The 40,666-nt window shown below is 56.5% G+C and carries 28 protein-coding genes; 13 read left to right on the forward strand and 15 right to left on the reverse strand.

All coding sequences use genetic code 11. The annotated features are described in order from the left end of the window. Window positions 1–324: 324 nt before the first annotated feature. The 3 genes from glmS to ACOYNV_RS10185 form a co-directional block, all read right to left on the reverse strand. Window positions 325–2,154 (reverse strand): glutamine--fructose-6-phosphate transaminase (isomerizing), encoded by a 1,830-nt coding sequence (glmS, locus tag ACOYNV_RS10175; RefSeq protein ID WP_422899658.1) that lies wholly within the window; start codon window positions 2,152–2,154, stop codon window positions 325–327. Window positions 2,155–2,249: 95 nt separating this feature from the next. After that, window positions 2,250–3,617 carry a bifunctional UDP-N-acetylglucosamine diphosphorylase/glucosamine-1-phosphate N-acetyltransferase GlmU gene (glmU, locus tag ACOYNV_RS10180; protein WP_422899659.1) on the reverse strand — a complete coding sequence of 456 codons (1,368 nt, stop codon included), beginning with the start codon at window positions 3,615–3,617 and terminating at the stop codon, window positions 2,250–2,252. 30 nt (window positions 3,618–3,647) lie between these two features. Continuing rightward, the gene (locus ACOYNV_RS10185; RefSeq protein WP_422899660.1) at window positions 3,648–4,391 is read right to left on the reverse strand and encodes a YEATS-associated helix-containing protein; all 744 of its coding nucleotides are present in this window, start codon (window positions 4,389–4,391) and stop codon (window positions 3,648–3,650) included. Between the two features lie 592 nt (window positions 4,392–4,983). On the opposite strand from ACOYNV_RS10185, the gene gdhA reads away from it, so the two are divergent. Both gdhA and ACOYNV_RS10195 read left to right on the forward strand, forming a co-directional pair. Continuing rightward, window positions 4,984–6,327 (forward strand): NADP-specific glutamate dehydrogenase, encoded by a 1,344-nt coding sequence (gene gdhA / locus ACOYNV_RS10190; protein ID WP_422899661.1) that lies wholly within the window; start codon window positions 4,984–4,986, stop codon window positions 6,325–6,327. Between the two features lie 449 nt (window positions 6,328–6,776). Next, a complete protein-coding gene (locus tag ACOYNV_RS10195; protein WP_422899662.1) occupies window positions 6,777–9,374 on the forward strand; it encodes a PEP/pyruvate-binding domain-containing protein in 2,598 nt (865 codons plus the stop codon). A 220-nt stretch (window positions 9,375–9,594) separates the two neighbouring features. Here the strand turns inward: ACOYNV_RS10195 and ACOYNV_RS10200 are convergent, their stop codons facing one another. After that, complete coding sequence (locus ACOYNV_RS10200; protein WP_422899663.1) at window positions 9,595–11,130, reverse strand: glutamate synthase subunit beta; 1,536 nt, start codon at window positions 11,128–11,130, stop codon at window positions 9,595–9,597. Continuing rightward, a complete protein-coding gene (locus tag ACOYNV_RS10205; protein WP_422899664.1) occupies window positions 11,131–15,819 on the reverse strand; it encodes a glutamate synthase-related protein in 4,689 nt (1,562 codons plus the stop codon). Window positions 15,820–16,435: 616 nt separating this feature from the next. Between ACOYNV_RS10205 and ACOYNV_RS10210 the strand changes: the two genes are divergently transcribed. The 3 genes from ACOYNV_RS10210 to ACOYNV_RS10220 all read left to right on the forward strand — a co-directional run bounded on the left by ACOYNV_RS10210 (window position 16,436) and on the right by ACOYNV_RS10220 (window position 20,046). Beyond that, entirely contained in the window at window positions 16,436–18,019 is a 1,584-nt protein-coding gene (locus tag ACOYNV_RS10210; protein ID WP_422899665.1) for a Re/Si-specific NAD(P)(+) transhydrogenase subunit alpha, read from the forward strand. Window positions 18,020–18,030: 11 nt separating this feature from the next. Next, window positions 18,031–19,446: a Re/Si-specific NAD(P)(+) transhydrogenase subunit beta gene (gene pntB / locus ACOYNV_RS10215; RefSeq protein ID WP_422899666.1), complete on the forward strand. Its 1,416-nt coding sequence runs from the start codon at window positions 18,031–18,033 to the stop codon at window positions 19,444–19,446. Window positions 19,447–19,581: 135 nt separating this feature from the next. Continuing rightward, window positions 19,582–20,046, forward strand: a complete 465-nt coding sequence (locus ACOYNV_RS10220) for a CBS domain-containing protein (protein WP_422899667.1) — start codon at window positions 19,582–19,584, stop codon at window positions 20,044–20,046. 178 nt (window positions 20,047–20,224) lie between these two features. Here the strand turns inward: ACOYNV_RS10220 and ACOYNV_RS10225 are convergent, their stop codons facing one another. The 8 genes from ACOYNV_RS10225 to ACOYNV_RS10260 all read right to left on the reverse strand — a co-directional run bounded on the left by ACOYNV_RS10225 (window position 20,225) and on the right by ACOYNV_RS10260 (window position 27,953). Beyond that, a complete protein-coding gene (locus ACOYNV_RS10225) occupies window positions 20,225–21,340 on the reverse strand; it encodes a deoxyguanosinetriphosphate triphosphohydrolase (RefSeq protein ID WP_422899668.1) in 1,116 nt (371 codons plus the stop codon). Next, a complete protein-coding gene (gene aroB / locus ACOYNV_RS10230) occupies window positions 21,333–22,421 on the reverse strand; it encodes a 3-dehydroquinate synthase (RefSeq protein WP_422899669.1) in 1,089 nt (362 codons plus the stop codon). The genes ACOYNV_RS10225 and aroB overlap by 8 nt, the downstream gene beginning before the upstream one ends. Further along, window positions 22,409–22,945: a shikimate kinase gene (locus tag ACOYNV_RS10235; RefSeq protein WP_422899670.1), complete on the reverse strand. Its 537-nt coding sequence runs from the start codon at window positions 22,943–22,945 to the stop codon at window positions 22,409–22,411. Before ACOYNV_RS10235 ends, aroB begins: the two co-directional genes overlap by 13 nt. A gap of 86 nt (window positions 22,946–23,031) precedes the next feature. After that, entirely contained in the window at window positions 23,032–25,125 is a 2,094-nt protein-coding gene (gene pilQ, locus ACOYNV_RS10240; protein WP_422899671.1) for a type IV pilus secretin PilQ, read from the reverse strand. Beyond that, complete coding sequence (locus ACOYNV_RS10245; RefSeq protein ID WP_422899672.1) at window positions 25,122–25,643, reverse strand: pilus assembly protein PilP; 522 nt, start codon at window positions 25,641–25,643, stop codon at window positions 25,122–25,124. The genes pilQ and ACOYNV_RS10245 overlap by 4 nt, the downstream gene beginning before the upstream one ends. Beyond that, window positions 25,640–26,314, reverse strand: a complete 675-nt coding sequence (locus ACOYNV_RS10250) for a type 4a pilus biogenesis protein PilO (RefSeq protein WP_422899673.1) — start codon at window positions 26,312–26,314, stop codon at window positions 25,640–25,642. Before ACOYNV_RS10250 ends, ACOYNV_RS10245 begins: the two co-directional genes overlap by 4 nt. Beyond that, the gene (locus ACOYNV_RS10255; protein ID WP_422899674.1) at window positions 26,311–26,877 is read right to left on the reverse strand and encodes a PilN domain-containing protein; all 567 of its coding nucleotides are present in this window, start codon (window positions 26,875–26,877) and stop codon (window positions 26,311–26,313) included. The genes ACOYNV_RS10250 and ACOYNV_RS10255 overlap by 4 nt, the downstream gene beginning before the upstream one ends. Then, window positions 26,874–27,953, reverse strand: a complete 1,080-nt coding sequence (locus ACOYNV_RS10260) for a pilus assembly protein PilM (protein ID WP_422899675.1) — start codon at window positions 27,951–27,953, stop codon at window positions 26,874–26,876. Before ACOYNV_RS10260 ends, ACOYNV_RS10255 begins: the two co-directional genes overlap by 4 nt. A 187-nt stretch (window positions 27,954–28,140) precedes the next feature. On the opposite strand from ACOYNV_RS10260, the gene ACOYNV_RS10265 reads away from it, so the two are divergent. Beyond that, a complete protein-coding gene (locus ACOYNV_RS10265; protein ID WP_422899676.1) occupies window positions 28,141–30,450 on the forward strand; it encodes a penicillin-binding protein 1A in 2,310 nt (769 codons plus the stop codon). 10 nt (window positions 30,451–30,460) lie between these two features. Here ACOYNV_RS10265 and cyaY read toward each other — a convergent pair whose 3' ends face one another. Beyond that, window positions 30,461–30,778 (reverse strand): iron donor protein CyaY, encoded by a 318-nt coding sequence (gene cyaY / locus ACOYNV_RS10270; RefSeq protein ID WP_422899677.1) that lies wholly within the window; start codon window positions 30,776–30,778, stop codon window positions 30,461–30,463. 35 nt (window positions 30,779–30,813) lie between these two features. Here cyaY and lptM point away from each other — a divergent pair, with 35 nt between their 5' ends. The 7 genes from lptM (at window position 30,814) to ACOYNV_RS10305 (ending at window position 39,902) form a co-directional block, all read left to right on the forward strand. Then, window positions 30,814–30,993 (forward strand): LPS translocon maturation chaperone LptM, encoded by a 180-nt coding sequence (gene lptM, locus ACOYNV_RS10275; protein WP_422899678.1) that lies wholly within the window; start codon window positions 30,814–30,816, stop codon window positions 30,991–30,993. After that, on the forward strand, window positions 30,990–32,234 hold the full coding sequence (gene lysA, locus ACOYNV_RS10280) for a diaminopimelate decarboxylase (protein ID WP_422899679.1): 1,245 nt from the start codon (window positions 30,990–30,992) through the stop codon (window positions 32,232–32,234). Before lptM ends, lysA begins: the two co-directional genes overlap by 4 nt. 92 nt (window positions 32,235–32,326) lie before the next feature. Continuing rightward, window positions 32,327–33,394 (forward strand): efflux RND transporter periplasmic adaptor subunit, encoded by a 1,068-nt coding sequence (locus ACOYNV_RS10285; RefSeq protein ID WP_422899680.1) that lies wholly within the window; start codon window positions 32,327–32,329, stop codon window positions 33,392–33,394. Window positions 33,395–33,403: 9 nt separating this feature from the next. Next, complete coding sequence (locus ACOYNV_RS10290) at window positions 33,404–36,505, forward strand: efflux RND transporter permease subunit (protein ID WP_422899681.1); 3,102 nt, start codon at window positions 33,404–33,406, stop codon at window positions 36,503–36,505. A gap of 188 nt (window positions 36,506–36,693) precedes the next feature. After that, a complete protein-coding gene (locus ACOYNV_RS10295; protein ID WP_422899682.1) occupies window positions 36,694–37,098 on the forward strand; it encodes an RNA-binding S4 domain-containing protein in 405 nt (134 codons plus the stop codon). A 445-nt stretch (window positions 37,099–37,543) separates the two neighbouring features. Beyond that, window positions 37,544–39,169, forward strand: a complete 1,626-nt coding sequence (locus tag ACOYNV_RS10300) for a type IV pilus assembly protein FimV (protein WP_422899683.1) — start codon at window positions 37,544–37,546, stop codon at window positions 39,167–39,169. A gap of 37 nt (window positions 39,170–39,206) precedes the next feature. Beyond that, a complete protein-coding gene (locus tag ACOYNV_RS10305) occupies window positions 39,207–39,902 on the forward strand; it encodes an SDR family oxidoreductase (protein WP_422899684.1) in 696 nt (231 codons plus the stop codon). 11 nt (window positions 39,903–39,913) lie between these two features. Here ACOYNV_RS10305 and ACOYNV_RS10310 read toward each other — a convergent pair whose 3' ends face one another. Then, a complete protein-coding gene (locus tag ACOYNV_RS10310) occupies window positions 39,914–40,531 on the reverse strand; it encodes a glutathione S-transferase family protein (RefSeq protein ID WP_422899685.1) in 618 nt (205 codons plus the stop codon). Window positions 40,532–40,666: the final 135 nt, after the last annotated feature.

Consider the following 40,666-nt stretch of genomic DNA (forward strand, 5'->3'; position numbering starts at 1 on the left):
GGACGACGATAGCAAGCTGGTTAAGAAAAATCATGCACTCTTGCCGGAAGGACACCATAGATTATCAAATTGCAATCTGCTGCGACGCAGCATTTGTGGCGTTCGTCAATAAAATCCAGATAGCCGAAAATACTTAATGCGCCTGTTGAATTCTCTATCATCAGGATGTCAGTTGGGTGGCCGACTTTGGACTGGAATCGCTAGCAGGGTTTCGAATGGAATGAGTGGTGGGTTTGGGTGGAATGTGCACTAAGCCCGACGGACTTTATTTTTTTCGACGGACTTTATTTGTCGGCATCAGCTTCGCCGCAGAGGCACACCATCCTACTCAACCGTGACTGATTTCGCCAGATTGCGTGGTTTATCTACATCCGTCCCGCGGACCAGCGCGACGTGATAGGCCAGCAGTTGCAAAGGCACGACGTGCAGTAGCGCGGAAAGCTGGCCGTAATGTTCGGGCAGTTGCATGACATGCACCCCATCCGAAGTAACCATTTTGCTGTCGGCGTCGGCAAACACATAAAGTTCGCCGCCGCGGGCACGAACTTCCTGCAGGTTGGACTTCAGCTTTTCGAGCAAGGCGTCATTGGGGGCAACGGCGATCACCGGCATGTCCTTGTCGACTAATGCCAGCGGTCCGTGTTTTAGTTCGCCTGCCGGATAGGCCTCGGCATGGATGTAGGTAATCTCCTTGAGCTTGAGTGCACCTTCAAGCGCGATCGGGTAATGCCGGCCTCGTCCTAGGAAAAGCGCATCCTGCTTGACGGCAAAGTGTTCAGCCCATTCGCGGATCTGTGGTTCAAGTTCGAGCACCTTGGCCACCGCTATTGGCAAGTGACGCAGGGCTTGCAATTCGGCGGCTTCGACCTGGGCTGAAAGGCGGTCGCGCAACTTGGCGAAAATCAGGGTCAACAGGTAAAGGGCGGCAAGCTGCGTGGTAAAAGCCTTGGTCGAAGCGACACCAATCTCAGGCCCGGCACGGGTGATGAAGCGCAATGCGTTTTCGCGCACCAGCGAAGATTCGGGCACATTGCAGATGCACAGGGTATGTTTCATGCCGAGCGACTTGGCGTGGTGCAGTGCAGCCAGCGTGTCGGCGGTTTCGCCCGACTGCGAAAGGGTGACAACCAGCGTCTGCGGATCGGGAACGGATTCGCGATAACGGTATTCGCTCGCCACTTCGACGTTGCAGGGAATTCCGGCAATCGCTTCAAGCCAGTAGCGGGCAACAAGGCCGGCATGATAGCTGGTGCCGCAGGCAATGATCAGCACCTGCCGCACGTCCTTTAGCGTCTCTTCGGTATTGGCGCCAAACAGTCCGGGCTGAATGCCGCGCGTCGCGCCAAGCATTTCAAGGGTATTGGAGAGCGCTACCGGTTGCTCGAAGATTTCCTTCTGCATGTAGTGGGTATATTTGCCAAGTTCGACAGCATCGGCGGAAAGGTGGGACTCGGTCTCTGCACGCTCGACAGGCGTACCGTCAACACGCGTAATACGATAACCATCGCGCATCAACTCGGCGCAATCACCGTTCTCCAGATATACGATGCGGCGTGTGACCTGCAGCAGAGCGGATGCATCGGAGGCAGCATAATTGCCTTCATCGGCCAGACCCAGCAGCAGCGGGGAGCCTTCACGGGCGACGATCACTCGACTCGAATCGGCTTCGCGCAGCACGGCGATGGCATATGCCCCTTGCAGTTGGGCAATCGCCGCACGCGTTGCGGCAAAGAAGTCCGGGGATTTTTTCAGTTCGGAAGCAATGAGATGAGCGACCACCTCGGTATCGGTATCCGAAGTGAATTCATAGCCTTCGGCCCTCAGGCGGGCACGCAAAAACTCGTGGTTCTCGATGATGCCGTTGTGCACGACGGCGAGGCCCTGCGAGATGTGCGGGTGTGCGTTGCGTTCACACGGAGCGCCGTGAGTTGCCCAGCGCGTGTGGGCGATTCCGGTGTTGCCGGCAGCGCACGATTCTTCGACCTGGGCAGTGAGTTCAGCCACCCTGCCGACGGAGCGCAAACGCTGCAAGCCAGAAGAATTGATCAGCGCCAGCCCGGCCGAGTCATAGCCTCGATACTCAAGCTTGCGCAATCCTTCGAGTAGTACGGAAACAATATTGCGGTCTGCGACCGCAGCAACGATGCCACACATGGTTAGTTGGATTCCGGGATGAGTGAGGAGTGAGGAGTGAAGAGTAGTGCGCGGGAGCTCTTCTGAGAACGCCTTTCGGTTTTTCTCTTCACTTTTTACTCCTTACTCTTCACAATTTTTTTAGGCCTTTTCCAGCCCGCAATAGATACCTGCTTGGCACGCGACAGGGTCAGCGTATCAGGCGGAGCATTTTCAGTCAGCGTTGTTCCTGCGCCCAAGGTAGCACCACGACCAACAGTGACCGGCGCTACCAGTTGCGTATCAGAACCGATGAAGGCGTCGTCCTCGATGATCGTCTGGAACTTGTTGGCACCATCGTAGTTGCAGGTAATCGTACCGGCCCCGACATTCACCCGGCTGCCGATGATGGCGTCGCCGATGTAGGCCAGATGATTGACCTTTGAGTGCGCCGCAATCCGGCATTTCTTGATCTCGACGAAGTTGCCGATGTGCACATCCTCCGCCAATTCAGTGCCCGGACGCAGACGGGCAAAGGGGCCAATCCTGGCATCGGGCCCGACTACGGCATCCTCGATATGGGTAAAGGCGGCCAGACGCGTTCCGGCGCCAATACGGGCATTCTTCAGCACACAGTTGGGACCAATCTCGACCGCTTCATCGAGTTTGACCTTACCCTCGAATACACAGTTTACGTCAATGAACACGTCACGACCGCAAAGCAGTTCGCCACGCACGTCTATTCTTGCCGGGTCGGCCAGGCGCACGCCCTGCTCCATCAATTGTTCGGCAGTGCAGCGTTGTGCAATGCGCTCAAGTTCGGCTAGCTGAACCTTGCTGTTAACACCAAGCACCTCCCATTCGTTTTTCGGGTTTGCTGTACGGATAGGCAAGCCCTCCGCAACGGCCATGCCGACAATGTCGGTGAGGTAATACTCTTTCTGGGAATTATTGTTGGACAAACGGCCTAGCCATTCACCAAGGCGAGCGCTCGGCATGGCCATGATCCCGGTGTTGATTTCACGAATACTGCGCTCTTCTGGCGTGGCGTCTTTCTGCTCGACGATGCGTACTACCTGCCCTGCAGCGTTGCGCACCATACGCCCGTAGCCGTCCGGATCGGACAACTCAACAGTAAGGATGGCCAGCGCGTCCTGTGCTGCGTGCACCAGTCGCTTCAGGGTATCGGCCTGGATCAGCGGCACGTCAGCGTAAAGTATCAGCGTCGTTCCATCTCCCTTCAGATGCGGCAAGGCCTGTTGTACCGCATGCCCGGTGCCCAGTTGTGGCTCCTGCAAGGCCCAAGCCAGATCAGGCGCATCGAGTGTGGTTCGTACGGCATCGCCGCCATGGCCGTAGACCAGGCACAGGGTTTGCGGAGACAGACGGCGTGCGGCTTCAATCACATGCGAAACAAGTGCCTTGCCGGCAAGCGGATGCAAGACCTTGGGCAGATTGGAGTGCATACGCTTGCCCTGCCCCGCAGCGAGGATAACGATATTCATAGTGTGTTCCCGGTAAAGCGGACTGGCGATCTAGCGATCTTCCTGTCCGGAGAGAATGTCGCCCAACATCTGTTTTCCCTTGGGAGAAACATACCAGTGCAGGACGTTCTTATCATTTATGCGTGTCTCGATGACGCCAAGATTCTTGAGGATGGTCAGACGGGTGCTGACCAGATCACGCGCCAAACCGGTCTTGTCGGTTAGCCCGACAAGATTGCCGTAAACGTAGCTCTCCTCAGCCAGCGCGCGCAGAATTTCGATGTCGTTGTAGGATATCGACTCCTTGATCACCTCCGGCCTGAGAGCCAATGGCGGTGGCGCCTCGACTACTGACAAGGGATCATCGCGAAGCGCGGGAAGAGGGACATCCTGTCGTTGCTGTTTGAGCTGAAGCATCTCTCGCTTCATTTGATCCATCTGACTCAGAAGCTTGTTGGCCACGTTCTCAAAGACTCTTCGTGAAGCCACTACATAGATCAGGCAGAAGCCGGCGAAGACGAAAAAATCGACAGGGCGGGTACGTGCCGCTTCCAGCAAGTTACTGGAAATCATATTGAGGAAGAGAGGCACTGTCAGTGCTGCAATCACACCGAGAATCAGGTATTTTCCCCAATCACTGCGACCGTGATCGCTTTGTCGATCACTCAGAAAATAGTTGGCGACGCCACCGAGGATTCCGGCAACAACCATGATCAGCAAAATGATCAGCATGTAGCTGTCCAACGTGTTTTGCAGCGCAGAAACCTGCAAGGATTTTTGCAATTCCGGATTCATTGTCCACTTCCCCCTTCTAAGCAGTCGCTACTATGCCATAGCCTTGTCTTTAGCTAAAGGAAAACCCCAATCCGTTAAACAGCGGGATGGGGGTTCATAATGAAAAGACCAGCGTTCCCCTCATATTTTCGAGGAAGAAAAGTCAATGCTGGATACTCGACCCCATCAGGAAGGCATCAATTTCCAACGTAGCAACAAGTTCTGAAGCAACGGAAAGTTAGCGTGAAGGTCGCGCGAGCGACTCTCGAACCTCCCCTCGCCCTCTGGAAGGGGCCGGGGGTGAGGAAAGCGGGCAGGGCTTTCATTAACTGGGGCGCCTGACAAAGCCACGCCCGTTAGAACAAAGACAAAACCTGGGCAGTGCCAAGCTGACAACTACCTGTAACAATGCCATGCAAATTATTAAAAAATAAACATACTTTGGTGCGCATAGATGAACAGCCCTGAAAATGTGCGTACTTCAGGTACGATTACCCAATAAGCGTGCATGAATTATTTCTATTCACCAAATTTGTGCGTAATTGATGCAAGCGCCCCCGAATTTGTGCATAATATTCGCCGCTACAAACAAATCAACTAAGGGGGTATCAAATTGAAGCATAAGTCGCTCGAAGGTTTCCTGGGTTATGTCGCTGGCCGCAATGCGGGCCAGCCGGAATTTTTGCAGGCCGTCACCGAAGTCATGGAAAGCCTGTGGCCTTTCATCGAACAGAACCATAAATACGCCGAACATGGTCTGCTCGAGCGTCTGGTTGAGCCAGAGCGGATGATCACCTTTCGCGTTTCATGGGTGGACGACAAGGGAGATGTGCAGGTCAACCGTGGCTATCGCATCCAGCACAGTTCGGCCATTGGCCCTTACAAAGGCGGTCTACGCCTTCACCCGTCGGTCAACCCGTCGATTCTGAAGTTTTTGGCGTTTGAACAGACGCTGAAGAATGCTCTGACCACGCTGCCAATGGGTGGCGGCAAGGGCGGCTCCGACTTCGACCCCAAGGCCAAGAGCCCGGGCGAGGTGATGCGCTTCTGTCAAGCCTTCGTGTGCGAACTGTTCCGCCACATCGGCAGCAACACCGACGTTCCGGCCGGTGACATCGGTGTCGGTGGCCGCGAAATCGGCTTCATTGTCGGCATGATGAAAAAACTGAGCAACAGTTCCGACTGCGTGTTTACGGGCAAAGGGCTGAGCTTCGGCGGTTCGCTGATCCGGCCTGAAGCCACCGGCTACGGCACGGTCTACTTCGCTGAAGAAATGCTCAAGCTGACCGGCCGCAGTTTCGATGGCCTGCGTGTCAGCGTATCGGGTTCAGGCAACGTGGCTCAGTACGCCGTCGAAAAGGCAATGGAGATGGGTGCCAAGGTGGTCACGGTGTCCGACTCAAGTGGCACAATCGTCGATGAAGCTGGCTTCACGACAGAGAAACTTGCCGAGCTGATGGAAGTGAAGAACCATCTCTATGGTCGTGTCAGTGATTACGCCAAGCGGGTTAACGTCAAGTTCCTTGAAGGTGTAAGCCCATGGCATGTGCCGGTCGATGTAGCCCTGCCATGTGCGACGCAAAACGAAGTGGATGGCAAAGATGCCGAGACGCTGGTGAAAAACGGTGTCATTTGTGTCGCTGAAGGTGCCAACATGCCTTCAACAATGGAAGCCGTGAAGGTATTCGAGGGCAATGGCGTGCTGTACGCACCCGGCAAGGCCAGCAACGCCGGTGGTGTCGCCACTTCGGGCCTGGAAATGAGCCAGAACGCCATGCGCATCTCTTGGCCACGCGAAGAAGTCGATGCCCGCCTGCACGGCATCATGCGCAGCATTCACGAAGCCTGCCTGCAACATGGACGCGCTGCCGACGGCACGCTCAGCTATGTGAACGGCGCCAATGTGGCCGGTTTTGTGAAGGTGGCCGATGCCATGCTGGCACAGGGCGTAATTTAAGCTACCTGTTCCATTCGTTTGAAGCCGAGGGCTGTTGCCCTCGGCCTTTTTTTGATCTGCTTTCGGGCAAACACCAATGCGAACTCAAGCCGATTCAGGGTAAATTTGTTCTACCACTAACTCATTGATTTACCGTCATTCCGGGCTTGACCCGGAATCTGACCGAAGGAAATGCAGAGCCAGTTCGTTTATCAAACAGATTTTTTAACATCTTGATCAGATGGACGAATCTGGATTCCGGCTTTCGCCGGAATGACTGTGGTTGGTTAGAACAAATTTACCCTGCAAGCCGAATAGCCCCACTTGCACTGTCGCGGGATTAGTCAGCTTGCTGCTCTACATCAGGCTGACGCAGGGGTGGAGAAAAGGCACAACTTGAACTGTTCGAATTGTTGTCTCGATCAAGGTACTAACCTTGCTATTGGCAAGATGAAAAAAAGAGGTTGTGTATGGCAGCTTTCGACAGGATAGCCAGCGGTTTCGACGGCCTTGACCGGACGCTGGACTGGATACGCCTTGGGGACAATGTGGTTTGGCAGGTTTCCTCGGTGGACGACTACCGGAGCATCGTAGAACCTTTTGCCCGCCAGGCCATAGCTGATGGCCGGATGCTCCGCTACATCAGGTTTGCACCGCACCCACCACTCCTGGAACCACAACCCAGCCTGATCATCCATCAGCTTGACCCGTCCCAGGGCTTTGAAAGCTTTACCGGCGAAGTGCACAGGATTGTGGCCGACGCGGGCCTCGATGCTTTCTATGTGTTTGACTGCCTTTCGGAGCTTCAGACCGCATGGGCGGCAGATCTCATGATGGGAAATTTTTTCGTGGTGACCTGCCCGTTCCTGTTTGAACTGGACACCATTGCCTGGTTCTGCCTGCTCAGAAACCGCCACAGTTTCGATACCATTGCCAGGATACGCGAGACCACCCAGCTCCTGATCGACCTCTACCACGACGAGGACTGCCTGTATGTGCACCCGCTCAAGGTCTGGCAACGGTTTTCGCCCACCATGTTCTTCCCGCATCGATTGTGCCTTTCAAAACCAGACCAGATCGAGAGCATTACCGATGGCGTATCGGTCAGCCGCTTCTACCAACTGGTTGGTATTGAGTCGAGCCCGGGAGGAGCACAGCAGCTGGACAGTTGGGAGCGTTTTTTCATCGCCGCCCGTGAAAAACAGGACACCGATGCTGACGAAGTTGAAAATCTGATCAATACCATGGCTGAACGTCTGCTGGGGACTGACCCGCGGATTCTGGCCTTGGTTAAACAAAACTGTACAGTGGCCGACCTGCTGGCGGTCAAGGAGCGCATGATTGGCTCGGGAAAAGCGGGAGGCAAGTCTACAGGAATGCTCCTGTCACGCTGGATAGCGCGCCGGGTGCTGCCCGAACTGGTGGAGAACATGGAACCTCATGATTCCTGGTACCTGGGTTCCGACGTTTTCTATACCTACTTGGTGCACAACCACCTGTGGAAGCTGCGCATGCAGCAATGCACAACTGAAGGTTATTTTGCACAGGCACCGGCGCTTTGCGAAGGCATTCTGACGGGCGTGTTTCCTGAACACATGCGCGGACAATTCATTCGCACGCTGGAATATTACGGTCAGGCGCCCATCATCGTCCGCTCCAGCAGCCTTCTCGAAGACAGCTTTGGCCATGCCTTCGCCGGCAAGTACGAATCAGTGTTCTGCGTGAATACCGGCAGCCCGGAGGACCGGCTTCAGGCATTCGAGTCCGCAATCCGGCAGGTCTACGCGAGCACCATGGACGCTTCCGCCCTTGCTTATCGTCTGCAGCGTGGCCTGGAAGCACAGGATGAGCAAATGGCCATCCTGGTCCAGCGGGTGTCAGGATCGCCATTTGGTGACTTTTTCATGCCCGCCGCCGCCGGGGTCGGCTACTCTTGGAGCGCGTGGCGCTGGCACCGGGATATTGACCCGGCAGCGGGCATGGTTCGCGTGGTCGCCGGGCTGGGTACCCGGGCAGTGGATCGCACGTCAAGCGACTATCCCCGACTCATAAGCCTCGACAAACCAGACCTCGATGCCTCGGGCGGAACCAACCGAAACCGCTACTGCCAGCACTCGGTTGACGGTCTTGACCTGACACAACGGGCTCTGACCACGCGCAGCCTGGAAACGGTCATTCCTCTGCTACCGCCGTGGCTCGCCAAGCTCCTGGCCGAGCATGACGCTGACGCCGAGCGCCTGCTTGAGGAACGGGGAGTGAATCGAGCCATCTATCTGGGCACTTGTCCGGGCGTCGCCAGCGACCAGAAATTACTGGCCACCCTCGGAAAAATCATGCAGGCTCTCCAGCAGGAATATGGAAACCCGGTTGATATCGAATTCACCGTCAACTGGGCGGCAGGAGGAGACTTCATGATCAACCTGCTCCAGTGCCGACCGCTCAAAACCCCGAGCTTGCCTAACAGCAGCGACATCGGTATCGACGACGCCATGGCCTCGGGATTTCCAAGCGAAAACGTGTTTTTTCACCTTCGCCAGGAAACCATGGGACCCCAGCTCCATCTGAGCGTGGGGGCGGTAATCATGGTCCACCCGAAGGCCTACTACGAACTTCCGTACAAGGAAAAACCGACGGTTGCACGGACTATCGGCAGACTAAACAACATCCTGGGTGAAGAAGGGAAAGCCTTGATGCTCCTCGCTCCCGGGCGAATCGGAACCACTTCTCCCGAGTTGGGAGTGCCGGTCTCGTTTGCAGAAATCCGGAACATGAAGGTGCTGTGCGAACTTGCCTACTCTGAGGCCGGTTATCAACCGGAACTCTCCTTTGGCAGCCACTTTTTCCAGGATCTGGTGGAAGCGGAAATATTCTATGGCGCCATTTCTGAAGACCCGGAGCAGGCCCTGTTCCGCCCGGACTTTTTCGACGAATCCGAGGATATCCTGAAAACCCTCCTTCCAGATTGCACTCTGCCGGAGGGAATTATTTCGGTCTACAGACCCGAAGGGCTGTCGTTCTACTCGGATGTCCAGAGAAGTAGCTGTCTCTGCGTCAGGGAAAAGATGTAGTCATGGCAGAGCGGTTTGTCGCCTCGCTCCGAATCTGAGCAAAGGGCCCGGGGAACCGCCTTGGCTTTTTGAGAATCGCGCTAACCACTGTCCTGCAACCCTCACCAATAGGCGATCTACAAGGCAACTACCGCAACAGCCAATGAATACGCCACTGTTCAGGCATACGTCCTGTAGATCGCCTATTCATGCGGGTTGCAGCCATCAAAACGATCAAAAATCAGCGCGGCAAGGTACTCGATCCCATGAGGAAAGCGTCGACCTCCCTGGCGCATTGCCGGCCCTCGCGGATCGCCCAAACGACCAGCGACTGTCCCCGACGCGTATCACCGGCAGCAAAGACCTTGGCGGCACTGGTTGCGTAGCAGCCGACTCCGTCCGTTGTGGCCTTGGCGTTGCCGCGCGCATCCTTCTCGACGCCGAATGCATCAAGCAACCCACCCACCGGATTCAAGAAACCCATGGCCAGGAATGCGAGGTCGGCGGGGAAAGTTTTTTCGCTGTCGGCAATTTCACTCATCTTGCCGTCCTTCCATTCCAGTTCGACGGTTGTCAAGGCCTTGAGAACGCCCTGTTCGCCAATGAACGCCTTGGTCGCAATGGCAAACTTGCGCTGCGTTTCACCTTCCAGATGCGACGAAGAGGTACGCATCTTCAGCGGCCAATACGGCCAGGTCAGCGCCTTGTTTTCCTCCTCGGGGGGCTGCGGCATCAGTTCAAACTGCGTCACCGAAGCCGCACCGTGGCGATAACTCGTTCCCACGCAATCGGAACCGGTATCACCACCGCCGATGACAATAACGTGCTTCCCCTTGGCGCTGATCGGATTTTCCTTGCCCCCGGCGACCTTCTTGTTCTGCGGAATCAGAAACTCAAGGGCAGCGTGAACGCCTTGAAGTTCGCGCCCAGGGATCGGCAGATCGCGCGGCACTTCGGAGCCGGCGGCCAGAATCACCGCATCGAAATCCTCTGTAATCTGTTCAGCCATAATGAAATGTACAGCGTCATTGGTAACGCCGGTCGATGAGTTCTCGTAATCCTCGTCCTGTCCAGCCTCACCGAATGGGGCTGCATCGTTGGCAATGCCTGACGGCACATCCTCGCATCCCACGATAACGCGCGTGCGAAAGATAACGCCTTCGGCCTCCATCTGCTTTACGCGACGTTCAATCAGGGATTTATCGAGCTTGAAGTCGGGGATACCGTAGCCGAGCAAGCCGCCGACGCGGTCGTTCTTCTCGAACACCGTGACGTCATGACCAACACGCGCCAGTTGCTGCGCGGCCGCCAGGCCGGCCGGGCCTGAGCCGACAATGGCAATTCGCTTGCCGGTCTTCTTTTTCGGTGGCTGCGGAACGACCCAGCCCATCTCCCAACCCTTGTCGATGATCGCATGCTCGATCGACTTGATACCCACCGGGTCATTGTTGATGTTCAGCGTGCAGGCCGCCTCGCAAGGTGCCGGACAGATACGGCCGGTGAAATCGGGGAAATTATTGGTCGAATGCAGCACGGCCAAAGCCTGCTCCCAGTTGCCGCGATAAACGAGGTCATTCCAGTCAGGAATGATGTTATTCACCGGGCAACCGTTACTGCAGAAAGGTATGCCGCAATCCATGCAGCGTGCCCCCTGCAGACTCGCCTGTTCATCGCTGAGCGTGATAACAAACTCACGGTAATTCTTCAGACGTCCATCGATAGGCTCGTAGGCCTCCGACAGACGCTGAAACTCCATGAAGCCAGTCGGCTTTCCCATTTATGCTGCCTCCAGTTGCTGTTTCACGGCATTTTTTGCGGCCATTTCGGTGAGCGCGCGACGATATTCGATCGGCATCACCTTGACGAAGCTGGTACGGTAAGCAGCCCAGTCATCGAGGATACGGCGTGCCTGCAAACTGCCGGTGTACTTGGCGTGTTTATCGATCAAGCCCTTGAGCAGTGCCTCGTCGGCCAGACCCAGATGACGGATATCAACTTTGCCGTGGCTTTCGAGTTCGTCGCCGGCATCGCTTCCCTGACGGGCGGCGAATTCTTCTTCGACCGGTTCCAGAGCAACTTGCGCCATGTTGCAACGCGATTCGAAGCTGCCATCCTCGTCGAGAACATAGGCTACCCCACCCGACATGCCAGCGGCGAAATTGCGCCCGGTGATGCCGAGCACGACAACCGTGCCGCCGGTCATGTATTCGCAGCCGTGATCGCCAACGCCTTCGACAACGGCCGTGGCGCCGGAGTTGCGGACCGCAAAGCGTTCGCCAGCCACCCCGGCAAAGAAAGCCTCGCCTTCGGTCGCACCATACAGCACCGTGTTGCCGATGATGATGTTGGATGAGGAATCACCCCGAAAACCGGCATTCGGACGAACAATGATACGGCCGCCGGAAAGCCCCTTGCCTACGTAATCGTTGCCTTCGCCGATCAGATCAATGGTCACGCCGCGCGCCAGCAAGGCGCCAAAACTCTGACCCGCCGTTCCCTTGAGGGTGATGAAAATGGTGTCGTCCGGCAATCCGGCATGACCGTATTTTTGGGCAACACGGCCAGACAACATGGCACCAACGGTGCGATTGACGTTGCGTATGGGCAACTCGATCCTGACTTTTTCGCCCTTCTCGATGGCTGGTCTGGCCAATTCGATGAGCTGGTTGTCGAGCGCCTTGGCGAGACCATGATCCTGCGCTTCGCAGTGCAGCACCGGATCGCCCGGACGCTTCTCCGGACAATGAAAGATGCGGCTGTAGTCGAGACCTTGCGCCTTCCAGTGATCGATGCCCTTGCGCATATCGAGAAGATCGGCACGCCCGATCAGGTCGTTGAATTTGCGAATACCCATCTGCGCCATCAGCTCACGCAACTCTTCGGCGACAAAGAAGAAGTAATTGATCACATGCTCGGGCTGACCGGTAAATTTGCGGCGCAATGCCGGATCCTGCGTGGCCACACCGACCGGGCAGGTGTTGAGATGGCACTTGCGCATCATGATGCAGCCCTGGACGACCAGCGGTGCAGTGGCAAAACCGAACTCGTCGGCGCCAAGCAGCGCACCGATCAGCACGTCGCGGCCAGTCTTCATCTGACCATCCGCCTGCACCCGAACGCGACCACGCAAGCGGTTAAGCACCAGCGTTTGCTGTGTTTCGGCCAGACCCAGTTCCCACGGCGAGCCGGCATGTTTGATCGACGACTGCGGACTGGCGCCCGTTCCACCGTCGTGACCGGCGATCACGATGTGGTCGGCCTTGGCCTTGGTCACCCCGGCAGCGACCGTTCCGACGCCGACTTCCGAAACCAGCTTGACACTGATCGAAGCCTTCGGATTGGCATTTTTCAGGTCGTGAATGAGCTGCGCCAGATCTTCGATCGAGTAGATGTCATGGTGCGGCGGCGGCGAAATGAGGCCGACCCCCGGCACCGAGTGACGCAGGAAGCCGATGTACTCGGATACCTTGTGCCCCGGCAACTGCCCGCCCTCGCCAGGCTTGGCACCTTGCGCCATCTTGATCTGAATCTGATCGGCATTAACCAGATATTCGATGGTCACACCAAAACGACCGGAGGCCACCTGCTTGATCGCCGAACGCAGGCTGTCGCCTTCCCTGAGCTGCAAATCGCGCTCGATTCGGGTCTTGCCGACAATCTCGGAAACCATCTGACCGGCCTTGACCGGCTTGAAGCGTGCGGGATCTTCGCCACCTTCACCGGTGTTCGACTTGCCACCCATGCGGTTCATGGCAATCGCCAAGGTGCTGTGCGCCTCGGTCGAGATTGAGCCGAGCGACATGGCGCCAGTGGCGAAACGTTTGACAATCTCGGTAACCGCTTCCACCTCTTCAAGCGGCACTGCCGGACCAGCCGGCTTGATTTCGAACAAGCCGCGTAGCGTCATGTGCCGCTCGGTCTGGTCGTTGATGATCCTGGCGTATTCCTTGTAGCTGTCGTACTTGCCGGAGCGCGTCGCGTGTTGCAGCTTGGCGATGGCATCCGGCGTCCACATGTGCTCTTCGCCGCGTATCCGATAGGCGTATTCGCCTCCGGCATCGAGCATATTGGCCAGTACCGGGTCATCGCCAAAAGCCTGCTTGTGCAGACGGATCGCCTCTTCCATGACCTCGAAAACGCCGATCCCTTCAACCTGCGTCGAGGTGCCGGTAAAGTACTTGTCGACCAGCTTCTTCTGCAACCCGATGGCTTCGAAAATCTGCGCACCGGTGTAGGACATGTAGGTTGAAATGCCCATCTTGGACATCACCTTGAGTAGCCCCTTGCCAATGCCCTTGACGAAATGGCTGACCACCTTTTCGCGTTTCTCATTGTCATCACCAGCCATCTGTTGCAGCGTTTCAAGAGCCAGGTAGGGATGAATCGCTTCGGCGCCATAACCGGCCAGCACCGCGAAATGATGGGTTTCTCGCGCAGAACCGGTTTCTACGACCAGACCGACGCGCGTGCGCAAGCCCTTCGCTACAAGATGCTGATGCACTGCCGAAGTGGCAAGCAATGCCGGGATGGCGACATGCTCCGCATCCATCTTGCGGTCGGAAACGATCAAAATGCTGCAGCCCCTGACCACGGCATCCTCGGCTTCGGAGCACAGCGAAGCCAGACGCGCTTCAACCCCTTCATTGCCCCAGGCCAGCGGATAGCAGATATCGAGTTCTGCCGACTGGAATTTGTTTTCCGTGTAGGCGGCGATATTGCGCAACTTGGCTATGTTGGCGAAGCTGAGCACCGGTTGCGTCACTTCAAGACGATACGGCGGGTTGATTTCGTTGATGCCCAGCAGGTTCGGCTTGGGGCCGATGAAGGACATCAGCGACATGACCATTTGTTCGCGAATCGGGTCGATTGGCGGGTTGGTTACCTGAGCGAACAGTTGCCGGAAGTAGTTGAACAGGGGTTTGTTCCTGCTCGACAGCACCGCCAGCGGAGAGTCGTTACCCATCGAACCAGTGGCTTCCTCGCCGGTATTCCCCAGCGGTTCAAGAATGAACTTGATGTCTTCCTGGCTGTAGCCAAAGGCTTGCTGGCGATCAATCAGCGACGCTGAGCACTCTGGCGCAAGCACATTGGCAGGAGCTTTCAGGCCGTCGAGCTTGATGTTGATGCGTGCTACCCAGTCCTGATAGGGTTTTTGCCGCGACAGGCCTTCCTTCAGTTCGAGATCGTCAATGATGCGCCCCTGATCAAGGTCGATCAGGAACATTTTGCCCGGCTGTAAACGCCACTTCTTGACGATCTTCTCGTCGGGAATCGGCAACACGCCGGATTCCGATGACATGACGACGAGATCGTCGTCCGTAACCAGGTAGCGTGCCGGACGCAGGCCATTACGGTCGAGCGTAGCGCCAATCTGACGGCCATCGGTAAAGGCCACGGCCGCCGGGCCGTCCCACGGCTCCATCATCGCCGCATGGTATTCGTAAAATGCTCGGCGTTTTCCGTCCATGTGGGTGTGCGATTCCCAGGCTTCCGGAATCAGCATCATCATCGCGTGGGCCAGCGAATAGCCACCCATCACCAGCAGTTCAAGTGCGTTGTCGAACGAGGCAGAGTCGGACTGGTTGGGATATATCAGCGGCCAGATTTTATCCAGATCGGCACCCAGCAGCGGCGACCACGTACCCTTTTCACGGGCACGCATCCAGTTATAGTTGCCGCGCAGGGTATTGATTTCGCCATTATGCGCAATCATCCGGAACGGATGGGCAAGGTGCCAGGTCGGGAAGGTGTTGGTCGAAAAACGCTGGTGGACCAGTGCCAGTGCCGAGATGCAACGCGGATCCTTCAGGTCGAGATAGTACTCACCAACCTGGTTGGCCAGCAGCAGGCCCTTGTAGACGATCGTCCGCGCCGACATTGAGGGTTGATAGAACTCCTTGCTGTGCTGTAGTCCGAGCGCCTTGACCGCATTCGCGGCGCCGCGACGGATGACATAGAGTTTGCGCTCAAGGGCATCGGTCACCATGATGTCGGCGCCTCGGCCAATGAATATCTGGCGAATGATCGGCTCACGCGTGCGAACCGCCGGCGACATCGGCATCGTGTGATCAACAGGCACATCACGCCAGCCCAGAACTACCTGCCCTTCGGAGCGTACTGCACGTTCGATTTCCTCCTGACATGCCATGCGGGAGGCCGACTCCTTCGGCAGAAAAACCATGCCGATGCCGTAATCACCAGCACGCGGCAGAACCACTCCCTGCCGTGCCATTTCCTCGCGGAAGAAAACGTCAGGAATCTGTATCAGGATACCCGCGCCGTCACCCATCAGCGGATCAGCGCCAACCGCGCCACGGTGATCCAGATTCTTCAGGATCTGCAAGCCCTGCTGGACAATCGAATGGCTTTTCCGGCCCTTGATATGCGCCACAAAACCGACACCGCAGGCATCGTGCTCGTTGGCCGGGTCATATAGCCCTTGCCGTTCAGGTACAGCCGAATCCATCACGCTCAAATCCTCACAAAACAATGACACAACACAGATTGTCAATACACAAAACGTCAAAAAAGCTGGCATGTAGCCAGCTTATGCATTCAGTGGAAGACCGCAGATTATATCGCGAAACCCCTGTCGCTCAAACCCATGAACCGCACCAAAACAGTGCTCTGAATGCACTCTACTGGACATTGCCACGTCAAATAATATGACAATCAACCTGACAAAAAGTGGCGAACAATTCACCGTAAATAATGCGCGCAGGCTACCGAAAATCTACTTCGCGGCACTTTTAGTCGCCTTTGCGGTCAAAGCCCGGTCTTGAAGTCATGGGTTTGTCCATTTACCCTGAATCAAGACGCAACGGCCCTGTTTTCAACGGCCTCCACATGTTAGAGTAGCAATCCAGGTTTATAGACTCATTCCATAATAATAGGATCCGGTCAGTTGCCGACATCCGAGGCCATACAGAGAACAGCACTTTTCGCACCCGCCAGTCGGCTGGCATTTTCAGCATTTCATGACAGGCTGTTGGGAATTCGCATTTGAGGGGAAATGGTTACGCAGGTTGTTAGGCTGCGGACCGTATTTTTAAACACTTACGAAACGAGTGATGGAGAACTGAATGCCACTGACTATCGGAGTACCACGGGAGGTCTTTGCGGGCGAAAAGCGCGTTGCAACCGTCCCCGAAGTCGTCGAAAAACTGATCAAGCTGGGTTTCAAGGTCGCCGTTGAATCAGGCGCCGGCGATGCCGCAAATTTCAGTGACGACGTCTACCGCACTGCGGGCGCAGAGATCATTGAAGGGGCCGCCAAACTTTGGGCCGCATCCGATCTCGTATTCAAGGTACGCGAACCGAGCGCGGACGAAGTCGGCTTGATGCATGCAGGGCAGACGTTGATCAGCTTCATCTGGCCGGCCCAAAACCCGGAATTGATGAAACAACTGGCGGCCAGAAAAGTCACCGTGCTGGCCATCGACTCGCTGCCGCGCACGCTGAGCCGCGCCCAGAAGATGGACGCGCTGACCTCCATGGCCGGCATCACCGGCTACCGCGCCGTCATTGAGGCCGCCAACGCCTTCGGCCGCTTCTTCAGTGGCCAGATCACGGCCGCGGGCAAGGTTCCGCCAGCCAAGGTCTTCATCGCCGGCGCCGGCGTGGCCGGCCTGGCGGCGATCGGCACCGCTGTCAGCCTGGGCGCCATCGTGCGCGCCAACGACACCCGTGCCGAGGTGGCCGACCAGGTCGTGTCGATGGGCGGCGAATTCGTCAAGGTCGATTATGAGGAAGAAGGCTCCGGCGGCGGCGGTTACGCCAAGGTAATGAGCGAGGGCTTCCAGACCGCACAGCGCGAGATGTACGCCAAGCAGGCCAAGGAGGTGGACATCATCATCACCACCGCGCTGATTCCCGGCAAGCCCGCACCCAAGTTGATCACCGCCGAGATGGTAAAGAGCATGAAGCCGGGCAGCGTCATCGTTGACCTGGCGGCCGAGCGCGGTGGTAACTGCGAACTGACCGAGCCTGGCCAGGTCGTGGTCAAGCACGGCGTGACCATCGTCGGCTACACCGACCTGCCCTCGCGCCTGGCCAAGCAGTCGTCGACGCTGTACGGAACCAACCTGTTTCGCCTAACCGAGGAGTTGTGCAAGACCAAGGACGGCATCATCGACGTTAACATGGAAGACGAAGCCATCCGCGGCCTGACCGTAATCAAGAATGGCGAAGTCACTTGGCCGCCCCCGGCTCCCAAGGTTTCGGCCGCACCGCCGGCAGTCGCCAAGGCCGCACCCGTTGCCGCCGCCAAAAAGGGCCACGGTCACGGCGCCAGCGCACCAGCTTCCGGCACCAGCACGGCCGTCATGTTTGGCGTTGCTGCGGCACTGTTCTGGTTCATCGGCGCCAGTGCCCCGAAAGAATTCCTGGCGCACTTCACCGTCTTCGTACTGGCCTGCTTCGTCGGCTATATGGTGGTCTGGAATGTCAAACCGGCGCTGCACACACCACTGATGAGCGTTACCAATGCCATCAGCAGCATCATCGCCATCGGCGCACTGGTACAGATCTCGCCGGTTGCCGGGTCGATCGACCGACCTGATGACTTGATTCGCTGGATCGCCGTGGTCGCAATCGTTCTCGCCACCATTAATATGTTCGGCGGTTTCGCCGTAACCCAGCGCATGCTGGCTATGTTCCGTAAATAAGGAAGATGAACATGTCTGAAAGTCTGGCAACCGTCTCCTATATCGGAGCAATTATCCTTTTCATCCTTTGCCTCGGCGGCCTCTCCAATCCGGAAACCTCGCGGCGCGGCAATCTCTACGGCATGATCGGCATGACCATCGCCGTGCTGGCCACGGTCTTCGGGCCGCGCGTCACCATTGCCGGCATTCCCTGGATTGTCGGTGCCATGGTCGTGGGCTGCAGCATCGGGCTCTACGCCGCACGCATCGTCAAAATGACCCAGATGCCGGAACTGGTCGCCCTGATGCACAGCCTCGTCGGCCTTGCCGCCATGCTGGTCGGCTTTGCAACCTATATCGATCCGGCGGCATCGGCCGACTTCACCGGCCCAGCCAAGGCCATCCACGAGATGGAGATCTATATCGGCATCCTGATCGGGGCAATTACCTTTTCGGGTTCGCTGATCGCTTTCGGCAAGCTGTCCGGCAAGATCGGCGGCAACCCGATGCTGCTGCCCGGCCGTCACTGGCTGAATCTGCTTGGCCTGCTGGTGGTGATCTGGTTCGGGCGCGAGTTCCTCAATGCCCACAGCATCCAGGATGGCATGACGCCCTTGATCGTGATGACGGTGATCGCGCTCCTGTTCGGCATCCACATGGTGATGGCGATTGGTGGTGCCGACATGCCGGTGGTGGTTTCGATGCTTAACAGCTACTCAGGCTGGGCAGCGGCAGCAACCGGCTTCATGCTTTCGAACGACCTGCTGATCGTTACCGGTGCGCTGGTCGGTTCGAGCGGTGCGATCCTCTCCTACATCATGTGTGCTGCAATGAATCGCCATTTCATCAGCGTCATCGCTGGAGGATTCGGCACGGCAGGCGGCACGACGGTGGCTCCGGCCAACGGCGAACCGGCTGGTGAAGTTTCTCCGATTCTGGCAGATGAAACGGCTGAACTGCTACGTGATGCCAAGAGTGTGATCATCGTTCCGGGCTATGGCATGGCTGTAGCCCAGGCGCAGCACACGGTCTACGAAATCACCAAGCATCTGCGCGCGAAAGGCGTCAATATCCGCTTCGGCATTCACCCGGTCGCCGGGCGCATGCCAGGCCACATGAATGTGTTGCTGGCCGAAGCCAAGGTGCCTTACGACATCGTAATGGAGATGGACGAGCTCAACGACGACTTCCCGCAGACCGACGTGGTGATGGTGATCGGCGCCAACGACATCGTCAACCCCGGCGCGCAGGACGATCCGAACAGCCCGATCGCCGGCATGCCGGTACTCGAAGTCTGGAAAGCCAAAACTTCGATCGTGATGAAGCGAAGCATGGCTTCCGGCTATGCGGGCGTCGACAATCCGCTGTTCTACAAGGAAAACAACCGCATGCTCTTTGGCGACGCCAAGAAAATGCTTGACGAAGTCCTGATTGCTTTAAAATCCTGATTCCCGGTTACGATACTCGTTAAACAGCCTGGGGCAGTGCTCGTTAACGCGGGCGCTGCCCAATTTCAGGACTGCAGCAAAGCTTCCCCGAAAGGGCGAAGAAACTGGATCAAACAACTATATTCAGGGGGTAGCATGGAGGTTAAGGAAGTACTCAAGGTCAAGGGTTCTGCACTGTATTCAGTACGCCCGGATTCGCTGCTCTCCGAAGCAGTCATCATAATGGCCGAAAAAGACATTGGCTCGGTTGTCGTCACTGATGACGACGGTAAATTGGTGGGAATGCTGACCTTTCGCGAGGTCCTGTTAATACTGGCCAAACGTCAAAGTGAAGGCCGCGTCGGCCCCACCCCGCCCATTGCCGAAATTCTGGTCAGCGAGGCCATGCACACCAACCCGCCGACCACCGAAGCATCGATGGATCTTGACGAATTGCGCCGACTGATGGTCAACACGCATACCCGCTACTTGCCGGTCATGGATGGCGACACCCTGATTAGCGTCATTTCACTCCACGATGTCGCCAAAGCCGTGCTGGAAGAGCGCAACTTCGAGAACAAGTTGCTCAAGGCCTATATCAAGGATTGGCCAGCTAAGTAAGTAATCCGGCAAAACGGTTTGTAATTTTTGGCTGAGTCAACACGGCAATAGCTCCGCACCTGGAAGCCGCGCCAATAGGCACTCTACGAGGCGGCAGTCCGGAGAGTCAATGAAGACGCCACTCTTCAGGCGTATTGCTTGTAGATCGCCTGTCCATGCGGCCTGCAGGCAACTCTCGTCAGATTTCGCCAACCGCAAACAATCGGCGGTGTTCTTTCATCGCATAGCGGTCGGTCATCCCGGCAATGTAGTCGGCTACCCTGCGCGACTGATCGCTATCCACCTGATACTGCGGTGGCAACAGGCGAGGATCACTGAGGAAAGCCGAAAAAAGTTCGCTGACGATTCGTTGCGCTTTGCTGGTCATGCGCAAGACCTGAAAATGCTGATAGAGATTTTTGTGCAGAAAACGCTTCATCTCACGCTGCGCATCACGTAATTCTTCCGAGAACCCGACCAGTGGCTCTCCCAGCCTGGCTTCGGCAAGATCTTTCGGTTTATGTCGGTCAATGTTGCTGGCCGTGGTTTCGACCAGATCGCACACCAGAATATTGATCATGCGGCGGATTGTTTCATGCACCAGACGACGCCCGCCAAGGCCGGGATAAGCGGTTCTAACCTCAGACACATATCGTGCAAACAGGTTGACGTCTTGCAGTTGCTCAAGCGAAATCAATCCGGAGCGCAGTCCATCATCGACGTCGTGGTTGTTGTAGGCGATTTCGTCGGCGAAATTGCATATTTGCGCTTCAAGCGTCGGTTGTGTCCGGTTCATGAAGCGCTCGCCAAGTTCTCCAAGCTGACGTGCATTTTCCAGAGAGCAATGCTTGACGATGCCCTCGCGTGTTTCAAAAGTCAGATTGAGCCCGTCAAATGCAGCGTAGCGCTCCTCAAGCAGATCAACGATACGCAGGCTTTGCAGGTTGTGCTCGAAGCCACCATGGCCCTGCATGCACTCATTAAGAGCATCCTGACCGGCATGACCGAACGGGGTATGCCCAAGATCATGGGCCAGGGAAATCGCTTCCACAAGATCTTCGTTGAGACCGAGGGCGCGCGCTATACCTCTGGCGATCTGTGCCACTTCGAGGGTGTGTGTCAACCGTGTCCGGAACAGGTCGCCCTCGTGATTAACGAAAACCTGTGTCTTGTACTCAAGCCGCCGGAAAGCAGTCGAATGCACGATACGATCGCGATCACGCTGGAATTCGCTGCGGTGCGAAGGTGGCTCGTCGTTGTGGCGGCGCCCCCTTGAATTGGCCGTTGTAACGGCGTAAGGCGCAAGTTCATGCATGAGAAGAACGCGCAGCAATGACTATGGCAATCCCGGTTTGCGACGCGGCATCACTTACCACGGCCTGACCGATCTGCTTGAACAGGACGAGGCGCAATTTTCCGTCCTGCACCTTCTTGTCGTGCTGCATCAGTTCAAGGTAGCGATCTGCGCCCATTGCCGGGCCGGATACCGGCAATCCTGCTCGCTCAAAAAGCCTTTCGATACGGATGACGTCGACCGCACTGATCCAGCCAAGTTGGCACGACAGTTCGGCAGCCATCATGGTTCCGGCGGCCACGGCCTCACCATGCAACCATTCGCCGTAGCCCATCCCGGTTTCTATTGCATGGCCAAAGGTGTGGCCGAGATTGAGCAACGCCCTTTCCCCGTTTTCATGCTCATCGGCAACAACCACTTCGGCCTTGTTCTCGCACGATCGGCAGATGGCGTACTCCAGCGCCTCCGGCTCCAATACCAGCAAACGTTCCAGATTGGTTTCAAGCCATTCGAGAAAAGGCAGGTCACGGATCAATCCGTATTTGATGACCTCTGCCAGCCCCGCTCTTAACTCGCGGTCCGGCAAGGTATTCAAGAGATCGGTATCGGCCAGCACCAGCCTTGGCTGATAGAAAGCACCGATCATGTTCTTGCCTGACGGATGGTTGATCGCCGTCTTGCCACCGACCGACGAATCGACTTGCGCAAGCAGGGTCGTCGGGATCTGAATGAACGGCGCGCCCCGCTGATAACAGGCCGCAGCAAAACCGGTCATATCTCCGATAACGCCGCCACCCAAGGCAATCAGTGTGGTTGAACGTTCACAACGGTGCTCGAGCAGGGAATCGAAAATCGTATTGAGCGTTTGCCAGTTCTTGAACTGCTCGCCATCAGGCAGAATTATCTCAACAACCTCGATGCCGGCAGCGCGCAATGGCGTTGCAAAGCGCTGCAGATAAAGTGGCGCGACCGTCGTATTGGTAACAACAGCAACCTTTGCTTGTCGCAGATGGGGGAGTAGCAATGCGCTACGATCAAAAACCCCCTGCCCGACATGGATCGGATAGGCCCGTTCGCCCAAGGCCACATTCAGAGTTTCCATCGCTCCCCAACTTCCTTGATCAACAATTGCAGAATCCCCTGTGCATTGCTCCGGCTGCCATCGACAACCAGATCCGCCACTTCGCGATAGAATGGGTCGCGTTGCGAGTAGAGTTCCTTTAGCTTGAGCAGGGGGTCGTCGACCTGCAGCAGGGGGCGATTTCGATCATGCCGCGTGCGTTCCCACAGGGTGCATGGCGGCACGTTGAGATAAACGACAAAGCCACTCGCTCTCAAGTTGGCCCGATTCTCCTGGCGTAAAACCACGCCGCCCCCGGTGGCCACCACCCGACCGCTGAGCCGGGAAAGATCCGCGATCACCTGAGCTTCACGCTTGCGAAAACCCTCCTCCCCCTCGATTTCAAAAACCGTCGGGATGCTGACGCCTGTACGCGCCTCGATTTCGCGGTCCGAATCAATAAAATCGAGGCCAAGGCGCTTTGCCAGTGATCGCCCAATGGTCGTCTTGCCAGCGCCCATCAGGCCTACCAAATAGACGTTTCTTGTGCCGTATTGTTTATCCACACCGCCATTCTACCGCAGCGGCCCGCTAACGAGAGGGCGCAAAAAAGCCGGCAGCTGCCGGCTTTTTTGAATCGTAGGCCGAAGAATCAGCGGACGGCGAGGTTTTCAGCAACAATTCTTGGCGTAATGAAAATCAACAATTCCGTTTTATCATCGATCCATTCCCGGTTCTTGAATAGCCAGCCGATATAGGGAAGGTCGCCAAAGAAAGGAATTCGCTGTGTATTCTCATTTTTCTTTTGTGTGTAAACACCTCCAATGACCACAGTACCGCCATTCTCGACAAGAACTTCAGTCTTGATGTGTTTGGTATCAATGGCTACCCCACTGCCTCCCGTGTTCAGAGTTTCATTGGGAGTATCCTTGTTGATGTCCAAAGTCATCGTCACTCTTCCGTCCGGAGTAATCTGGGGCTTGACTTTCAGCGACAGATTGGCTTTCCTGAACGACACGCTTGTCGCACCCGATGATGTAGCTTGCTGATACGGAATCTCTACCCCCTGCTCGATTAATGCCTCAATCTGATTGGCCGTCAACACTCGCGGGCTGGAAATCACCTTGAGCATACCATCCGCTTCAAGCGCTGAAATTTCAGCAGTTAGCATCTGGGTTTTTGTACTGTTAAAAAGCATGAGGCCAAACGTGCCGGCCCTTCCGGTACGCGGTGTTGCCGGAAGATTGACTGAAGAAATGGTCGATGCATTTCCACTCAATACGGTATTTGTGCCAAATTGATTTGGCGCCGCTCCACTACTTATTGCAGGGATCACCGGCCCTATGCTTGTAAAGGCACCGCCCCAGCCGAGCCGAATACCAAGATTCTTGGCAAAACTATCCCCAGCTTCGACGATTCGCGCTTCAATCATCACCTGTCGCACCGGCACATCCACCTTGGCGATCATTTCTCTTACATCTTCCAGCCGGCCTGGCGTGTCCTTTACGAACATCATGTTGGATCTATCATCCAGCAAGGCGCTACCGCGCTTGGAGAGCAATGACTGTTTTGGATCGACCAAAAGCTTCTGAACATCTGCAGCCTTTATGTAGTTCATCTGAAAGCTTTCGGTGCGCAGTGGCTCCAGATCACTGATCTGCATCTTCGATTCAAACTCGAGTTTTTCCTTGGTGGCAATTTCCTCACGCGGAGCGATCAGGATGACATTTCCGTTCTTGCGCATGTCAAGGCCTTTTTGCTGGAGGATAATATCCAGTGCCTGATCCCAGGGAACATCTTTTAATATCAGCGTAATTGACCCGCCGACCGAATCACTAACCACCATATTCATTCCGGTAAACTCGCCGATCACCTGCAGCAGGCGTCGCACTTCAACGTTCTGGAAATTTAGCGACAACTTCTCGCCCTGGAAGCCGCCACGTGACCCCTGCACCAGTTTGTTGGGATTCTCGATGATCGGTTTTACTTCGATGACGAACTGGTTGTCAGTCTGGTATGCGTTATGTTCCCACAAACCGCGGGGCGTAATCGTCATACGAGCGTTCGCGCCTTGCTGAATTGTGTTGAGTGAAACGACTGGCGTAGCAAAGTCGGTGACATCCAGGCGCTTGCGAAGCGCATCCGGCACACTCACTTTTACGAAATCGATGACCAGATTTTGCCCCTGTTGGCGAATATCGATACCCGCATTAGGGTCGCTCAGATCCACCGTAATTCTCGCCTCTCCGTCTTTGCCACGGCGAAATGCGATATCCCGAATGCTATTCGACGCCTGTGAGGGACTCACCTGTGCGAAGTGCTCAACTGCGGGTACCCCAATTTCTTTGGCAATTGGAACTAAAGCCAGCAGCAGGCTGTTTCCGTCGATTGTCGACTCGTAAGTCATCGCCTGGTTCAGATTCAACACCAAGCGAGTACGCCCTTCGGCCTGAACAACATTGGCGCTTTTCAGATCACCCTCGTTGTAAGTTTGGCTATTCTTGCCGAGACCGTTGGTCGTATTAGCAAAGTCAAGGGCAATACGCGCAGGTTTGGCCACACTGAAACCTGATGGCAGTGTTTTCAAAGGCTCCTTGAATGTCAACTTGACATTCAGCACGCCACCCTGTTGCGCAACGGTCATGGACTCAATCGAATTTGGCGTGGTTTCCTGAGCATTAACTGAAGCCGCCGCCAAGAAGATCCCGCCGACTAAGCTGAGCAGGTAGCATTTGATTTGTTTCACTTTTTCCCCTCCTGACCCTGTAGCAAGAGCGTACTTGCTCTTTCAACCCAATCCCCTGCCGAATCCTGGATGAGTTCTTTTAGCGCCACTTCAGATTCCGAAACCATGGTGATCACCCCGAAATTTTGACCCATATAATTCCCGACCCTCACCTGATACAAGGAACCGTCGACCTGAATGATGGCATAAGAAACTTTCTTCTTGGTCATCACACCGACATATTTCAACGACTCCAGCGGATAAGACTCCAAAGGCTCTCGCGGCCGATCCAAGTCCGGTTGCAAACCACCACCGCCAGTCTTCTTCTGCTCGGTGCCAATCTTGGCCGGCTTGAAAGGATCTATCAGGTTCCCTGCATCATAGGGCACCGGTTCATAGGGCTTGACCTGGGGCAGCGGTGGAATACTGCCTTTAATATCCTTGGCAGCATCATTCATCCACTGGCGCAGATCTTCATTATCCCCGCCAGAGCAGGCAACCAACACAATGCTAGCTAGCGCAACAGCTATCTTTCTCATTTCTTTCCACCCTTGGCGGCCTGAGCCGCCTTCCTCTTGGCGGCCAATTCATCATCATCGAGATAGCGGAAAGTCTTTGTTACGGCGTCCATGACCAGACTTCCATCTTTTGTCTGTGGATTGGCAGTAATCGAAACGTTATTCAAGGTAACGATTCTCGACAGCCGGCCTATATCACCGGCAAAGGCACCAAAGTCATGGTAGTTCCCTGTCAGACGCACATTGATGGGCAACTCTGCGTAAAAATCCTTGCTGATCTCCTGACCTGGCTTGAAGAGATCGAACTGCAAGCCTCGGCCCATTCCAGACTGGTTGATCTCGATCAGCAAGGATTCAACCTCGGATTTATTGGGCAATTGTTTCAACAGAGCACCGAATGAACGGTCAATCTCGCTCAACTGCTGTACATACAGATCAAGATTGACCGCCTGCTTCTTCTTGGCAACAAATTCTTCCCTGAGCTTTAATTCATCCTGTTGCCGTGCAGCAAGAGCGTCCAGTTGATCAGCCCATACAAACCACCAACCCGCAACCAGGATCGCCGCAAAAAGGCCAAACAATACCGTTACGCGCGGCACGATTGGCCAAGCGCCCACGTCCTTCGGGTTCAGGTTCCTGAAGTCGTCAAGAAACACCTTGAAGTCAATTTTTGTAATGGAGGGCGCTTTCATTTCTTGCCTCCATCTTCAACCGGGGGACGTTTAAGAGAGATGTTCATGTTGAATTCGTTGAGTCGTCGCTTATCAACAGAGGTTGCCTTGATTTCGATCAACTGGGGCTTTTCAAGCCAGGGGGAAGCTTCAATATTACGCATCAGCGTTGAAACCCGCGCGTTGGATTGCGCATATCCAATCAAGGAAACCTTGAAGCCGTCCTGTTTTATCGAGCGAATATAAACACCCTCAGGTATTTGCTTGACCAACTCGCTTAACAGACGCACGGCCTCTGCCCGATCACGCTGCAAGGACTCGATGATTTGCTTGCGAGCCAGCAATGCCTGGGTTTGTTCCTTGAGGCTCTTGATTTGATCAATCTGTTTGTCAAGAACCACGATCTCTTTTTTTATGAACTCGTTCTTCGCTTCTTGAGCAGCGATGTAGCCCGAGATAAACGAATAAACCAGAAACACGATTAACCCGGAGAGAACTGAAACCATTCCCAGTAGCGTATAAAACTGCTGGCGTCTTGCCCTGCGTTTTTCTTCGCGATGCGGGAGGAGATTGATGCGTATCATTCGTCAAATCTCCGCAGAGCGAGGCCGCACGCTGCCATCAACGAGGAAGCGTCAGCCAGCAGACTCTTGGCGCGAACCCGGTCGGACAACACCATATCAGCAAAGGGGTTGGCAATAATCGTGTTGATCTGCGTACGGGACGCCACCACTTCGTCTGCGCCCGGAAGGACAGCGCATCCACCGGCAAGAACGATGTGATTGATCTGATTAAACTGTGTGGAAGTAAAGAAGAACTGCAAAGCACGCGACACCTCCAACGCCATGCTCTCGACAAACGGTTGCAAGAGTTCTGCTTCATAGTTATCCGGCAGATTATTCCGCCGCTTCTCGGCCTCAGCCTCCTCAAAATTCAATCCGAAAAGACGGGCGATATCCTGTGTCAGCTGATTCCCGCCAAATGCCTGTTCGCGAACATAAAGTTGCTGGCCGTTGCGTAGCACAGTCAGGTTCATTACGTTGGCTCCAACATCGACCAAGGCAATGATTTGCCCCTTGCCGCCATCGGGGAGTTGCTTTTCGATCAACTCAAAAGCTGAAAGGACGGCGTAGGATTCAACATCCATGACCACCGGTTTCAAACCGGCGGATTCCACCACGGCAACACGATCCTCAACCTTCTCCTTGCGTGACGCGGCAATCAGAACCTCTATTTCATCTGGAGAGGACGGTGCCGGACCGACGACCTGAAAGTCGAGGTTAACTTCCTCAAGTGCAAACGGGATGTACTGGTTGGCCTCGGATTCAACCTGAAGTTCCAGGTCTTCCTCGCGCTGGCCGGCGGCCACGATTATTTTCTTGGTAATTACATGTGACGCAGGAAGTGCAATCGCCACATTTCTGGTTGAGGTCGCCAGTTTTTTCCAGGCCCGGCGTACGGACTCGGCCGCCGCTTCCAGATTGACAATATTGCCGTCAGCCACCGCATCTCTAGGCAAAATTTCAATCGTGTACCGTTCAACGCGATATCCGCTCTTCCCGTCACTCGCCAACTCAACCATTTTGACTGAAGACGAACTGATATCAAGACCAATCAGGGAGCGTGCCTTAGGATTAAAGATCGATAGATCGAGTTGCAAATTGCTCCCCCTCGCCGAAAAAACCCTTGAATAATTAGTAGTTAGCGGATTTATAGATAATCTACATTAGATGCTAGCAACAAGTATCGGGCAAGTAAAGCCATTTTTTCGCAGCTTCCAGGCTCTGTCACAGCCCTTAGCGCAACGTTTATAATGCTCAATTATTTTTTCGCTTCGGAACTCCACATTGCCTAACCTTTCCCGCTGGATAATTTATCCTGTCCTGTTCATTATCGGCATTGCCGCGATGGCCACTGCCATGGCTGCCGTGATTCTGATCCTGACCTATCCGAATCTGCCTTCGCTGGAAATCCTGACCGACTATCGGCCGAAGATTCCTCTACGCGTTTACACCTCTGAAGGCCTCCTGATTGGTGAATTCGGCGAGGAACGTCGAGCGGTGGTGAGCATTCAGGACGTTCCTGACGTAATGAAACAGGCCATTCTGGCTGCGGAAGACGAGCGTTTTTACCAGCACAGCGGCGTGGATGCGCTGGGCGTATTGCGCGCGGCCTCGAGTAATTTGCTGGGAGGTGGCAAACGGCAGGGAGCCTCGACCATTACGCAGCAGGTTGCAAAAAACTTTTTCCTGTCCTCGGAAAAAACCTATACCCGCAAGCTCTACGAAGCACTGCTTTCTTTCAAGATTGAAAACAACCTGAGCAAGGATCAGATTTTTGAGTTGTATATCAACCAGATTTTTCTCGGGCAACGTGCCTACGGTTTCGGCGCCGCAGCGCAGATTTATTTTGGCAAGCCCCTGAAGGATCTGAACATCGCCGAAGCGGCCATGCTGGCCGGATTGCCGAAAGCGCCTTCCGCCTTCAACCCGGTGGTCAACCCCAAGCGCGCCAGCTTGCGTCAGCAGTATGTCTTGCGCCGCATGCAGGAACTCGGATTTATTGATGCCAAGCAACACGATGCGGCCTTGAAACAGGTACTGGTCGTCAAGCGCGATACCAATGAATATGCCGTACACGCCGAGTTTGTCGCTGAAATGGCGCGCCAGATGGCAGCCGAGCGCTTTCCGGAAGACGTCTACACACGCGGCCTGCGGGTCTACACAACGATCCTCAAGAGTGATCAGGAAGCGGCTTACAGCAGTTTGCGACGCGGCGTCCTCGACTATGATCGACGTCATGGCTACCGTGGTGCTGAAGCCTACGTCGAGATGACCGACATCAAGTCTGAACAGGACGAAGCGCTTGACGAACTGCTTCAGGAATTTAGCGACTCGGAAGATCTGCATCCGGCCGTGGTTCTGCAAGCAGATGCCAAACAGATTCGCGCCTACCGGCGTGGTGGCGAAATAGTCAGCATCAGTGGCGAGGGCCTGAAATTCGCAGCCCGCATGATGGACGACAAATCACCACCGAACAAACGACTGCGTCGCGGTGCTGTAATTCGCGTGCAGACCGACGACAAGAACAATTGGCGCATCACGCAAATGCCGGAGGTTGAGGCGGCGTTCCTGTCCGCCGACCCGCAAAATGGCGCTATACGTTCTCTAGTTGGTGGTTTTGATTTCAACCGTAACAAATTCAACCACACAACACAGGCCTGGCGGCAACCGGGGTCGAGTTTCAAGCCCTTCATTTATTCTGGCGCCCTGGAAAAAGGCTTCACGCCGGCTTCTATCGTCCTCGACGAACCGATCAGTTTTCCCGCCTCGGTGACCGGAAGCCAGGCTTGGGAACCAAAAAACTACGACGGAAAATACGAAGGGCCGATGAGCATGCGCACAGCTTTGGCCAAGTCAAAGAACATGGTCTCGATTCGCCTGTTGCAAGCCAGCGGTGTTCACTTCATTCAGGACTACGCCACCCGCTTCGGCTTCGATGCCGACAAACACCCGCCCTACCTGACCATGGCGCTAGGCGCCGGTTCGGTCACCCCTTGGCAGATGGTTACCGCCTATGCTGTTTTTGCCAACGGCGGCTACCGGATCCAGCCCTACATCGTGCGCGAAATTCTGGATGAGAAGGGGCAGGTGCTTGCAGCGGCCCAGCCAGTCACCGCCGATGATGAGTCACTGCGGGCCATCGACCCGCGCAATGCCTATCTGATGGATAGCATGCTCCGCGGCGTCACCATCTACGGCACCGCGGCTCGTGCCTCCGCTACGCTCAAGCGCCGCGACCTCGCGGGTAAGACAGGCACCACCAATGAGCACGTCGATGCCTGGTTCTGTGGCTATCAGCGAACCGTCGTCGGCTGTTCTTGGATTGGCTTCGATCAACCGAAGAATATGGGTATCGGCGAAACCGGTGGCTCCGCCGCGTTGCCGACCTGGATTGGATATATGGCCAAGGTCCTCAAGGACGTACCGGAATCCTTCATGCCGCAACCCGAAGGACTGGTCGCCCTTGAAATGGCGAACTCAGGCAAGGGGCCAGCAAAAGAGATGTTCTACAAGGAAAACGTGCCGGCTATTGTGGAACCGGAATCACAACCAGAGCCGGGGCAGGACCAGAACAACAAGCCGCCGGTTGATTAAAGCCTAAAGCCTAATCGAGGATTACCGGCTCACCGGCTTGCGCTGAAACCAATTTGGACAATGCCGCCACGAGTTCGCTGCCATCACGAGTATCTCGCCAGGCATTGCCGTCCCAGCGGAAATGAAAGCCGCCAGATCGAGCGGCCACCCACACCTCTTTCGCGGCACCATGACGGTTGACGATGATCTTGCTGCCGTCGGCAAACTCGATCTCAAGAACACCGGCGCTGATCATCGCAAAATCCAGATCGGCGCCACTGGCTTCAAGCGCGTTCTCAATCCGGGTCAGTGCTGCATCGGCAAGCTCATTGAATTCGCTATCATTCATCCTGTGCTACCATTTTCCATTTTCGGTTACTCCTCATGCGCCGTCATCTCACACTTTCCGTCTTGCTCTTTGCGCTGATTCTAGGTGCCTGCGGCACCAAAGGGTCGCTGACTCTCCCGCCGCCGCCCAAAGCACCACCTGCCCCAGCAAGCACGACCGTACAGCCTGCCTCCGCTCCTGATGATCTTAACACGGCAAAAGAAGCCGTCCAATGAAGGCATTTTCGCTGATCAACGGGCAACTGCATGCTGAATCCGTGCCGCTTTCCGACATCGCTGAACGCTTCGCCACGCCTTGCTATGTATACTCCCGCGCCGCACTCGAAGCCTCGCTCGATGAATTCCAGCAGGAGCTAAACGGCCTTGATTCGCTGGTGTGTTACGCCCTCAAGGCCAATTCCAACCTGGCGGTACTCAACGTCTTCGCGCGCAGAGGCGCCGGTTTCGACATTGTTTCCATCGGCGAACTGAAGCGAGCACTGGCTGCCGGTGCCGATCCGCAAAAGATCGTCTTCTCCGGTGTTGGCAAGTCCACCGCCGAAATGGCCTTTGCCCTGACCACCGGCATACTCTGCTTCAACGTCGAGTCGGCGCCCGAACTCGACCGGCTCAATGAAGTCGCCGCGAGCCTTGGCAAGAAGGCACCCATCAGCCTGCGCGTCAATCCGGATGTCGATGCCAAAACGCACCCTTATATTTCGACCGGATTAAAAGAGAATAAGTTCGGCGTAGCCTACGATGACGCGCTGAAAATTTACCAGCATGCAGCCAGCCTGCCGAACCTCGAAGTTATCGGTATCGACTGCCACATCGGATCGCAACTGCTCGACCCTGCGCCCTTCGCCGAAGCGCTAGACAAGCTCCTGCAACTGATCGATCAGCTCGCCGCCAATGGAATTACCCTGCACCATATTGATCTCGGCGGCGGTCTCGGCATCCGCTACAAGGATGAAGCGGCGCCCACCGTAAAGTCCTACCTGCAGCCCTTGTTGCAGAAACTGAAGGATCGACGCCTCAAGATCCTGCTCGAACCGGGGCGTCGACTGGTGGGCAATGCCGGCATATTGCTGACAAAAGTTGAATACCTCAAGCCGGGCGAAGTGAAGAATTTCGCCATCATCGATGCCGCCATGAATGACCTCGCCCGCCCTGCGCTCTACGACGCCTGGCACGACATCGTCCCGGTAACGCCGCGTAACGGAGACACCTGCAACTGGGACATTGTCGGCCCAATCTGCGAGACAGGCGATTTCCTCGGCCACAACCGGGAACTGACCATTGAACCCGGAGACCTGCTTGCAGTGATGTCTGCCGGGGCCTACGGCATGGCCATGAGTTCCAACTACAACACCCGACCGCGCGCCGCCGAGGTGATGGTTGATGGCTCCGAGATGTACCTCATTCGCCGCCGCGAGACGGTCGAAGAACTTTACGCACTCGAAAGCCAGCTCCCGTGAAACCAAGCCGCTTCGCCCTCCTGTTCATCACTCTCATAACCTTGGCAGCATGTTCGGAGGACGGCGCGAAAAAGAAGGCAGAGCCGCCGCCGGTGCCTGTCACCACAGCCAAGGCGTTGGAACGGGATATTCCCGTCACCCTGCAAGTGGTCGGTCGCGCTGAAGCCTACGAAAGCGTCACGCTGAAGTCACGGGTCGATGGGCAGGTGGCTGCCGTTCTATTTACCGAAGGACAGCATGTCAAACAGGGCGATGTACTGATCCGTCTTGACCCGACCGATTTCGCCGCCCGGTTGCAACAGGCCGAAGCCAGCGCCGCCCGCGACGCAGCACTGGTCGCCAAAACGCGCTCGGACACCGCACGCTACGTGGCACTCAAGGAGCGCAACTTCGTATCCGAAGAGAAGGTCAACGATATCCGTACCAACGAAGCCGCCGCTAGCGCGAACCTGCGTGCCAGCAGGGCCACGGTTGAACTGGCGCGCTTGCAGCTTACCTACGCCACCATTCGCGCTCCGTTCACCGGCGTGGTCGGCGCACGACTGGTCTTTCCCGGCTCATCAATAAAGATCAACGACACGGCCCTGGCCGTAGTCAATCGCGTGCGCCCCTTGCTGATCAGCTTCTCGGTGCCGGAAAAACACTTGCCGCGACTACGTGCCGCTCTAGGATCAGGCGGCGGCAAAACCAGCCGCATGACCGTCGACGTCAGCCTGCCTGGCGAAAAGTCACAACACATTGAAGGCGAAGTGCGCTTCCTCGACAATGCGGTCGATAGCGCAACCGGCACCATCCTGATGAAAGCGCTGCTACCCAACGCGGATGAAAAGCTGACGCCGGGGCAGTTCCTCAATGTCACGCTGCTGCTCGATACGCTGCTCAAGGCGGTCACGGTACCCAATGAAGCCATACAGCAAGGCGCAGAAGGCAATTTCGTCTTTGTCGTCAAGGAAGACAGCAGCGTCGAAATGCGCAAGCTTGAAACCGCGGCTTCGGACGGCGGGCTGACGGCCATCGGCAAGGGACTGCAGGCCGGCGAGACCGTCGTTACCGACGGCCAGTTACGTCTCGCCCCTGGGGTCAAGATAAAATCCAAGGAAGTGGCCTCCCCGGAAAACGCCACAACTCCGGCAACACCCACAGCAGCAACGGCCAAGTAGGGCAACCTGATGAACCTGCCCGAACTCTGCATCCGCCGCCCGGTCATGACCACGCTGCTGATGGCAGCGTTTGTCATTTTCGGCATCATCGCCTATCGCGCGCTGCCGGTTTCCGAACTGCCGAGTGTCGATTTCCCGACCATTTCTGTCACCGCCTCACTGCCCGGTGCATCGCCGGAAACGATGGCCGCTGCCGTCGCCACGCCGCTCGAAGGACAGTTCTCGACCATCGCCGGCCTCGACTCGATGAACTCGACGAGCGCCCAGGGAACCACCTCGATCACTTTGCAATTCTCGCTTGAACGCAACATCGATGCCGCCGCCCAGGATGTTCAATCGGCGATTGCCGCGGCGCAGCGCAAGTTGCCCCCGAACATGCCGGCGCCGCCCTCCTACCGCAAGGTCAACCCGGCCGACTCACCGATCTTCTACATTGCGCTGTCCTCGCCGACCCTGCCGTTGCCGGTGGTCAATGAATACGCCGAGACGCAACTCGCGCAGCGCATCTCGACCATCAGCGGCGTTGCGCAGGTGCTGATTTATGGCTCGCAAAAGTACGCCGTCCGTATTAGCAGCAACCCGGATCAGCTCGCGGCGCGCGGCATGGGTATCGACGAACTCCAGCAGGCAATAGCACAGGCGAACGTTAACCAGCCGGTTGGTCTGATCGACGGCGAGCGCCAGACTTTTGCCATCAAGGACAACGGGCAGTTGATGAATGCCGCCGCCTACCGCCCGCTGATCGTCGCCTGGCGCAACGGCGCACCAGTTCGCCTGGAAGAAGTGGCGACGCCGACCGACAGCGTCGAGAACAAGCGTATCGCCAGTTGGAATGTCGATAAGCGCGCCATCGTGCTGGCCATCCAGCGTCAGCCGGGCGCCAATACCATCGAGACGGTCAATTCGATCAAGCGCATCCTGCCCAGCTTCCAGGCCAAGCTGCCGGCGGCAATCAGCATGACCACGCTGTTCGACCGCAGCATCTCGATCCGCGACGCGATCGATGACGTGCAACTCACGCTGATCCTCGCCGGCTTCCTGGTCATCCTGGTCATACTGCTTTTCCTGCGTAATCTGTCGGCCACCGTCATCCCTGCTCTGGCGCTGCCCATTTCCATAGCCGGCACCTTCGCCGTCATGTACGTGCTCGGCTACAGCCTCGACAATCTGTCCCTGCTGGCGCTGACGCTGTCGGTCGGCTTCGTCGTCGACGACGCAATCGTCATGCTCGAAAATATCGTCCGCCACATCGAACTGGGCGAAACGCCGCTGGAGGCCGCCATCAAGGGCTCGCGCGAGATCGGCTTCACCATCATCTCGATGACCATTTCGCTGATTGCGGTATTCATCCCGGTGCTGTTCATGAGCGGCATCGTCGGACGGTTGCTGCACGAGTTTGCCGTCACCATCTGCGCGGCCATTCTCGTTTCCGGCATCGTATCGCTGACGCTGACGCCAATGCTGTGCAGCCGCTACCTCAAGCCCGCCGAACCGGAGGAGCATGGCCGCGTCTTCCGCGCCTTTGAACGTTTTTTCGACACGCTGCTGGCCGGCTACGAGAAATCATTGAGCTGGGCCATGGCGCGTCCGCGACTGGTAATGACCGGCTTCGCGGCGACTGTCGTATTGACCGGTGTGATCTTCACCCTGGTGCCCAAGGATTTCATTCCGAGCGGCGACAGCGGACAGATCATCGCCTTTACCGAAGGCGCTCAGGATGCGTCCTTCGCCTCGATGGTCGAGCATCAGCGCGCGGTCGCCGCCATCGTTGCTCAAGATCCGAACATCCGCTCCTTCATGTCCTCGGTCGGCGGCGGAGGCATTCGTCCGACCTCCAACACCGGTACGATTTTCATGATCCTCAAGCCGCGCGACGAGCGCAAGCTCACGCCGGATGAAATCATCCAGCAACTGCGCCCCAAGCTAAATAGCGTGCCAGGCATCAAGGTTTACATGCAGAACCCGCCGGTCATCCGCATCGGCGGCCAACTCACCGCCGCGCAATACCAATACACGCTGCAAAGCACCGACCTGGCCGAACTCTACCAATGGACGGAAACCCTGCTCGGTAAAATTCGCCTGCTGCCCGGCTTCATCGACGTCACCAGCAATCTCAACAACCTCAGCCCGGTAGTCGCTCTCGATGTCGACCGCGACAAGATCGCCACGCTGGGCCTGAGCTTCGGCCAGGTCGAGGATGCGCTGCAAAGCGCCTTCAGTTCGCGGCAAATTTCAACGATTTACGGCGCCACCAACCAGTACCAGGTGATCCTCGAAGTTGCCCCCGAATTCCAGCTCGAGCCCTCGATGCTCTCGCGCCTTTATGTGCGGGCATCAAGCGGCAAATTGATCCCGCTCGATACGGTCACCCAGGTCAGCCGCAAGACGCAGGCGCTGACCGTCAACCATCAGGGGCAACTACCCTCGGTCACCCTTTCCTTCAACCTGCTGCCCGGCGTTTCGCTCGGCGACGCCGTCGACCGCATCAAGGCGCTGGAGCAGGAAATGCGCATGCCGGCCTCGCTCAACACCAGCCTGCAAGGTACGGCGCAAGCCTTCCAGTCCTCGCTGCAAGGGCTTGGCGTCCTGCTCCTGATCGCCATCCTGGTCGTCTATATCGTGCTCGGCATCCTCTACGAGAGCTTCATCCACCCGCTGACCATCCTCTCCGGCCTGCCCTCTGCCGCGCTCGGGGCACTGATTACGCTGCTCGTTTTCCGCGTCGATCTCAGCCTGTACGCCTTCGTCGGCGTCATCATGCTGATCGGCATCGTCAAGAAAAACGCCATCATGATGATCGACTTCGCCCTTGACCGGCAGCGCAGCGAGAACTTGCCGGCACATGAAGCGATCTACAAGGCCTGTCTGATCCGCTTCCGACCGATCATGATGACCACCATGGCCGCCCTGGTCGGCACCCTGCCCATCGCCATCGGCTTCGGTGCCGGTGCCGAGGTGCGCCGCCCGCTGGGGCTGGCCGTGGTCGGCGGCCTGCTGCTCTCGCAGTTCCTCACCCTGTATCTGACGCCGGTGGTTTATGTTTACCTCGACCGCTTCACACCCAAGGGCAAGGACGCAGGCGTAGCGGTTGAAGCGGTTGAAACTGCCTGAAAACCTGTGAAAATATCAAGAATCCATGGCCCGAGGCCAGGCTACGCGCCCGCAGAGGCGCAGAGCCGCAGAGGAAACGCAAAGGAAACCCAATGTTTTTAAAGTTATTCTCTGCGAAACCTCTGTGGCTCTGCGCCTCTGCGGTAGATGTTCAGGCATTCCTTAACAGCCTCTGAGAATTTATTCATATGGCTGCCCCCGACAAACCCTCCCTCACCAGCCTGCGCATCGACAAATGGCTGTGGGTGGCGCGTTTCTACAAGACACGCTCGCTGGCAACCCAAGCCATTCACGCCGGCCACATCAAGCTCAATGGGGCCACCGTCAAGCCGGCACGCGAAGTGCGCCCGGGAGACATGCTCGATCTGGCGATTGGCGACGTACTGTGGAAGATCCAGGTGCGTGGCCTCAATGATCAGCGGCGTCCAGCATCAGAAGCGCAGCAGCTTTACGCCGAAACGCCAGAGAGCAGCGCTCGCCGCGCCGCCGCGAAAGAAGCGCATCGGCTCGCCCCGACGCCCGGCAGCGACCTGCATGGCCGCCCGACCAAGAAGGCGCGACGGCAGATCAGGGGATTCAACGAAGATTTCTGAAGTAAGCATGAGCAATAAGAAGGATGATCCATTTGCTTCTCGCCAATCTGACCTGCAAGCCCGTCAATAGGCGATGCGCAGACGGCATACCCCGGAAAGCTCGCGGATAGTGGCTCCCAAGGCGGGATGCTCTGAGAGCGCCGATTAACGGGCGTTGCAGCAGGAGTATTTTCGCCCTTGATGAGGCGTATAGTGCAGGGTACGCTTCGGAATAAACCTAAAAACCTCAGTTGGATGTGATGCCAATGTCGCAAGCCCTCATCCCCGGCCCTTCTCCCGCGGGGAGAAGGGTGCAAACTCCCTCTCCCCGCGGGAGAGGGTTGGGGTGAGGGCTAAACACCCGTCAAACTTGGAGTTGCGGTCAATTAGTCGCTGTCAACTGCGGTTTTTAGGATAAATCACTTGTTGAATCGACTAGAACAACGAGAACCATTCAAAGCATTCGATGCCACCAAATAAATTCCGTTTTCTCTCATGCTTCATTGCCATGATGACGCTGCTGACCGGGTTTGATGCGGGCGCCGTCATGCTCGGCGAAATCCGCAGCAGTTCGCGCCTGGGGGAGTTGCTGCACGCCGAAATCGACATCGAAGAAGAGCCTGCTGATCGCTTCGAAGCAAGCTGTGTCAGGCTTTACCGACCGATACAGGCAAGTAGTGATTTGCCGTGGATCACCGAAGGGCGGCTGAGTTTCAGGCACGAGAACGGCAAGGGAAAGCTTTACATCTCCTCCGATCATCCGTTGCGTAACCCGGTGGTGCAGATCGGGGTCCATTCGAATTGCCCCGGTGGACGGCTCTGGCGCGAATACACCTTTTTCGCGTCACCGGTCGATATTGCCGCGCGCGAAATTGCGCCAGCACCAGTAGCACCTCAGCCGCCAAGGCCGGCCATTCCGGATATTCCAGAAAAAAAGACCGTCCGCACCTCTGTCCCTGCACAGCCAGCGCAACACCAGGATACTGAAATCACTCGTCCAGTGCGCAATCCAGGCGGAATTTCACCAATCGGCGTACTCAGCACTGATCTCAAACTGGCTTTGCAGATGACTGCGGAACTGAGCGCGCCCGGCTCGCCGAGCGAAGCAGAGCGTGATCTGCTGCGCATCGAATATCGCACGCTGACGGCACGTAATGATCAGTCCAATTCCCTGCTCGCCTTGACCGAAGCACTGCTTCGCATGCAGCGCGAAGTGAGCGAGTTGAAGGTGGCTGGCGAACGTGTTGGAGTAAGCACCGCTGTTACGCCACACTCCTCAACGCCAACGCAGGAACCTGCGGCCGTACTCGCTCCGCTACCGGCAGCAGTCACACCAGTAAGTAAAAAAAGCAATGCGGCCATTCCGGAAATCGGGCAGGATGCCCTCCCGCCGGAGTCGACCGACTCGATCGACTGGCTGCGCTACGCAGCTTTGGGCGTAACGGTGCTGTTAATTCTGCTGCTCGTCCTGCGTCGTAGACGCAACGTTGTCATGAAAGCTCATTTGTCACTGATGGATGCACCGACGATCATCGGCGATGAGCATTGTTTTTCAAAGCCTCTGGAGAAGGCTGCGGCAACACCTTTCAAAGTGGCTGATCAAGCGCTGGCGCCACAGATAGAGCAAGGTACTCCGCCGAATATTCCATCGGCCAGCCCGGAAATGGAGTTGGCCGAGATCATGCTGTCTTTCGGTCACATTGAAGGGGCAGCACAAACGCTGCAGGAATATATTCTGGCCAATCCGAAGGAAGCGCTGCAACAGTGGATCCGCCAGCTTGAAATCTATCGGGCAAAAGGGATGTGCACCGAGTTTGAGGCGCTGGCAGCCAGCCTGAACCAGAAATTCAACGTAGAGATCGTCAATTGGGATATTGCGACTCCGGGAGAACAGCTTGAGATGACGCTTGAACTATTGCCGCATATCCGGGATCAGATTGATGCAATGTGGGGCACCCCGGAGTGTCTCGAATACCTGCAGAAGTTGTTGCGAGACAACCGGGAAGGCCAGCGCAACGGTTTTTCCTTGCCGGTTGCAAAGGAAATATTGACCCTGATTGACCTGATGGCGGCTGAAAAAGCCTGCGCCTGACAAACATCACCAACGTGCAACCAAGAAAGCCTCCACCATGAGCGGATCCATACTGCGTATCGTAATGTCAGGCGTTACCCGAGGCCTCGGACGTGCCATGCTGGATGAGTTTGTCGCTCGCGGCCACACCGTCGCCGGATGCGGACGTTCGGAAGCGGCGATCGATGAACTCCGCTTGAGTTTCGTGGCGCCGCACCGGTTTGCCACAGTGGACGTCGCCGACGACGTCCAGGTCGGACAGTGGTCCCGCCATGTGCTGACGACATTGGGACCGCCCGATATCCTGATCAACAACGCCGCGCTGATGAATAAGCCGGCACCGTTATGGGAGATATCGGCGGCGGAATTTGGCGCGCTCATCGACGTGAATGTCAAAGGGACAGCGAACGTTTTGCGCCATTTCGTGCCGGCCATGATCGCCGAAGGCCGTGGCGTGATCATCAACTTCAGTTCCGGCTGGGGCCGCAGCAGCGCACCGAACGTAGCGCCCTACTGCGCCAGCAAATGGGCCATCGAGGGCCTGACCGGCTCTCTGGCCCAGGAGTTGCCCAACGGGATGGCGGCCGTCACGATGAATCCGGGGATCGTCGATACCGACATGCTGCGCTTATCCTTTGGCGCAAGCGCTGGAGGATACGAATCCCCGACGGCCTGGGCCAAGCGCGCGGTACCGTTATTGCTGAAACTGGGGCCGAAGAATAACGGCAAGGCGCTGAGCGTACCCGAACCTTAACTGGCAAGCCGTCAAGCGCTCGCACTCGCCCGCCCGGCGATACGATCGCGCCAGGCTTGAAGATTGGCCATGCCCTCCTGGCCTGGCTTGAACCTGACCAGTCGCGCGAATTCAATGGCACAGAAGGCGGTGATGTCGGCGATGGTGAACCGCTCGCCAGCCGCATAGGGATGTGCCGCAAGATGGCTATCGAACCAGCGCGCAGCCTCCCGCATCTTCTGTCCCTGCGCTGTACCGAAATCAGCGAACTGCGGCTGTTCAAGAGCCGCCAGGCCGGGATGGGTGTGACGAACACAATTGACGATGCTGGAAAAAAGGTCGAACTCGATCTGCCGATCGATCATCTCGATAAAGGCCCGCTCTTCTCCATCGCGGCCCATCAGATTGGGGGACGGACAGACCGTCTCAAGATAGCTGCAAATAGCCCGCGACTCAGCGAGGAAGCGGCCATCGTCAAGTTCGAGGAGCGGCACCTTGGTCCGCGGGTTGCGTGCCAGAAAATCAGCCTTCTTGTGTTCGCCGGCGTTCAAATCGACCAGCACGCGTTCGATATCGTGGATGCCCTTTTCTGCAAGGAACATCTCAACCCGTCGCGGATTCGGCGGACCTGCCGCGGTGTAAAGTTTCATGACTCCTCCTTCTGTCTGGAATGCAACCAAACGGACATGACTTTGTAAGGCACCAAAAATTATGAAAGTCCTGCCCGTTTCCCTCACCCCCGACCCCTCTCCCAAAGGGCGAGGGGAGGTTCGAGAGTCGCTAGC

The organism is Propionivibrio sp., assembly GCF_049316945.1.
Classification (GTDB): Bacteria; Pseudomonadota; Gammaproteobacteria; order Burkholderiales; family Rhodocyclaceae; genus Propionivibrio.

What these genes read in the sequence shown, in the direction of transcription:
- ACOYNV_RS10200 (WP_422899663.1), bottom strand. Translation starts at nt 11,130, where the DNA reads ATGGGAAAGCCGACTGGCTTCATGGAGTTTCAGCGTCTGTCGGAGGCC.
- ACOYNV_RS10300 (WP_422899683.1), top strand. Translation starts at nt 37,544, where the DNA reads ATGCCACCAAATAAATTCCGTTTTCTCTCATGCTTCATTGCCATGATG.
- ACOYNV_RS10305 (WP_422899684.1), top strand. Translation starts at nt 39,207, where the DNA reads ATGAGCGGATCCATACTGCGTATCGTAATGTCAGGCGTTACCCGAGGC.
- ACOYNV_RS10245 (WP_422899672.1), bottom strand. Translation starts at nt 25,643, where the DNA reads ATGAGAAAGATAGCTGTTGCGCTAGCTAGCATTGTGTTGGTTGCCTGC.
- ACOYNV_RS10195 (WP_422899662.1), top strand. Translation starts at nt 6,777, where the DNA reads ATGGCAGCTTTCGACAGGATAGCCAGCGGTTTCGACGGCCTTGACCGG.
- pntB (WP_422899666.1), top strand. Translation starts at nt 18,031, where the DNA reads ATGTCTGAAAGTCTGGCAACCGTCTCCTATATCGGAGCAATTATCCTT.
- ACOYNV_RS10290 (WP_422899681.1), top strand. Translation starts at nt 33,404, where the DNA reads ATGAACCTGCCCGAACTCTGCATCCGCCGCCCGGTCATGACCACGCTG.
- ACOYNV_RS10255 (WP_422899674.1), bottom strand. Translation starts at nt 26,877, where the DNA reads ATGATACGCATCAATCTCCTCCCGCATCGCGAAGAAAAACGCAGGGCA.
- ACOYNV_RS10185 (WP_422899660.1), bottom strand. Translation starts at nt 4,391, where the DNA reads ATGAATCCGGAATTGCAAAAATCCTTGCAGGTTTCTGCGCTGCAAAAC.
- ACOYNV_RS10225 (WP_422899668.1), bottom strand. Translation starts at nt 21,340, where the DNA reads ATGCATGAACTTGCGCCTTACGCCGTTACAACGGCCAATTCAAGGGGG.
- lptM (WP_422899678.1), top strand. Translation starts at nt 30,814, where the DNA reads ATGCGCCGTCATCTCACACTTTCCGTCTTGCTCTTTGCGCTGATTCTA.
- ACOYNV_RS10250 (WP_422899673.1), bottom strand. Translation starts at nt 26,314, where the DNA reads ATGAAAGCGCCCTCCATTACAAAAATTGACTTCAAGGTGTTTCTTGAC.
- cyaY (WP_422899677.1), bottom strand. Translation starts at nt 30,778, where the DNA reads ATGAATGATAGCGAATTCAATGAGCTTGCCGATGCAGCACTGACCCGG.
- lysA (WP_422899679.1), top strand. Translation starts at nt 30,990, where the DNA reads ATGAAGGCATTTTCGCTGATCAACGGGCAACTGCATGCTGAATCCGTG.
- ACOYNV_RS10205 (WP_422899664.1), bottom strand. Translation starts at nt 15,819, where the DNA reads ATGGATTCGGCTGTACCTGAACGGCAAGGGCTATATGACCCGGCCAAC.
- glmU (WP_422899659.1), bottom strand. Translation starts at nt 3,617, where the DNA reads ATGAATATCGTTATCCTCGCTGCGGGGCAGGGCAAGCGTATGCACTCC.
- ACOYNV_RS10310 (WP_422899685.1), bottom strand. Translation starts at nt 40,531, where the DNA reads ATGAAACTTTACACCGCGGCAGGTCCGCCGAATCCGCGACGGGTTGAG.
- aroB (WP_422899669.1), bottom strand. Translation starts at nt 22,421, where the DNA reads ATGGAAACTCTGAATGTGGCCTTGGGCGAACGGGCCTATCCGATCCAT.
- ACOYNV_RS10220 (WP_422899667.1), top strand. Translation starts at nt 19,582, where the DNA reads ATGGAGGTTAAGGAAGTACTCAAGGTCAAGGGTTCTGCACTGTATTCA.
- glmS (WP_422899658.1), bottom strand. Translation starts at nt 2,154, where the DNA reads ATGTGTGGCATCGTTGCTGCGGTCGCAGACCGCAATATTGTTTCCGTA.
- ACOYNV_RS10295 (WP_422899682.1), top strand. Translation starts at nt 36,694, where the DNA reads ATGGCTGCCCCCGACAAACCCTCCCTCACCAGCCTGCGCATCGACAAA.
- ACOYNV_RS10210 (WP_422899665.1), top strand. Translation starts at nt 16,436, where the DNA reads ATGCCACTGACTATCGGAGTACCACGGGAGGTCTTTGCGGGCGAAAAG.